The organism is Cryobacterium sp. PAMC25264, assembly GCF_019443325.1.
GTDB lineage: Bacteria > Actinomycetota > Actinomycetes > Actinomycetales > Microbacteriaceae > Cryobacterium.
In genome coordinates, this window is the sequence record NZ_CP080383.1 from 744775 (window position 1) to 802445 (window position 57671).

Consider the following 57671-nt stretch of genomic DNA (forward strand, 5'->3'; position numbering starts at 1 on the left):
CAGGTGATCTCCATCGGCATCCTGGCCGGCCTCACCACCGTGATCATGGTGCTGCTGCTCGGGCTCTCCCGGGTGCTCTTCGCCATGAGCCGCGACGGCCTGCTGCCGCGCTGGCTCAGCGTCACCTCGGAGAAGCGCCGCACGCCGGTACGCATCCAGATCATCACCGGCGCCGCCGTCGCTCTCATCGCGGGGCTCACCGACGTGGGTGTACTCGAAGAGATGATCAACATCGGCACGCTCTCGGCCTTCGTGCTCGTGAGCATCGCCGTCGTGGTGCTGCGCAAGAAGCGCCCCGACCTCAAGCGCTCGTTCAAGGTGCCGCTGTCGCCGTACCTGCCGATCCTCTCGGCCGCGCTCTGCCTCTGGCTGATGCTCAACCTCACCACGCTCACCTGGGTGCGGTTCCTGGTCTGGCTGGTACTCGGGTTCATCGTGTATTTCGCCTACGGCCGTCGCCACTCGCTCGTGGGCATCAACGCCAAGCTTCTCGTCGACGCCACCCGGCGCGAGGAGATCGAACGCGAAGAGCGCGCCATCCGCGGCGAGTAACCCCGCAACTGCTCCCGCAACGGACGAATGCACCCGGCACGCCGGGTGCATTCGTCCGTTGCGGGGCCAGATGCCTTCGCGGATGCCGGCGGCTAGAGCCGGTAGAGCCGGGCCTCCCAGGGGCGGAGAGCCGCTGCGCCGTCGCCGGTGTAGTTGCCGAGCAGAAGCTCAGCGCCCGAGATGTCGTCGGGCACCCACTCGCCCTGCAGGGTGAGCGGGGTGTCCGACGCGTTCGCGAGCACCAGGAGCACCTCGTTGTCGAGGGTGCGGGTGAACGCGTACAACTGCTCGTGCTCGGGTTCGAGCAGCTCGAAGGCGCCCAACGCCACCACCGGGTCGTCGTGCCGCAGCGCGATTAGCCGCTGGTAGAAGGCGAACACGCTCTTCTCTGCTGCGCGGTCGGCCGCGACATTGATCTCGTTGTAGTTGGGGTTCGCGGCGATCCAGGGCGTGCCGGTCGTGAAACCGGCGTGGGCGGACGCATCCCACTGCATGGGCGTGCGTGCGTTGTCGCGGCCCATCGCGTGCACCCCGGCAAGCACGCTCGCCGGGGACTGGTCGAACTGCTCCACGGCCTCGCGGTAGTGGTTGAGCGACTCGATGTCGCGGTAGTCCTCGATGTCCTCGAATCGAACGTTGGTCATGCCGATCTCCTCGCCCTGGTAGATGTAGGGCGTGCCGCGGTGCAGGTGCAGCACCAGGGCCCAGAGCGTGGCCGACTCGTAGCGGAACTCGGTGTCGTTGCCGAATCGGGACACCAGGCGAGGCTGGTCGTGGTTGTTCAGGTAGAGGCTGTTCCAGCCCGTCTCGGCCAGGCCCTCCTGCCAGCGGGCCAGGCTGCGCTTGAGCGCGACCAGGTCGCGCGGCAGTGGATCGAACTTGTGCACGCCCTGGTCGAGCGAGACGTGCTCGAACTGGAAGATCATGTCGACCTCCGCGCGGGCGGCATCCGTGAAGAGCACGGCGTCGTCGACGCTCACCCCCGGCATCTCGCCCACGGTGAGGTGCTCTCCGGTGCGACCGGCAAAGACCTCCCGGTGCATCTCCTGCAGGTAGTGGTGGATCTGCGCACCCATCGGGGAGCCGCCGGCGGTGGCCGCGGCCGGTCCGCTGACCAGCTCGAGCTGCTTGGCGATGAAGTTGATCACATCCATCCGGAACCCGTCGACACCGCGGTCCAGCCACCAGTTCATCATCGAGTAGACGGCCTGGCGCACCTCGGGGTTCTCCCAGTTGAGGTCGGGCTGCTGCTTGGCGAACAGGTGCAGGTAGTACTCGCCTGTCGTCTCGTCCAGGGTCCAGGCCGGGCCGCTGAACGCGCTGCCCCACCCGTTCGGTTCGGCGCCGCCCGCACCGGGCTGACGCCACCAGTACCAGTCGCGCTTGGGGTTGTCGGTCGACGACCGCGACTCGACGAACCACGGATGCTCGTCGCTCGTGTGGTTCACCACCAGGTCCATCACGATCTTGATGCCGCGCTCGTGGGCCTCCGCCAGCAGGGCGTCGAACTCCTCCAGGCTGCCGAACACGGGGTCGATGTCCTGGTAGTCGCGGATGTCATACCCGTTGTCGTGCTGCGGGGACGGGTAGACCGGCGACAGCCAGATGGCGTCGACTCCCAGGTCGGCGAGGTGGTCGAGCTTGGCGCGCACCCCGCCGAGGTCACCGATGCCGTCGCCGTCCGAATCGGCGAAACTGCGCGGATAGACCTGGTAGACCACGGCCGTGGTCCACCACGGGGCCGCGGCGGGCACGAGCTCCGTGGTGGTGGCGGGAGCTGCTGGGGTTCGGGGCTCGACGGCGGTCACGGGGGTCCTTCCTGGCCGGGGACCCAGCGGAGCGGCGCTGGGCATCCGGGGCTGAACGAATTGGTTTACCGATAGAAATAAATCGTCCGTCCAATGTAGCGTCCGCCCCGAGGGTGGCACTACTCCGGGGGACGAGCCTCGGCACCGTGGGGGGCGTGCGGGAGGGCGGGCCGAAAGGGCTGCCCGCCTGTCCTGGGCAGGGGCTGCGGGGCCCGGCCCGCCCGCGGCGCGCGCGCGTGTGTCTCTATGTCAAGATGAGTGCCAACCCGTTTATGGGGGACAGAAAGGCGCACGCCATGCACGGGAGCCACGACGCCCTGCCACCACTGGGTGAGTCGGCGTTCAGCCTGGCGCGAGCGGTGCTCATGCACGGGCCGATCTCCCGGGCCGAACTGGGTCGGCGTCTCGGCCTGTCGCCGGCCAGCCTGACCCGGTTGAGCAAGCCGTTCTTCGACCGGGGTCTGTTCGTGGAGCTCAACGATGACCACAGCGGCGGCGTCGGCCGCCCGACGCGTCCGCTCGACGTGCGGGTCGACGGCCGCCGGTTCGTCGGCGTGAAGCTCACCGCCGACGATGCCTTCGGCGTGCTGACCGATTTACGCGCCAAGGAACTCGCTGCGGGTCAGCGGTCGCTCAGCTCTCGCCAGGAGAGCGCCGTCGTGGCGCACCTCGTCGATCTCGTGCGGGAGCTCGCCGGCGGCGACGAAGCCGCCGCATCCCTGGCCGCCGTCGGCGTCTCGGTGGGCGGCAAGGTCGCCCGCTCCCGCGTCGTCACCCGGGCGCCGTTCCTCGGCTGGCGCGATGTGCACCTGGCGACGGCGCTGGAGAAGGTCCTGGGCGTTCCGGTCTTCGTGGAGAACGACGTGGCCGGGCTGGCCGCCGCCGAGCAGTGGTTCGGCGCCGGCCGCGGAACGTCGACCTTCGCCGTGCTCACCATCGGCACCGGGGTGGGCTACGGCCTCGTGGTCAACGACCAGGTCATCACCACGAGCGACAGCGGCCTCGGCCTCGGTGGCCACGTTCCGCTCGACGAGAACGGGCCGCTCTGCGATGCCGGACACCGCGGATGCTCCGACGCCATGCTCACCGAATCGTCCATCCGGGCGTCGGTGGGCCGGCTGCTCGGCCGGGAGGTCGGTTACGACGAGGTGCTCGCGCTCGCCGCGGCGGGCGAGAGCGTCGCCCTCGAGGTGCTGCGAGCGTCGGGGCGTGCACTCGGGCGCCTGGTGGCCCTCATCGCGAACATTGCCATGCTCGACACCGTAGTGCTGGCCGGCGAGGGAATCGGTATGTGGGCGATCGTCTCCGACGAGGTCATCGGTGCCGCCCGCGCGGGCCGCGACCCCGAGGCCACGCCGCTCCAGATCAGCATCGACGACACCGGCGTCTCCTCCTGGGCCAGGGGAGCGGCCGCTGTCGCTATCCAGCACACCCTGGCCAGGCTCACCGTGCCGGAGCAACCCAGCGAAACCGGTGCTACCGCGCCCATAATGGTTCGGGAATAGGATCGACCCCGCTGCCGTTGACACCGGTACATGCAAACGCATTGAGTCTTGGAGGCTGGAAATGCAGTTCGGAATCTTCACTGTCGGCGATCTCACCACCGATCCCACCACGGGGCAGACCCCCACCGAGCACGAGCGCATCAAAGCCATGCTCACCATCGCCCAGAAGGCCGAGGAAGTCGGCCTCGACGTCTTCGCCGCGGGCGAGCACCACAATCCGCCCTTCGTGCCTTCCTCGCCGACCACCATGCTCGGCTACATCGCGGCCAAGACCGAGCGGATCATCCTCTCGACAGCCACCACGCTGATCACCACGAGCGACCCGGTCAAGATCGCCGAGGACTTCGCCATGCTGCAGCACATCGCCGACGGCCGGGTGGACCTCACCCTGGGCCGGGGCAACACCGGACCCGTCTACCCCTGGTTCGGCCAGGACATCCGCCAGGGCATCCCGCTCGCCCTGGAGAACTACGCCCTGCTGCGCCGGCTCTGGCGCGAGGACTTCGTCGACTGGGAAGGCCAGTTCCGTACCCCGCTGCAGGGCTTCCAGTCCACCCCGCGTCCACTCGACGGCGTGCCGCCATTCGTCTGGCACGGCAGCATCCGCAGCCCCGAGATCGCCGAGCAGGCCGCGTATTACGGCGACGGCTTCTTCTCCAACCACATCTTCTGGCCCGCCTCGCACACCGCCAAGATGGTCAAGTACTACCGCAACCGCTTCGAGCACTACGGTCATGGCACCGCCGCGCAGGCGATCGTCGGACTTGGCGGCCAGGTGTTCATGAGCAAGAACTCGCAGGACGCCAAGAGTGAGTTCCGGCCGTACTTCGACAACGCGCCGGTCTACGGCAACGGTCCGAGCATGGAGGACTTCACCTCGCAGACGCCGCTCACCGTCGGCAGCCCGCAGGAAGTCATCGACCGCACCCTCGGTTTCCGTGACTATGTCGGCGACTACCAGCGCCAGCTCTGGCTGATGGACCACGCCGGACTGCCATTGAAGACGGTTCTCGAGCAGCTCGACATCCTCGGCGAGGAGGTCGTACCCGTGCTTCGCAAGGAATTCGCGAAGAACCGCCCGGCCGACGTGCCGGATGGGCCCACCCACGAGTCCCTGGTGATCGCCGCCGAAGCCGCGCAGGCGCCGACCGTGGTCGCATCCGCTCACCGTGACGACCTTGACACGGCCGCCGCGATCGCACCGCACCGCCGCGCGTCTGGAGCCGCGTTCGGCCTGGCCGGCGCCGGCAAGACCGGAGCGTAGGAATGACCGAGCGCACCCTGGCGGTCGTCTCCGCCGGGCTCAGCCAGCCCTCGTCCACCCGTCTGCTCGCCGACAAGCTCGCCACGGCCACCGTGGCGCGCTTGGCCGACGAGGGTGTCACCACCACGGTCGTGACCTATGAACTGCGTGACTACGCGCAAGACATCATGAACAACATGCTCACCGGGTTCGCCAACCCGCGGCTGGAAGAGATGATCGAGGCTGTCACCTCGGCCGACGGCCTGATCGCCGTCACCCCGATCTTCACCACCAGCTACAGCGGACTGTTCAAGACCTTCTTCGACGTGATCGACAACCGTAGTCTCACCGACCAGCCGGTACTGATCGGCGCGACGGCGGGAACGCCGCGGCACTCACTGGCCCTGGACTACGCGCTGCGGCCGATGTTCACCTACCTGCACGCCGTGGTGGTGCCCACGTCGGTGTTCGCCGCGTCGGAGGACTGGGGCACCGGCGACGGCGGCCGGATCGACAGCCGGGTGCAGACCCTGCCGGCACGCATCGAGCGAGCCGCGGGTGAGCTGGCATCCCTGGTCACCCGTTCCGACCGGTCCGCCCGCATCCGCGACCCCTTCGAGCTCCCCGCCGGCTTCAACCCCGCCGGCCTGTTCCCGCCCCGTTAGCCCCGCTAGCCCCTCCCACCCCCCGAACCCACCCCGCGAACTGTGAGTTAAGCCCCAGGAAACCCGAGTTTTCGGTGCTTTGCTCACAGTTCGCGGAATGCGGCGGGGGACTTTTGGCACTTCTGGGAGCGACCGCGCGGGCGGAAGACTGAAACGCGGTGCGCCGGAGAGGGTGCTTCCTGAGAGACGGAAGCCGTGACAACCGCGCAGACAGGTCGTCACATGGTCCCCGTTCTCGACGACACCGCCTTTCCGGATGTCCGCTTCGCAGCCGCCGAGGCCCGCACCGCCTTCCCGGATGCCCGCGCCGCGTTCTTCGCGGCCGGTTCCGCCCTCGATGACCCCGCCGTCCCCGACATCGACCTCAGCGTGCGCATCGGCACCCTCACACTGCACAACCCGGTGATGCCGGCGTCCGGTTGTTTCGGCCCGGAACTGGGTGCACTGATCCCCGTCACCGAACTCGGAGCGACCGTCACCAAGACCGTGTTCGGCTCCGCGCGCGGCGGCAACCCGGTGCACCGGCTCACCGAGATACCCGCGGGCATGGTGAACAGCGTGGGCATCCCCAGCCGGGGTCCGGCCGGCTACCTGGCCGAGCTGCACCCGCGCTACGCCGCCCTGGGCGTGCCCACGATCATCAGCGTCGGCGGGCACCGGCCGGGTGAATACGCCCCCGTCGTCGAGGCGTTGCGTGAGCACGGCAGCGCGTTCGAACTCAATGTGTCCTGCCCCAACCTCGACCGGGACGGCACCGACATCGGCTCCGACCCCGCGGCCATCCGCGTCGTGGTCGCAGCCGTGCGGCGGGTCACCGACAAACCCGTCATCGTGAAGCTGCCGGTGCTGGTCGCCTCCATCGCCGACTGTGCGCGAGCCGCCGAGGAGGCCGGTGCCGACGCCGTCTGCGTGGCCAATTCGATCCCTGCGATGCCGTTGGATGCGGGCACCCGCCGGCCGATTCTCGGCAACGTGATCGGCGGCCTGTCCGGACCGTCGATCAGACCGATCGTGCTGCGGCTGGTCTGGCTCGCCTCCCGCGCCGTGCAGATCCCGGTGATCGCCTGCGGCGGAGTCGGTTCCGTCGACGACGCGCTGGACTACGTCGCTGTGGGGGCGAGCGCCGTGCAGGTGGGCACCGCGAGTTTTGCGCGGCCGTTCGCCGCGGTGGAGATTGCCAGGGGGCTGCGGCACCGGTGCCTCGACGCCGGGGTTGGCAGCATCCGTGAGCTGCTCGAGCTGGAGTCCGCACTGTGAACCCGAACCCGTTCTCGGAACGCAACCCGTCGTTGGCTGAGCTTGTCCAGCGCCGTACTGAGCTTGTCGAGCGCCGTACTGAGTTTGTCGAAGTGACCTCGCGAGATATCTCACCAGGTCTCGACAAGCTCGACCAACGTGAGGGGCTCGACCAGCGTGGGCGGCTCGACCGGCGGGAGGGGCTCGACCGGCGTGGGGGGCTCGACGAGCGGGAGGGGCTCGACCAGCGGAGAGAGGCTGACGCCGCCCGGCGCGCGGCCGCCGCGCGTCAGCGCGCGTTTGCCGAGGCGGATGCGGCGGCGCTCGACGGACTCATCTCGGTACGCCCGCGTTCGTCCGTGCCACGTCCGCAACCGGTCTGGGACGACGCCGAGGTGCTCGTGCACGAGCCGGCGGGGAAGCGCTACCGGCGCTTGGTCCTGGCCAGCGACACCATCGCGCGGACGGCCCAGGCCGGCCAGTTCCTCATGATCACAGTGCCGCCCAGCGACGGCGACACCATCCTGCTGCCCCGGCCCATGGCCATCCACCGGCGGCGTCCGGCGACGCCGGCGCGCCCCGCCACCGCGCACCAGCCGGCGACCGCGGCGATGCCCGGCACGATCGAGCTGATCTACGGCGTCGTCGGCCGGGGCACCCGCGCCCTGGCCGCCGTCCCGGTCGGCGTCAGCCTGCAGGTCACCGGCCCGCTCGGGCGCGGGTTCGAGTTCCCGCCAGGCACCCGCACGGCCCTGCTGATCGGCCGCGGCGTCGGCATCTGCGGCGTGATGGGCGCCGCAGAGGACGCCGTTGCGGCGGGCATCCGCACCACCATGGTGCTCAGCGGCCAACGCCCCGACCAACTGCTCGGCCGAACCGACTGCGCCGAACTCGGCGTGCGGATGATGGAGGCCACCGATGACGACGGCTCGAGCGATCTGACTCAACTGGGGAGCCGGTTGCGCGCCGAATACGACGGCGCCACGCCCGAGACGACCCCACCAGACGTGGTCATGGTCTGCGGCGCCGGCGTGCTCGCCCGTCTCGCCGCCGAACTCGGCGCGCACTGGGGCGCGCCCGTGCAGGCCTCGCTCGAGGCGCATATGGCGTGCGGCCTCGGCTACTGCCACGGCTGCGCCGCCCCGGTGCGCACCGACCCGAGTGTGGAAGGTCCTCTGGTGTGCGCCGACGGACCGGTCTTCGACGCCCGGATCCTTATCGATTAACCCCTGTTCTGCTAGGCTTGGTCAGGTAGTTCTTCGGATCTACCCGCTTTACCCGGAGCAGACCGGCAGGACGCTGGTCCTCGGTGGTGGTTTCCCAACGCGACAGTGTTCATGAGCGGCAGTGTTCATGAACACAGTGCCAGACACACGACGTTGGTGAATTTCTACTGGTGGCCAGCAACGTCGGCGCCAACACATGTTCGGCAGCCATGTTCTGCCTGTTCCTGCTCCGATGTCCCACTCGCGCGCCACACGGGCAAACGAGTCTAAACAAAGGAGAGAACCCCCATATGGAGGGTCCAGAAATCACGTTCGCCGAGACCGTTATCGACAACGGCAAGTACGGCAAGCGCACCATCCGTTTCGAAACCGGGCGTCTCGCCCAGCAGGCGCAGGGCTCTGCCGCCGCCTACATTGACGAAGAGACCATGCTTCTCTCCGCCACGAGCGCCAGCAAGCAGCCGAAGGACAACTTCGACTTCTTCCCGCTGACCATCGATGTCGAAGAGCGCATGTACGCCGCTGGCCGCATCCCGGGCAGCTTCTTCCGCCGCGAAGGTCGCCCGTCGACCGAGGCGATCCTCACCTGCCGTCTGATCGACCGGCCGCTCCGCCCGTCGTTCGTCGACGGCCTGCGCAACGAGATCCAGGTTGTCGTGACCGTTCTGGCCATCGCGCCCGACGAGTACTACGACGTGCTGGCCATCAACGCCGCGTCCATGTCGACCCAGATCGCCGGCCTGCCGTTCTCCGGCCCGATCGGTGGCGTCCGCGTCGCCCTCATCCCCGACACCAACGGCTCCGGCCAGTGGGTCGCTTTCCCGAAGCACTCGCAGGTCGAAGAGGCCGTGTTCAGCATGGTTGTCGCCGGCCGCGTTGTCACGGATGCCGATGGCAGCGAAGACGTCGCGATCATGATGATCGAGGCCGAAGCAACCGACAACGCCTGGACGTTGATCCAGGGCGGCGCCATCAAGCCGAACGAAGAGGTCATCGCCGAGGGTATCGAGGCGTCCAAGCCGTTCATCAAGCAGCTCATCGTCGCCCAGCAGCAGGTTGCCTCCGCGGCATCCAAGCCCACCGGCAACTACCCGCTGTTCCCGCCGTACACCACCGAGGTCTACGACGCTGTCGCAGCCCTGGCGTACGACGGCCTCAAGGACGTCTACGTCATCGCCGACAAGATCGCGCGTCAGGATGCCGACGACGTGCTCAAGGCATCCGTCAAGACCGCCATCGCGGCCAAGGTCGAAGCCGGCGAATTGCCCGCAACGGCCAACAACCAGGTCGGCGCGGCGTACAAGTCCGTCACCAAGCTCGTCGTACGCTCGCGCGTGCTCAACGAGGGCGTTCGTATGGACGGACGCGGCCTGGCCGACATCCGCCCGCTCGACGCCGAGGTCGCGGTCATCCCGCGCGTGCACGGTTCCGCTATCTTCCAGCGCGGCGAGACCCAGATCCTGGGTGTCACCACGCTGAACATGCTCAAGCTCGAGCAGACCATCGACTCCCTGAGCCCGGTCACCAAGAAGCGTTACATGCACAACTACAACTTCCCGCCCTACTCCACCGGTGAGACCGGTCGGGTCGGAACGCCCAAGCGTCGCGAGATCGGCCACGGAGCGCTCGCTGAGCGTGCCCTGGTTCCCGTGCTGCCCACGCGTGAGGAATTCCCGTACGCCATCCGTCAGGTCTCCGAGGCGCTCAGCTCCAACGGTTCCACCTCGATGGGTTCCGTCTGCGCCTCCACCCTGTCGATGCTGAACGCCGGAGTGCCGCTGCGCGCCCCGGTCGCCGGCATCGCCATGGGCCTCATCTCCGACACCGTCGACGGCCAGACCCGCTACGCGGCCCTGACCGACATCCTCGGTGCCGAAGACGCCCTCGGCGACATGGACTTCAAGGTCGCAGGCACGAGCGAATTCGTCACCGCGATCCAGCTCGACACCAAGCTCGACGGCATTCCCGCGTCGGTCCTGGCCGGCGCGCTGACGCAGGCGAAGGATGCCCGTACGACGATCCTCGCCGTGCTGAACGCGGCGATCGACAAGCCCGACGAGATGGCACCGACCGCGCCCCGCGTGATCAGCGTGCAGATCCCCGTCGACAAGATCGGTGAGCTCATCGGCCCGAAGGGCAAGATGATCAACTCGATCCAGGACGAGACCGGCGCCGACATCTCGATCGAGGAAGACGGCACCGTGTACATCGGCGCTGTCGATGGTCCCTCGGCTGAGGCCGCGCGCATCATGGTCAACTCCGTCGCGAACCCCACCAACCCCGAGGTTGGCGAGCAGTTCCTCGGAACTGTCGTGAAGATCGCCGCTTTCGGCGCCTTCGTCTCGCTCCTCCCGGGCAAGGACGGCCTGCTGCACATCTCTGAGGTGCGTAAGCTCGCCGGCGGCAAGCGCGTGGAGAACGTCGAAGACGTCCTCGGCGTGGGCCAGAAGGTCCTCGTTGAGATCACCAAGATTGACGACCGTGGCAAGCTTTCGCTCGCCCCGGTCCTCGCCGATGAGGCCGACACGCACGGTCGCGACGCCGCATCCGAGGGACCCGAAGCTCCGGCCGAAGGTTAGTCACTAGTTCTGCCGGTCACCTCTCGCCAGGTGTGCCGGTCAGACGGAAGGCCCGTCCTGCTTCGGCAGGGCGGGCCTTTTCGCGTCAGTCCTGGGCGTCCGCCGGCAGCGTGTGCCGTCGGCATCCGTCGTCAGGCCGGCTTGGGGTGGATGCCGCGCTCGAGCAGCGGCGTGACCCGGTACGGGATGAGCTCGCCCATCGCCAGGGACGTCTCAGTGCGTTCGACACCGTCGCAGGCGAGGATGGTGCGGTCGATCCGGAACAGGTCCTCGGCGTCGGCGCAGGCCACCCGCACGAGCAGGTCGGCTGCTCCGCTCATTCCGTGCGCCTGCACGATCTCGGGAATCAGGACCAGCTCGGCGATGATCTCCGCGGCCCGCTTCTGCGCGATATACACCTCGATGAACGCCGTCAGCGGGTAGCCGAGCACGGCGGGGCTGATCCGCCGGTCGAATGCGAGGAACACCTTCGATTCCTCGAGCCGGGACATCCGGGCCTGCACGGTATTGCGGGAAAGCCCGAGCGTATGGGCCAGGCCCACATAGGTGCTGTCGGGCTTCGCGCAGAGGGCTGTGAGCAGCTCGAGGTCGACTCTGTCCAGATGGTGCATACTGCCAGACCGTACCATGCGGGTTACCCCCTGAACAGGGCACATTGCGCACCGTGACCGAATCGAGCCGAGCGCTGCGCACAGCCGGGCCGCACCGGGCTCGCGATCATCGCCTGCGGGTTGACCGGGCCAGCACGGAGCGGAAGAGTGGGCGCATGGCTGACACCCGAGAGACCCTGACGCCCGCCCACACCCACACGGTGCTCGCCGGGGGAGACTTCATCCATCTGGAGGGCGCCCTCTACGCGACGTACCGCACAGCGGACTTCGCGGCCGCTGTGCGCCTGGTCGACGCTGTGGCCGCCGACGCCGAGGCGTTGAACCACCACCCCGACGTCACTCTGGCGTGGGGATCGGTGGAGTTCCAGCTCAGCTCCCACGACGTGGCCGGGGTCACCGAGCGGGACCTGCGGCTCGCGCTGCGCATCCAGGAACTCGCCGGGGAGCAGGAGGCCCGCGCCACCCACCTGTTGCCGACCCGCATCGACGTCGCCATCGACTGCGCCGACGCGGATGCCGTGCGCCCGTTCTGGCGGGTGGGGCTGGGCTACGTGGAGTCGGGCCAGTCCGGCGAGACCGAACTGACCGACCCGCGCGGTTTGGGCCCCAGGGTTTGGTTCCAGCACATGGAGCTATCGAGGGTGGAACGCAACCGCATCCACCTGGATGTCTACGTGCCGGTCGCCGACTGCGAGGAGCGCGTGCGGGACATCATCGCTGTCGGAGGAGTGCTGCTCACCGACGAACACGCGCCGGACTGGTGGGTGCTGGCCGACCCGGAGGGCAACGAGCTCTGCGTGTGCAGCTGGGACGCCTGAACTCTCAGGCCGCGGTGCGGGCCAGGGACTGCTCGATCGCCGCGACGAGCTGGGCGGATTCCGGTTCGACCGTTGACGCGAACCTGTCCACGATCACGCCGTCCGAGTTCACCAGGAACTTCTCGAAGTTCCACTTGATCAGGCCGGGCAACACGCCCTTCTTGAACTTCGTCAGCTCCGCATAGAGCGGATGCTGGTGCTTGCCGCGCACGTCCACCTTGGCAGTGAGCGGGAAGGTGACGCCGAAGTTGAGCTCGCAGAACTGTTGGATGTCCTCTTCCGTGCCGGGTTCCTCGCCCAGGAACTGGTTGCACGGTAGGCCGAGCACCACCAGGCCGCTGTCGGCGTAACGCTTGTAGAGCGCCTCCAACCCCGCGTACTGGGGCGTGAAACCGCATTTGGAGGCCACGTTGACCACGAGCACGGTCTTGCCGGCGAAGCTGCCGAAGGTGGTGGGTGTGCCGTCGATGAGTGTGAGCGGGATGTCGTAGAGCGGGGAGTCGGACATGGGCAACAGATTACTCCCGGCACCTCCGAACGGGCCGGGCCCAGGGAGATTTCCGGCCGATCGGGGGTAATCCCGAACGTTTCGGTAACGCTTGCCGCGCGCCCCAGCGGAAATCCAGGATCGGGTTATTCTCGGCTGTACAGGGGTCGGCGCGCCACGTGCGCCGCCCGTTCGAGGGTGGTGACGGCATGAGTGGCAGTGCGGGGACAGGCAGCGTTCGGATGGCTCGCGCCGCCGATGGATCTCGCCCTGAGACCGCCGATGCTCTCGACCGGACGGCCGCGGCGCTGGAAGCCCTGATCCTGCAGACCCGTCCGGTGCAGGTGCAGCACACCGGGCCCGTCCACCTGCCCACGCACTCGTCCGGCACCGCTCCCGCTGTGCGGCGCACCATCGGCGACACCGATCTGCGAGTGCACCCGCTCGCGCTGGGCTGCAGCGTGTTCGGCTGGACCACCGACGGCGACACCGCCATGGCCATCCTGGACCGGCACTTCGAACTCGGCGGCAACTTCCTCGACACGGCGGACAGCTACGCCGCCGGCCGCAGCGAGGTACTGATCGGCTCCTGGATGCGCACCCGCGGAGTGCGGGACGACATCGTCATCTCCACCAAGATCGGCCGCAACCGGGACAACCCCGGACTGTCTCCGCGCAGCATCGTCGGCGCCGTGCACGCGTCACTCGAGCGGCTGGGAACCGACCGGATCGACCTCCTGCACTTCCACTACGACGACCTTGACGTTCCTCTCGAGGAGAGCCTCGCCGCCATGGAGACCCTGATCAGGGCGGGCACCGTGCGCTACATCGCCGCATCGAACTTCACCGCGGAGCGACTGATGGAGGCCCGGGTGCTCGCCGCGAACGGGCTGCCCCGGTTCGCCGCCGTCGAGACCCCGTACAACCTGATGAACCGGGTCTCGTTCGAATCCTCCCTGGCACTGGTCACCCGCGCGCAGGGCCTGGCGGTCATGCCGTACTTCGCCCTCGCGCACGGTTTCCTCACGGGCAAGTACCACTCCAAGGCCGACCTCACCGACACCATCCGGGCCGGGCGCGCATCCGCGTATCTCAACCGCACGGGGCTCAAGGTGCTGGGCACCGTCGAGCGCATCGCCGAGGACCACGGCGTGGCACCGTCGTCGATCGCCCTGGCCTGGCTGCTGGCCAGGGACGGCGTGGCGGCCCCGGTGGCCAGCGCGAGCCACCCCGACCAGGTGGGTGCGCTCGTCGCGGCCGGTTCGGTGCGGCTGGGCCGTGCCGATATGGTCGATTTGGACCGGGTATCCGCCTGAGCGGTCGGAGTTCGCTTGTCGGCCCGCTGCGAATCCGGTGTGTGGCCGGGGGAGAACCCGGCGGTCAGGCCGGCCCGCGCGCAGGGGTGTCGTAAGGTTGAAGCGATATGAACGGCGCCGTTGAATTTCCCCTTGACCTAACCGAACTCTCGTTTCGGGCCGCCGGTGACTCCCTGGTGCGACGGACCGTGCTCCCCAGCGGTGTGCGCATCGTCTCCGAACAGGTGCCGGGCAGCCGCAGCCTCACTATCGGCTACTGGGTGGCGGTGGGATCCCGCGACGAGCAGCCCGGTCATTTCGGGTCGACACACTTCCTCGAGCACCTGCTCTTCAAGGGCACCAAGCAGCGCACGGCCCTGGACATCGCCATCGCGTTCGACGCCGTGGGCGGCGAGCACAACGCCATGACGGCCAAGGAATACACCTGCTACTACGCCAAGGTGCAGGACCGGGACCTGACCATGGCCGTGGAGGTGCTCACCGACATGATCACCTCCTCGGTGCTCGATCCGGCCGAGTTCGAGACCGAACGTGGTGTGATCCTCGAAGAACTCGCGATGGCCGACGACGACCCGGCCGACGTCGCCAACGAGCGGTTCTTCGAGGCCGTGATGGGCACACATCCGTTGGGCCGCCCGATCGGCGGTAGCCCGGACACCATCCGCGCCGCCACCCGCGACGCCGTCTGGGAGCACTACCGCGCCAACTACCGCCCGCAGGACCTCGTGGTCACCGTGGCCGGCGCCGTCGACCATGACGTTCTCGTTGCCGCCGTGACCCGTGCGTTGCTGCAGGCCGGCTGGGACCTTGGTGTGTCCGCCGCGCCCGTCGGCCGGCGCTCCGGAGCGGCCGCCGTGATCGAGCAGGGCCGGCCCGTCACGGTCGTGCACCGCCCGCTCGAACAGGCCAACCTGCTGCTCGGCGTGCCGGGCCTCGTCGCCAACGACGACCGCCGGGTGGTTATGAACGTGCTCACCTCCATCTTCGGCGGCGGCATGTCCTCCCGGTTGTTCCAGGAAGTGCGCGAGAAGCGCGGCCTGGCGTACTCCGTGTACTCCTTCGCCCCCGGCTACTCGGATGCCGGCCTCTTCGGCATGTACGCCGGCTGCACGCCGGCCAAGGCAGCGCAGGTCGCCGAGATCATGTTGGCCGAGCTGCACCGGCTCGCCGACCACGGCGTCACCGCCGACGAGATGACGCGTGCCTCGGGGCAGCTCTCCGGCGCATCCGCCCTGGCTCTCGAAGACTCCGACACCCGGATGTCCCGCCTCGGCCGATCCGAGATCACCCTGGGCGAGTTCGTCGACCTCGACGAGGCGCTGCGCCGCTTGGCCTTGGTGACGGCCGACGACGTACAGCAGCTTGCCGCGGACATGGTCTCCCGGCCGTTCTCCCTCTCCGCCGTCGGCGCACTCGCCGACGACGCCTTCGACGGGATCTTCCCGCGCGACCCCGTGTCGATGCCGGTGAACTGACTGCCTGAAGGACCGCCGCTCCACGTTCGACCGCCAGCTCCGGCCGGACGCCTGCACCAGCTCAACCGAAAGGGCGATGATGCCCCAATATCTCTACCTCGTGCGACACGGCGAGCAACAGGATGCCGAATACGGTCTCCCGGACGGGCCGCTGTCTCCGCGGGGCAAGCGGCAGGCGCACCTCATCGCCGAGCGTCTGGGTGGGGTGCCGTTCACGGGGGCCTGGCATTCACCGTTGCAGCGGGCGGCCGAGACCGCCGCGATCATCGCTGACCGGCTGCCGTCCCTCACGCCCGAGCCGTCACCGCTGCTGTTCGACTGCGTTCCATCGGGGCGGGCGCCGGAGATGCCCAGTTCCTACGCCCCGTTCTTCAACGCGGTCTCCGAGGAGGAGATCGAGGCCGGTCGGGCACAGATGGAGGACGCCGCCGCGGAATTCCTGCACCCACACCGCGGGCCTCGGCACGACCTGCTCATCACCCACAACTTCGTGATCGGCTGGTTTGTACGTGAGGTGCTCGGCGCCCCGGACTGGCGCTGGATCAGCATCAACCAGGCCAACTGCGGCCTCACCGTGTTGCAACAGAAGCCCGGCCGGCCCTGGTCCCTGGTCACCCACAACGACCTCGGCCACCTGCCGGTCGAACTGCGCACCGGCCTGCCCGACCCGCTGCTGTTCTAGGCGAGACCGGCCCGGGCTGGCCGGACTGGTCGGGGTGGGACGCGGTCAGGGCCTGGCGTCTGGATTGACGATGAGGAAATCGCCCAGTCGAGTCCAGCCATCGGGGACCGGATCTTCCCGTTCCACGATCGTGGCCCCTCCGGTCATGCTGCCCACGGTCCGGAGTTGCTCGGCGGGTCCGCACGCCGAGTTCCCGAACTCGGTGCCCGTGGAGATCAGGATGAGACAGATGACGGGAGTCCCAGTCTCGGGCTGAACATACTCGGCCAGGTAGTAGCTGGTGCCGTCCAAGGAACCCGCCAGCCGGCTCGAATCGCCATCCATGCCCGGCGTTCCCATGTCCGCGGGAAGGGTGTCATCGGGCTGGCGGTCGGCGGCCAGGAAGTCGCGCACCAACGAGGTGGCATCTGCCGTGCATCCGGTCAGAAAGAGACCGGAGACCAGCACTGCCGCTGTGGCCCACGCCGCTCGCGCCGGTCGACCCGTCATGAATGCCCCCGCCTCGTGCGCCGTTGTCCGTGGCCGAAACCTAGCACGTCACCGGTGAGAACAGGTCAACCGGTGCCACAGCTACCTGCCTGCGGCGCGCACGCCCCGCGACCGGGCGCATCCGCCGCCCGGTGCTAGACGAGCACCTTGCGGTACCAGTTCGTGGCGTTCGGGTTGTCGTTGTACGCCGGCACGTCCGCGTACCCGGCGCGCTGGTAGAGCCGACCGGCGGCCTCCAGGCTGGCGTTGGTGTCGAGCACCAGCTCGGTAGCGCCGAAGTCCCTGGCCCGCTTCTCGAGTTCCGCCAGCAGCAGGCCGCCCCAGCCGCGACCGCGGACCTGCGGCTGCAGCCAGAGGTGTTTGGCCTCGTACCGCACCGCGTCATCCGCGCCATCGTCGATGCGACGGATACCGCCGCAGCCCACAAAGGTACGCGACTCGGGCTGCTCGCTCACGAGCAGGAACTGCCCGCGGGGCGGTACGAACTGCTCCGGGGTGGGGAAGGTGGTGCGGTAGCCGCCGGCGTGCGGAAAGGTGGACGCCCGGTCACTGAAGTACTGGGTGAGCAGGGCGATGGATCCCGCATCCGTGACGGAGACCTCGGTGAATTCAGGCATGCCCCTAGGCTACGTGCCGTCGCGCCGGTGGCAACGCCCGCGCTTGGTAGATTGGCAGCATGACAACACGGGTGGCCGTCATCGGCGCAACGGGCAAGATGGGGCGCCTGGTCTGCGACCTGGTCGACAACGATTCCGACTACGAGCTGATCGCCCGGCTCGACTCCTCCAGCGCCCTCTCCGAGATGCTCGGCGCCGATGTGGCGATCGACCTCACCGTGCCGGCGGTCAGCCAGGGCATCGTCGACTACGCGCTGGACAACGGCATCCGGGTGCTCGTGGGCACGTCAGGCTGGTCCCAGTCCCGGATCGACTCGCTACGCCACCGCATCACAGGTCGCGACACGGTGGGTGTCGTCATCATCCCCAACTTCTCCCTCGGCTCGGTGCTGGGCACGGCCCTGTCGGCCCTCGCCGCGCGGTTCTTCGACTCCATCGAGATCGTCGAGGCGCACCAGTCCAGCAAGATCGACTCCCCGTCGGGAACCGCCGTGCGCACTGCGGAGCTCATGGCCGCAGCCCGCGCCGGCCTGGTGCCCGTCGCCGCGCCGCACATCGATCAGCGTGCCCGGGGGCAGCAGATCGCCACGGTGCCCGTGCACAGCCTGCGCATGGCCGGGGTGCTGGCCCGCCAGGACGTCATTTTCGGCGGGTCGGGCGAGTCCCTCACGATCACGCACAACACGCTCTCCGCCGAAGCCTACGAGCGCGGCATCATGGTGGCCCTGGCCGCCACCCGCGAGTGCGTGGGCGTGACCGTGGGACTCGACCAACTCATCGACCTGGGCCTGTCCGGCCCGGCGGCCGACGAACCCGCGGCTGCCGCCGTCCCGCCGGCCGGGCCGGAAGAGGCCGAGATGGAGCCCGGCGAATGAAGGGACGCATCGCTGTTGTCGTGATGGCCGCGCTGCTGGTCTTCTACCTGGTGCTGGTCGGCTGGCGCGCCGTGCTGTTCATCCAGAGCGGCGACCCCGTCGGCATCCTCATCGGCGTGGCCCTGATCGTGCTGCCCATCATCGGCGCGTGGGCCCTGCTGCGCGAGATCCTCTTCGGCGCCCGTTGCGAACGTCTGGTCAAGCAGCTGGAGGCTGAGGGAGAACTCCCGGTCAACGACCTGCCCAGCCGGCCGAGCGGCCGCCCCTACCGTGAGGCCGCCGACGCCCAGTTCCCGCAGTACCGTGAGGCTGTGGATGCAGCGCCCAAGGACTGGCGTGCCTGGTTCCGACTCGGTCTGGCCTACGACGCCTCCGGCGACCGGCGCCGCGCCCGAGCAGCGCTCCGCACCGCGATGTCCCTGGAGAAGTCCGCCGCCTAAGCGGTTGCTCCCGAGGCCGCATCCCCCTTCCCGCTCCGCGCCTCGCGTGCGGTACCGCCCGGGCGAGTTCCCGCGGAACGGCGCCTCACCCGCGCTCGGGCTCGTCTCCGCGCTAGGTGCGGAGTTCCGCGGGCAACGCGCCGTTTCGCCGGTGGCGCGCCCGCCGCGTACCGGCGCCTGACCCGCGAAGCGTTTCGGATGGGGCTCCTGGCTCATCGGTCGAACAGACGGGGATGCCCAGGGATCAACCCCAGGTTCGCCAGCCGATCGGTCATCCGGGGCACGCTCATCCCCGTGGCATGATCCCATCGAACGAAGCCACGTACTTGCAGGCGGATCATGTCCTCGCGCACCTTCTCGTCGTACACCACCTGTTCCGCCGTACGACCATCACGCATCACGGGGTCGAAATATTTGACCCGCCCGTCGCTCTCGCCAACACCCTGCTCGCGCGGAAAGAAGAAGTCGCTGAAGACCGTGCGGCCGTTGATCACGAACGGATGCTGGAGCTCGGGTTCCGGAAAGCCTGCCAACGCAATACTCACCCGGCTTCCCGACTCGCCCGGCGAACCAGATAGCGGCGTAGCGAAGTCGATCACGGTGCGTGCTCGGACAGATCCGCGAAACGGCAACATTCGGTGCCACGTGTCCAGGAGGGTCTGGCGGTCCGTCAGGGGCGGGACACGACCAGAGCGGTCCCATGCCAGCGCCCGGTCGGCTGCGGCTACCGCCGACCTGAGGTCAACCACCGTGGCGAGGTCGATCACGGTTCGCGCCACCGACGTGACGAGCACTCCGTCCCGCACAACCACATCCGCCTCATCGAAGCCCACGGCGTGTTTTCGGATGCCGGGATCCGATCGACCTCCACTGGCCCTGGCCTGCAGGAAGTGCACTTCGGTCGGCCAAGCCACCAACAAGGGGAGTTGCCAGAGCACGGCGGCCGAGTGATGCGACAGCGGCAGTTGCTCTGCTCGGGCGAGGGCCGCTGCCCGCACCACGAGCGCGTAACGCTGGTCGCGGTTCAGGGCGGCCCATGTTGCTGCGCGGCAGTATCGACCCCAGCCGATGCGGTGCAGTTGACCACGTTCGGCGCTCCGACGAAGTCGGAGGTCGGCGCCGAAGGCACGTCGGAAGTCGGCGGCGAGCAAGATCTCGGGCGGTAAGGATAGTTCGTCGTGAGGTTCCGTCATAGGGCGAGGATGCATCCGGCCGGCCCACGGTCCCTGCTGTCGCCTGCACTGGGTGACAAGTCCGGCGCTGAGTGCCCTGGGGAGGAGCGCCCGTTGGAGGCCCGGGTGCCGGGGGCGAAGTGGCGCGGGGCCCGCGCGTGACCCGAGTGTGACGGGGAGGTCCCGCGGAGCGGCGTGTGACCCGCGCGACGCGCAGGGGTGCGGCGGGGGATGGGGATGCGCGGGGCAGGCGCCGCTGCGCGGGTGGCGTGCCGGACGCGAAGTGGCGCGGGGCCCGCGCGTGGCCCGAGTGTGACGGGGAGGTCCCGCGGAGCGGCGTGTGACCCGCGCGACGCGCAGGGGTGCGGCGGGGGATGGGGATGCGCGGGGCAGGCGCCTCTGCGCGGGTGGCGTGCCGGGGGCGAAGTGGCGCGGGGCCCGCGCGTGGCCCGAGTGTGACGGGGAGGTCCCGCGGAGCGGCGTGTGACCCGCGCGACGCGCAGGGGTGCGGCGGGTGATGGGGCTGCGCGGGGCAGGCGCCGCTGCGCGGGTGGCGTGCCGGACGCGAAGTGGCGCGGGGCCCGCGCGTGGCCCGAGTGTGACGGGGAGGAAGGGCGAAGTGGCGCGTGACCCGCGCGACTCGCACGAGCTCGAGCCAGAAGGGGCGGCGGCCGTGGCCCCGCGCCCCTCCTGCTCAGGCCGCTCGAGCCGGGCCCGACGAGGCCCGGCCGCGGCCGGGGTCAGCGCAGCATCCAGGTCACGGCCTCGGCCGCGGTCTGGTGGGTGAAGCGGAACCCGTCGGCCTGCAGCTTGGCCGAACTCACCCGCTGGTCGGCGAGCAGGAGCTGGCGGGCCGCATCCTGCAGCGCCAGGGTCAGCACCTTCTCGGGCACGGGGATGAAGAACGGCCGGCGCAGCGCTGTAGCCACGGCCCGGATGATGTCGTTCGCGGTGGCCGCCGTGGGGCCGGTGATGTTGACCGGTCCGCTGAGCTCGGAGCCCAGCAGGTGCACGATGGCGGCGGCTTCGTCGTGCAGACTCACCCACGGCCAGTTCTGGGTGCCGCGGCCCAGGGGCCCACCCAGGCCCAGCCGCACGATCGGCATGAGCGGCTTGAGCGCGCCGCCCTTCGCCAGCACCAGCCCGGTGCGGGCGAGAACCACGCGGGTGACCGCCGGCGCGAGGTTGGCTTCCTCTTCCCACGTCGTCACCACGGTGGCGAGAAAATCGGTCCCCGGCGCGGAGTCCTCGGTGAGTTCCTCGCCGGGCCGGTTGCCGTAGACGCCCACGGCGGACGCGTTCACCAGCACCGCGGGCGGCGCGCTGCTGCGCCGCATCGCGTCGGTGAGGGTGCGAGTGGCCTGCACGCGGGATTCGACGATCTCGCGCTTGTAGGACGGAGTCCAGGGCAGCCGCCCGATCGAGGCGCCGGACAGGTTGACCACGGCGTCGACGTCGTCGAGCACGGTGGGGTCCAGGGTCAGCGTCGCCGGATCCCAGCGGAATTCCGAACTGCTGCGGGTGGGACGGCGCACGAGTCGCAGCACGGTGTGACCGGCGGCCTCCAGCTGGCGGGACAGTTCGGTGCCGATGAGCCCGGAGGCCCCGGAGATGAGAACGCGCATGAGGTCTACCCCGGCCCGATTAGGCCAGCTCGGCTTCGATGGTGATCGCGATTCCCGCGAGCGCCTGCGAAATCGGGCAATTTACCTTGGCGTCCTGCGCGAAGGCCTCGAACTCGGCTTCGGTGACCCCGGGCACGTTCGCGCTCACAAGCAGGTGACTGCCCGTCACGCCGGTGCCCGGAACGAAGGTGACCGCAGCGGTGGTCTGGATGTTGGTGGGCGGGTGGCCGGCGGTGGCGAGGATGTTGGACAGGGCCATCGAGTAGCAGGCCGCGTGAGCGGCGCCGAGCAGCTCCTCGGGGTTGGTGGTGTTCGCCGTGCCCTCCGCGCGCGCCTTCCAGTTCACCGGGAACGATCCGGCGTGGGAGGAATCGAGCGTGACGGTGCCTGATCCGGTCATCAGGTCGCCGGTCCATACGGTGGTTGCTTCGCTGGTCAGGGCCATGGTGTTACCTCCTGGAAGTGGATCACCAGCCTACTCACGGCACCTGGGCCGTTCCCAGGGAATCGGGCGGGAAAACTCCAGGGAACGCTCAGGTCGACGAGAACCGGGACCGTCGACGGTTCAGCCGACTCAGGAGGTCGCCGGTGACCGCCCGAGGAGGCGGGCGCGCACCAGCAGGAGGTAGAGCTGGCAGCCCAGGCAGTAGTCGAACACCGCATTGAGGAACGCAGCGACGAACGCTGCGGCCGCGGCGATCGGAACGCCCGCGGGAACCCCGGCCAGGCCCAGAGTGACGCCGACGACGGCGACCAGTAGGCCCACCCCCTGGGCGAATGTGGGCGGCGTCGGGTCTTCGAGGGCGGCCGGCGCCCCGAGCCGCGGGCGCAGCAGCGCCCTGTAGACCAGCCCGTAGGGGTGCCGGGCCACGCCGGCGAAGGCGCCCCAGGCAAAGACGGCCGTCTGTAGGCCGAGCAGGGCGAGGGCGGGGCCGGATGCGCCGACCAGCGCCAGAAAGATCACCGCCAGCAGCACCACGGCGGTGATCGCCGCACCGAACCGGGGGCCGCGTGGGTCGATGCCGGACCGTGCAGCGGGCCGGGGGGAGGTGGGGGCGTCGGACGGGGTCATCGGGAACTCCAAGCGTCGAGCGGAGCAGGCTGTACGGGTGGCGACGCGGTGACGCGTCGGGTGGGAGCGGGCACTGCAGGCGGCACGGGCACCGGGCCGCGTTACGAGCGTCGGGCGGAACCGAGCGGACTCGGGCCTGCCCCGGTGCGCCCTCCGTCGGTGCGGGCGAGGTCATCGAGCCGGGCGTGCAGCGCGGCCCGGTCGGGCACCCCGCCCACCCGGGCACGCACGGTGCCGGCCGCATCCAGTACCAGGGTGGTGGGCGTCTGCAGGATGTTGAACCGTCGGGCCAGGTCGGCCCGGTGGGTCAGATCCACGTCGACGTGGTTCACACCGGGGCGGCCGGCAGCCACCTGGGCGAGCAGCACGCTCGTGCCCGGGCAGCGGGAGCAGAACTCGGTGGAGAACTGCAACAACGTCGCATGCCGGCCGAACTCAGTCGGGCATCCGCTCTGGTCAGGCCCAGCTCGGCCGCAGTGACGGTGCCGTCGCCGGAACGCCTCGTGCCGCCACCGACACGGTGCCCTGCCGGTGCCGCCAGAGCAGGCCCAACCCGGTCGACAGTGCGACCAGCAGCAGCAACACAATCAGAGCGGCGGCCGGGGTCATGCAGGCGAGATTACGCCGCGCCCTGCGCCCGGTCGCTCGTGTGACGGCAGATTACGGCGCCGCTCCGCAGGTCTTCCGCGACGTCGTACGACGTCGGCCGGCACCCTCCGCCAGGCTTTTAACGCGCGCAGGAGGACCCGGGGCGGCGCGAGAGGGCGCGCTAGACGATAACCTGTAAAACGTGTCTACTCCTTTCAACCCTTTCGGGCAGGTCCTTGTCGCCCTGGTGACTCCGTTCACCGCAGACGGAGAGGTCGACTGGGCCGGCGTCGAGAAGCACATCGACGACGTCATCACCGCGGGAGCAGACGGCATCGTGGTCACCGGAACCACCGGGGAGACCTCCACCCTCACCGACCCGGAGAAGATCCGGCTCGTCGAGGTGGGCAAGGATGTCGCCTCCGGCCGCGCCAAGATCATCACCGGCGGCGGCTCGAACGAGACCGCGCACGCTATGCAGCTCGCCAAGCAGAGCGAGAAGGCCGGTGCCGACGGCAACATGATCGTCACGCCGTACTACAACAAGCCCACCCAGGCCGGCGTGCTCACGCACTTCCGCATGATCGCGGATGCCACCGACCTGCCGGTCATCCTGTACGACATTCCCGGCCGCACGGGCATCCCGATCACCTACGAGACGATCCTGCGCGCCGCGAAGCACCCCAACATCCTCGCCGTGAAAGACGCCAAGGGCGACCTCGCCCAGGTCAGCCGGGTGCTCAACCAAACCGACCTGCTCTACTTCTCCGGCGACGACCCCAACGTGCTGCCGCACCTGTCGATCGGCGCCACCGGCCTGATCGGCGTCACCGCGAACATCGCCGCCACCCCGTACCGCCAGATGGTGGATGCGGTCAATGCCGGCGATCTCAAGGCCGCCACTCTGGCGCACCAGCAGCTCGAACCGCTCGTGCGCGCTGTGATGACGCACGTGCCCGGCACGGTCGCGGCCAAGTACATCCTGCACGGGCTGGGCCGCATCGGCAGCCCCCGCGTGCGCCTGCCCCTCGTCGGCCCGGAGGAATCCGAGGCCGCCATGATCGAAGACGAGATCGACCTGGTCCGCAACATCCCGGGCGTCGACTTCACCAACTTCCGTCCGGACCGCAACGCCGCCGCCGGTGGTGCGCTGCCCAAGGTCGCCGGAACCACACGCTAAAAGAAACACCAACGCACCACAAACTCCAGTACCACCAACTCCACATATAGGAGGGCTTATGCCCAACGACGTATACGCACCGCCCGCGCTCCCCAAGGGGACTCTCCGCGTCACGCCCATCGGCGGACTCGGCGAAATCGGCCGGAACATGACCACCTTCGAAATCAACGGCAAGATCCTGATCGTCGACTGCGGCGTGCTGTTCCCCGAAGAGCACCAGCCCGGCGTCGACCTGATCCTGCCGGACTTCACCCCGATCAAGGACCGCCTCAAGGACATCGTCGGTGTCGTGCTCACGCACGGCCACGAAGACCACATCGGCGCCGTCCCGTACCTGCTGAAGCTCCGCCAGGACATCCCGCTGATCGGCTCCGGCCTGACGCTGGCGTTCATCGAGGCCAAGCTCAAGGAACACCGCATCACCCCCTACACCCTGCAGGTGAAGGAGGGCCAGAAGGAGCGTCTCGGCCCGTTCAACCTCGAGTTCGTCGCGGTCAACCACTCCATCCCCGACGCCCTCGCCGTGGCCATCAAGACCGAGGGCGGCAGCGTGCTGCACACCGGTGACTTCAAGATGGACCAGCTGCCGCTGGACAACCGCATCACCGACCTGCGCGACTTCGCCCGCCTCGGCGTCGAAGGAATCGACCTGTTCCTCGTCGACTCCACCAACGCCGACGTTCCCGGGTTCACCCCGAGCGAGCGCGCCATCGGCCCGGTGCTCGAAGACGTCATCGCCCGCGCCCCGCGCCGGGTGGTCATCGCCAGCTTCTCCAGCCACGTGCACCGCGTGCAGCAGGTGCTCGACGCCGCCCACGCCAACGGACGCCGTGTGGCGCTCCTGGGCCGCTCGATGGTGCGCAACATGACCATCGCCGCCGACCTCGGCTACCTCAAGGTGCCCGATGGTGTGCTCATCGACTTCAAGAAGGCCGGGAACATCCCGGACAACAAGATCGTCTACATGTCCACCGGTTCGCAGGGTGAGCCGATGGCTGTGCTCAGCCGCATCGTCAACAACGAGCACCAGATCGAGGTCGGCCCCGGCGACACCGTCATCCTGGCCTCCAGCCTGATCCCCGGCAACGAGAACGCGGTCTACCGCATCATCGACGGCCTCACCAAGCTCGGCGCCAACGTCGTGCACAAGGGCAACGCCAAGGTGCACGTCTCCGGACACGCTGCCGCCGGCGAACTGCTCTACGTGTACAACGTGCTGCGACCCAAGAACGTGCTGCCCGTGCACGGCGAGTACCGCCACCTGGTGGCCAATGCCAAGCTCGCCGTGCAGAGCGGGGTGCCCGTCGAGAACGCGATCCTCGCCGAAGACGGCACCGTGCTCGACCTCCGCAACGGCAAGGTCACCAAGGTCGGCCAGCTCGACCTCGGCTACGTCTACGTCGACGGTTCCACCGTGGGCGAGATCACCGAAGCCGACCTCACCGACCGCCGCACCCTGGCCGAAGAGGGCTTCATCTCGATCATCGTCGTGGTCGACAAGTCCACCGGCAAGATCATCACCGGTCCGGAGATCCACGCCAAGGGCTTCGCCGAAGACGATTCGGTTTTCGACTCCGTGCGACCCAAGATCGAGGCCGCGCTGGCCGAAGCCGCCCAGAGCGGCAGCCACGACACCTACGCGCTCACGCAGGTCGTGCGCCGCACGGTCGGCCGTTGGGTGCAGGCGTCGTTCCGCCGTCGCCCCATGATCGTTCCCATGATCATCGAGGCGTAACACCCGCCACACCGCACCATCCGCCAACCCCCGGCCGCCTCGGCGCCGGGGTTGACGGCGTTTTGAGCCCGGCTACACCCCCAGTAAACGGATGTCATCCTCCAGGAGGATATTGGCCGTAAGCCCATCGGCCGGGCAGGCGTTTCCCCTAGGCTCGAGCCAGCCGACACCGTTGAGGTGCGACCAGGTATGGGGGAATCAGTGAATGTGATGCGCAAATGGGTCTTTCCGATCCTCCGACTCCTGGTGATTGCGGCCATCGCCGTGGCCCTGGTGAAGCTGGCGTTCTTCGCCGACACCGCCGAGGCCCTCGACCCGGCGCAGCCGACCGGCCAGATCGTCGAACCGCAGGTTCCGGTGGCCCTGGGCACCATCACCAATGATGTGACCCTGCCAGGCACCGTGGCGGCCGACGCCGCCGTTCCGGTGAAGGCCGTGGCCATCGGCACCGTCGACGAGATCTTCTTCACCGCCGGGCAGACCGTCACCGCGGGCGACAAGATCTACGACATCAAGGTCGAGACCGTGCGCGACCCGGTCGAGACGACGGATGCCGCCACCGGGCTCGTCACCATCAACCAGCCCAAGCCCGCGATCACCTATGAGAAGGTCTTCGCGCCCGCGGACGGCGTGCTCAGCGCGCTCACCGTCATCCACGGCCAGGCCGTCGCGATCGGCGACATCACCGGCCAGGTGGCCCCGCCCACCTACTCCGTGAGCGGTTCGCTCAGCCCGGAGCAGCAGTACCGGCTGGTCACCCAGCCCACCGAGGCCTCCATCGCCATCACCAACGGGCCGGCCCCGTTCACCTGCTCGGGCCTGCGCATCAGCACCCCGCTCGCCGGGGCGGATGCCGGCGGAACCGGCGGAACCGGCGGCACCCCAGGTGCCGGCACGTCCACCGGCACGACCGGTGCCTCCGGCACCACCGTGAGCTGCGCCATCCCCGCCGAGGTCACGGTGTTCCCGGGGCTGGCGGCCCAGATCACCATCGCCGGCGGCAAGGTCGAGAACGTGCTCGTCGTGCCGACGACCGCTGTGAAGGGCTCCGCCGAAACCGGCGTCGTCTGGTTCGCACTGCCCGACGGCAGCACCGAGGAACGCCCGGTGACCCTGGGCATGAACGACGGCACCTCGGTCGAGGTCGTCTCCGGGCTCGCCGAGGGCGACCTGATCAACCAGTTCGTGCCCGGGGCCGTGGCCCCGTCGGACTGCTCGAACCCCGGCGAGATCTGCGCCGACACGGGAATGACTCTCCATTGACTCTGCTGCACCTGGCCGGAGTCACCCGTACCGTCCAGTTGATCGACGCTCCGCCGCTGACGATCCTGTCCGGCGTGGACCTCGACGTGGCGGTGGGGGACCGGGTCTCTATCGTCGGCCGCAGCGGCTCAGGCAAGTCCACCCTGCTCAACCTGCTCGGCCTGCTCGACAACCCCACCTCGGGTGACCTCGAGTTCGACGGCCGGCCCGTGCGATCGTTCTCGTCCGCCGAACGCGACCGGGTCCGCGGGCGCGACGTGGGCTTCATCTTCCAGCAGTTCAACCTGCTGCAGGGTCGCACCGCGCTCGAGAACGTGATGACCCCGCTGCTCTACGCACAGGGCAAGCAGTTCTGGCAGCGCGCCCGCATCGCCACCGAGATGCTGGAGCGAGTGGGCCTCGGCCATCGGCTGGGCGCCATGCCCGACAGGCTCTCCGGCGGTGAACAGCAGCGGGTGGCCATCGCCCGGTCCCTTGTGCGCGGCCCACGCCTGATCCTGGCTGACGAACCCACCGGAGCGCTCGACCTCGAAACCGGCGCCGACGTGATGGCGCTGCTCGACGAGGTCGCCACGGGCTCCGGCGCCGCCCTGATCACCATCACCCACGACCCCGCCATCGCCGCACTGGCGACCCGGCACCTGCGCCTGGACCACGGCATCCTCACCACTGTCGGCGCGCTGGAGCCGGCGGCCGTCACCGGTCCTGCGACATCCGCCGGAGACGCCCTCGAGGTGGTCTCAGCATGAACCGCCTGATCAGCAACGTGGTCGGCTCGTTCGTCGAGGCGTGGCAGGAACTGCGTATCCACAAGACCCGCGTGATGCTCTCGCTCATCGGCGTGGCCGTGGCCGTGTGCGCTATCACCACCGTCGTCGGCCTGGGGGCTGTCGCCCAGCAGGCCATCGTGGAACAGAACGAACGCAGCGCCGGCCGCTCGGCCACCCTGTCGCTGTACGTCTCGTCCGCCGACGGCACGCCGATCGACGCCGACGTCATGCAGGAACTGTGGACCACCGAACTCGAGCGCTACGGTATCGACTACGCCAGCCGGGTGGTGTACTCCACCAAGACCGTGCAGTTCACGGATGGCGCCGTGGCCGCGCAGGCCATCGGCGTCGACCAGCCCTATGGCACCATGCACCGCGTGAAGCTGTCCGAGGGCGGATGGTTCTCGCCCGATGACGCCGAACGTCTCGCGCCGGCGGTGCTCGTCAACGAGGTCTTCTACGACCGCATAGGTCGACCGGACCTGGCGACGCATCCGACCACCACCCTGCTCGGTGCCACGCCGACCACGGCGGTCATCACCGGGGTGTACCCGGTGTCGACGTGGGAGACCGAGCCGGCCATGTACCTGCTGATGGACACGCTCACGGCGATGTCCTCGCCGGAGGAGATCGCATCGGGCACCCTCAACCCGAACTACGAGTTGTGGGTGCCGCCGGCGGCCAGCGACGAGATCATGTCCGCGGTGCAGCGGGACCTGACCGGAGCTCTCGGCGCCGGCACCCAGGTGTCGGTCAACCGGCAGGACTACGCGGCCTACGGTGACGACCCCTTCGCGTCGATCAAGCTGCTGGTCGGGGGAGTGGCGGTCCTGGTGCTGCTGCTCGGTGCCCTCGGTCTGGTCAACATCGCCCTGGTCACCCTGAAACAGCGCATCCGGGAGATCGGCGTGCGCCGCAGCTTCGGCGCCACCGCGGGCCGGGTGTTCTTCGCCGTCATGATGGAGAGCATCGTGGCCACGCTCGTGGCCGGGGTGGTGGGCGTGATCGGCGCCGTGCTCATCGTCACCAACCCGGTCGTCCAGGGGTTCATCGCCCAGGGTTCCGTGACCGACTTCCCGCCGTTCCCGGTGGAGGCTGCCCTGCTGGGCCTGGCCTGTGCCACCGTGGTCGGTGCGCTGGCCGGTCTACTGCCGGCTCTCGTGGCGGTGCGGGTCAAGGTCATCGACGCTATCCGCTATTGATCGTTCGCGGGGTCGGGGAGCGCTCACGCCCAGGAAAGTGGGCGTGGGCTCACACCGATGTCGGCTCTCGGCGGTACCGTGGAACACATGGCTACGAGCACTAAGTCGACCGGGCGTGCCCGCAGCACCCCTGCGCGCGGCACCGGAACGACCCCGCGCGGTCAGGCCGGAAGCACCGCGACCCAGAAGACCGTCAAGTTCGCTCCGACGGAAACCAAACCGAGTGTCTTCGTTCGCATGTGGATGGGCCTGGCCCACGTAGCCGGCGGCGCCGCACGCGCTCTGGGCCCCGAGCAGCTCTCCAAGGAGGAGCGCCGCGACGGCCTGCCCTTCTTCCTCGTTCTCCTCGCCATCGCCGGAGCGGTGATCGAGTGGTTCCTGATCAACGACCCGGTGGCACAGACCCTGGACGCCTGGACCTTCGGCGGCCTGTTCGGCCGGGTCGCCTTCGCCCTGCCGGTGATCCTGATGCTCTTCTCGATCTGGCTGTTCCGCAACCCGAGTTCGGTGCACGACAACGGTCGCATCGGCATCGGCCTGTCTCTGCTGCTGGTCACGGTGTCCGGCCTGTGCCACATCTTCGGCGGCCAGCCGACACCCAGTCAGGGTGTGGAGGTGCTCGCCCTGTCCGGCGGTGTCATCGGCTGGATGATCGCAGCACCGCTGATCTTCCTGATCACCACGATCGGGGCGGCCATCGTCGTCATCCTGCTGCTGATCCTCAGCCTCTTCATCATCACCAAGACCCCGCCGAACAAGATCGGCGAACGCAGCCGTGAGCTCTACGCCTGGCTCTTCGGCGCCCCGCTGCCGGCCCCCGAGGAACGTGCGGCCGCCAAGGAGGCGCGCCACGAGCGCATCCAGGCCCTCAAGACCAAGCAGATCGAACTCGACGGCCTCGAGGCCGAGAACGACGACGAGACCGACGATGCCGCTCTGCCCTGGTGGCGACGCAACACCAGCAAGCGGGAGGAAGACCCCGACTTCTCCAGCGCCATGTCGACCGACTCCGACGACCCCGCCCCGCCGGCCGCCGACCCTCTCAGCACTCTGCTCAACCACGGCGCGGATGCGGCCAAGGGTGGCTTCGACAGTGCCCTGGAGTCCCCGCGGGAACCCGTGCACCAGGATCACTACGGCACCGAGGTGCTTGAAGACCTGCTCAAGGCCGAGGAAGCCATCAAGCGTTACACCGGCGAGGTCGATGTGCTCCCACGCGCCACCGGCCTGGCCTCGGACGACCCCGCTGGCCTCACCGAGGTGATCCCGGCCCTGGACGAGCTCGACCAGGCCGCCACCGCCGTGGACCGCAGCGTCGACGACTACGAATTCGGCGAACAGCCGGCGCTGCCCTACGTTCTACCGTCCGCCACGACACTCACCGCCGGCCCGCCGGCCAAGGCCCGCTCGGCCGCCAACGACGAAATCGTCAAGTCCATCACCGAGGTGCTCAGCCAGTTCTCGGTGGATGCCCGCGTCACCGGGTTCTCCCGCGGACCCACGGTCACCCAGTACGAGATCGAGCTCGGCCCGGGCGTCAAGGTCGAACGCGTCACGGCGCTGAGCAAGAACCTGTCCTACGCCGTCGCCTCCAACGAGGTGCGCATCCTCTCGCCCATCCCGGGCAAGAGCGCCATCGGCATCGAGATCCCCAACACCGACCGCGAGATCGTCACCCTCGGCGACGTGCTGCGCTCCACGACCGCCACCAACAGCACCCACCCGATGACCATCGGTGTGGGCAAGGACGTCGGCGGCGGGTTCGTCATCGCCAACCTCGCCAAGATGCCCCACCTGCTCGTGGCCGGCTCCACGGGCTCGGGCAAGTCCAGCTTCGTCAACTCGATGATCACCAGCCTGCTCATGCGGGCCAAGCCCAGCGACGTGCGCATGGTGCTCATCGACCCCAAGCGCGTCGAACTGGCCGCCTATGCCGGCGTCCCGCACCTGATCACGCCCATCATCACGAACCCCAAAAAGGCCGCCGAAGCGCTGCAGTGGGTCGTGAAGGAGATGGACATGCGCTACGACGACCTGGCCAGCTTCGGCTTCCGACACATCGACGACTTCAACAAGGCCGTGGTCAACAACGAGATCGTGCTGCCGGCCGGCAGTGCCCGCAAGCTCAAGCCCTACCCGTACCTGCTCGTGGTGGTCGACGAGCTCGCCGACCTCATGATGGTGGCCCCGCGCGACGTCGAAGACTCCATCGTGCGCATCACCCAGCTGGCCCGAGCCTCCGGCATCCACCTGGTGCTGGCCACCCAGCGCCCCAGCGTCGACGTCGTCACGGGCCTGATCAAGGCCAACGTGCCCTCCCGACTGGCGTTCGCCGTCACGAGCGTCACCGACTCACGGGTCATCCTCGACCAGCCCGGCGCTGACAAGCTGATCGGCCAGGGCGACGCCCTGTTCCTGCCGATGGGCGCCTCCAAGGCCCTGCGAGTGCAGGGCGCCTGGGTCAACGAAGCCGAGATCGAGAAGGTCGTCAAGCACGTCACCCAGCAGGCCCGGCCCGACTACCGGCCCGATGTCTCGGCCGAAGCGCCCCGCAAGGAGATCGACTCCGACATCGGCGATGACCTCGAGGTGCTGCTCGCCGCCGCGGAACTCGTCGTTTCCACCCAGTTCGGCTCCACCTCCATGCTGCAGCGGAAGCTCCGGGTGGGCTTCGCCAAGGCCGGCCGCCTGATGGATCTGCTCGAGTCCCGGGAGATCGTCGGCCCGTCCGAGGGCTCGAAGGCCCGTGACGTGCTCGTCACGGCCGAACAGTTGCCGGCCGTGCTGGCCAAGCTGCGCGGGTCGGATGCCGAGCACCACGCCGCCACCGCCCGCACCCAGTTCGAGGAGTCCCAGCGAGCGCAGGCGCACGAACAGCCCGAGCCCGACCCTCGCTACGCCGACGACCCGGTGGCGAAGATGAGTGAAGGGTACGCTGAGGAAGAAGGCGACTCGGACGAGGACGCCTGGCAACTCACCGACAGGGACTGATCATGGCGAACACCACCGGTGGAAGCAACTGGAACCTGCCCAACCTCATCACCATCGTGCGCATCCTGCTGGCACCCGTGTTCTTCTGGATGCTGCTGGCCGACAACGGCGCGGACGGGGCCCTGCGCTGGTGGGCCGCCGTGCTCTTCATCGTGGCAATCGCCACCGACGGCGTGGACGGCGCCATCGCCCGCCGGTACAACCTCGTCACCGACCTGGGCAAGCTGCTCGACCCGATCGCCGACAAGATCCTCACGGGCGCGGCCCTGATCGGCCTCTCGATCCTCGCCGAGTTGCCCTGGTGGGTCACCGTGATCATCCTCGTGCGCGAGATCGGCATCACGGTCTTCCGCTTCGTGATGCTCAGCGACCGGGTCATCCCCGCCTCCCGGGGCGGCAAGCTCAAGACCATCATGCAATCCGTGGCCATCTCTCTGGCCCTGCTGCCATTGTGGCTGGTCTTCGGTGACTGGATCCACTGGGTCAACGGCGTCGCCATGACCATCGCCGTGGTCCTCACCGTCTACACCGGCGTCGAGTACCTGGTTGCCGCCCGCCGGGAGAACCGGCAGCCCAAGTCCTCGACCCAGGCCTGAGCGCCCATGCCGCCTGTGCCCGAGTCGTCCGCGCGGACCGAACCCACCGGTGACGCCGAGGTTGCCGGGTTCGCCGAGTCCGTGCAGACGGATGCCGCGGCCGCGCTGGTCGCCCTCCTCACCTCTCGACAGCTCACCATCGCAGTCGCGGAGTCTCTCACCGGCGGGCTGCTCGTGGCCGAGCTTGTGCGTATCCCCGGCGCATCCGCCGTCGTGCTCGGGGGAGTCGTCGCCTACCGGACCGCCCTCAAGCACACCCTGCTGGGCGTGGACGACGAGCTGCTGGCCGGAGAGGGGGCTGTGCACCCCGAGGTCGCCCGGCAGATGGCCACCGGTGTGAGGGCCGCGCTGGCGGTCGACGGTCGTGCGGCCGACGTCGGGCTGGCCACCACGGGGGTCGCCGGCCCCGACGAACAGGATGGCCGACCGGTCGGCACGGTCTTTCTGGGAATCGCAATCGGGGATAAGGTGCGGGCCATACCGCTCCACCTCACCGGAGACCGGGCCCAGATCCGCGCGCAGGCCGTGTATCGCGCACTTGAAGCTGTGTGTCAGCTGATGGAATCTGGAAAGCTGGAATTCACGGAATAGTTCGTGTTACCGGTGGGTTACAGAACACATATTCACAAGAAAAGTCCAGTCATCCTCGGTAATCTCGAGGTGTCGGATGGATAAGGTACTGTTGGCCATCCGCCACACGAAACTGACCGGTTGAGTGGGCCCCAGCAGTTCAGACAGCACGAAGAAGGAGGTTCCGATGATTCTTGTTCGTCAGGAAATCGGCGATGTGCTCAGGGACTTCCGCCTGCAGAAGGGGCGCACGCTGCGTCAGGTTGCGAGCAAGGCCAGTGTGGCCCTCGGCTACCTGTCCGAAGTGGAGCGCGGTCAGAAGGAAGCCTCATCTGAGATCCTGGCCTCCGTCGCAGAGGCGTTGGAGACCCCGATCTCAGTCATCATGCGCGAAGTCGGCGACCGTTTGGCCGTGATCGAAGGAATCGACAGGTTCCCCGACACCGTGCCCGACGAGCTGGTTGCCAAGTTCGACGCCAGCATGATGGTGCGCTGAATCGGCCACCATCGGTTGACCCACCCAGAGCGTATTAACCCAGAACAGCAGAGCGCGCTATGCGATTGAGCGAATTCCGCCAAGCCCTGAAAGACGAGTTCGGCGAGAGCTACGGCCGGGTCCTCACGAGGGACCTGGTGCTCGGTCCGCTCGGCCGCACGGCCGACCAGGCCCTCGCGGGCGGTGTTCCAGCCCGGGACGTCTGGTTGGCTCTTTGCGACGAAACCGATGTGCCGCCCGCCCGGCGCCACGGTGCCGGCCTGCCGCCGGCCCGTAGCTGACCTACTCGGCGCACTGCCTCCGGCAGCGGCACCCACCCACGGCAGCGACATCATGAACATCGAACGGCCCGGACCTCCACCCGGGCCGTTCGTCGTTTCGTCGGGCGGCCGGGCGGTAGCGCCAGGGATTCGAACACCGGGTATCCGACACGCCCCACGAGCGTCGAATACCTGTTCGGTTATTGGTAGGCTCCTCCACAGTAGAAGTCGAGGACGGGTTATCCACCGTCGCGGTGTCGACCGGCCAGTGTCGGAGGCGCCGCGTACAGTCGGGCTCGTCAACGACCTGCGCACCTGCCTTGTCGAGGACGGTCACCGGGTTCCTCCCGGTGAGCGAAACGACAGCCTATAGGCGCCACGCGCACGACCCAAAGGAGCACACCATGGCATCAGCAGCAGACCGCGAGAAGGCACTCGACACCGCCCTCGCCCAGATTGACCGCCAGTTCGGCAAGGGCTCGGTCATGCGCCTCGGCAGCGACGAGCGCGCACCCGTCGAGACCATCTCCACCGGGTCGATCGCACTGGACGTCGCCCTCGGCATAGGCGGGCTGCCCCGTGGCCGCATCGTGGAGATCTACGGTCCGGAGTCCTCGGGTAAGACCACCCTCACCCTGCACGCCATCGCCAACGCGCAGAAGAACGGCGGCATCGCCGCGTTCATCGACGCAGAGCACGCCCTCGACCCGGAATACGCCAAGAAGCTCGGCGTCGACATCGACGCCCTCCTGGTCTCCCAGCCCGACACCGGTGAGCAGGCGCTCGAGATCGCCGACATGCTCGTGCGAAGCGGCTCGATCGACCTCATCGTGATCGACTCCGTGGCCGCGCTGGTGCCCCGCGCCGAGATCGAGGGCGAGATGGGCGACTCTCACGTGGGTCTCCAGGCCCGCCTGATGTCGCAGGCCCTCCGCAAGCTCACCGGTGGCCTCAGCCAGACCAACACCACCATGATCTTCATCAACCAGCTGCGCGAGAAGATCGGCGTGATGTTCGGCAGCCCGGAGACCACCGCGGGTGGAAAGGCGCTGAAGTTCTACGCCTCCGTACGTCTGGACATCCGTCGCATCGAGACCCTCAAGGACGGCACAGAGGCGGTCGGTAACCGCACGAGGGTCAAGGTCGTCAAGAACAAGATGGCGCCGCCGTTCAAGCAGGCCGAATTCGACATCATCTACGGTGTCGGCATCTCCCGCGAGGGCAGCCTGATCGACTTCGGTGTCGATCAGGGCATCGTCAAGAAGTCCGGCGCCTGGTACACCTACGACGGCGACCAGCTCGGCCAGGGCAAGGAGAACTCGCGCAACTTCCTGCTGCGCAACCCCGATATGGCCAACGAGATCGAGACCAAGATCCTCAACAAGCTCGGTGTGGGCGCCGAGGGCAAGGCTGCCAAGAAGGCCACCGACGACGCTGCCACCGCCGCAGCGGCCGCCGAAGCCGCGGCCAGCGGCCTGGCCACCGGCACCGACGGTGCCAAGGTCGCCTCGATCGCTCCCAAGGCCGGCGCGCGGAAGGGCGCCTAGCCACCATGGTGCACTTCGAGGCCTCACCTGAGCGGTCCGCGGGCCGCGCTGCCGATCGTGGCGGCCTGGCCCCGGTGACCTACCTGCCGGGTGCCAGCCCCACCGATCAGGCGGATGCTGCCGCGGACGATGCGGCGGACGAGCGCGACCATGCCGAGAAGCTGCTTCTGCAGCGGCTGCGCGGACGGTCCCTGTCGGTCGTCGAAGCGGAGAAGCTGCTGCGCTCCACCGACATCGACGAAGAGGCCGTGCAGGAGATGCTGGAGCGGTTCACCGAACTGCACTACCTCGACGACGAGAAGCTCGCCGACCAGATCATGCACAGCCACCACGAGCGCAAGGGGTTGGGCCGCAGCGGCGTCTCGGCCGAAATGCGCCAGCGTGGGTTGGGCGCTGAGCTGATCGCCGAGAAGCTCGAAGAGATGCCCGACGACGAGGCGGAACGTGCCACGGAGCTCGCGCTCAAGCGCGTGACGCAGCTGGACCGCTTCGACGACGCCACCATCGACCGGAGGCTCACCGGCTTCCTGATGCGCAAGGGCTACGCCTCGTCCGTCGTGCGCGACGCCGTCAAGGCCGCCCTGGCGTCCCGGCGCGGTTCCGGCCGGGCCTCCACGGTGCGCTTCCGCTGATCCGGCCGGCCGCGCGCAAGCGTAAGCTGAGGGAACTATGAGCAGCGTCACCGCACCATCCCTGGCCACCCCGTCGTCCCTCGACCCGTCGCCGCACACGACGACAGTCATCGCTCCGTCGGCGGCGGCGAGGGACGACGCCGGCCGGGCCCGCACCTACGAGGTGCGCACCTTCGGCTGCCAGATGAACGTGCATGACTCCGAACGGCTGAGCGGCTCGCTCGAGGCCGCCGGGTACGTGTCCGCGGCTGGCGCCGAGGCCGACATCGTGGTGATCAACACGTGTGCCGTGCGGGAGAACGCCGACAACAAGCTCTACGGCAACCTCGGCTACCTCGCCTCGGTCAAGCGCAAGCACGCGGGCATGCAGATCGCCGTGGGCGGCTGCCTGGCCCAGAAAGACAAGGCCACCATCCTGGCCAAGGCCCCCTGGGTCGACGTGGTGTTCGGAACCCACAACATGGGGTCGCTGCCCAGCCTGCTCGAACGCGCCCGGCACAACGGTGAGGCGCAGCTCGAGATCCTTGAGTCCCTGGAGACCTTCCCGTCCACCCTGCCCACCAAGCGCGACTCCAGCTACAGCGGCTGGGTGTCCATCTCGGTCGGCTGCAACAACACCTGCACCTTCTGCATCGTCCCGGCCCTCCGCGGCAAGGAGAAGGACCGCCGCCCCGGCGAGATCCTCGCCGAGATCCAGGCACTCGTCGACGACGGCGCCATCGAGGTAACCCTGCTCGGACAGAACGTGAACTCCTACGGCGTCGAGTTCGGCGACCGGTTGGCCTTCGGCAAGCTGCTGCGTGCGGCCGGCCAGATCCAGGGGCTGGAGCGCATCCGCTTCACCAGCCCACACCCCGCCGCGTTCACCGACGACGTCATCGACGCCATGGCCGACACCCCCGCAGTGATGCCGCAGTTGCACATGCCGCTGCAGTCCGGCTCCGACCGGGTGCTCAAGGCCATGCGCCGCTCCTACCGCTCCACCAAGTTCCTCGGCATCCTCGAGCGCGTGCGCGCCCAGATGCCCGACGCCGCGATCAGCACCGACATCATCGTCGGCTTCCCCGGCGAAACCGAGGAGGACTTCCTCGAGACCATGCGCGTCGTCGAAGAATCCCGGTTCGCCACCGCCTTCACCTTCCAGTACTCGATCCGCCCGGGCACCCCCGCGGCCACCATGGCCGACCAAGTGCCCAAGGCCGTGGTGCAGGACCGCTACGAGCGCCTGATCGCCCTGCAGGAACGCATCTCCTGGGAGGAAAACACCAAAGTGGTCGGCCGGGAGGTCGAACTGCTCGTCGCCAACGGTGAGGGCCGCAAGGACTCCGACACCCACCGGCTGAGCGGGCGGGCGCCCGACAGCCGCCTGGTGCACTTCGATGTGCCCGCCGGCTCCGAACTGCCCCGACCCGGCGACATGGTCACCGTCACGGTCACGCAGGCCGCGCCGTTCCACCTCATCGCGGACTCCCTCGACGGCGCGCCGCTCCGCATCCGCCGCACCATCGCCGGGGATGCCTGGGACCGCGAGCAGGCGGAGTCCTGCGGTGTGCCCACCACGGCCGGCTCGACCGGCAGCGCAGTCTCGCTGGGCCTGCCGACCCTGCGAGTGGGTGGCCCGGCCGCGCTGAACCTCACCAACCTCAACCAGCACGGCGGCGCCACGACCATCCCGATCTACCCCGTCGACGACCAGGAACGCTAGAACCCGGTGCTCGTTGTCATCGTCGGGCCGACAGGGACCGGCAAATCCGAGCTGTCCCTGGACCTGGCCGAACGATTGATCACGGCCGGCCGGCCGGCCGAGATCGTCAACGCCGACGCCATGCAGCTGTACCGCGGCATGGACATCGGCACCGCCAAGGTGCCGGTCGCCGAACGCCGTGGGGTGCCGCATCACCTGCTCGACGTGCTCGAGGTGACCGACGAAGCCACCGTCGCCCGGTACCAGGTCGAGGCCAGGGCCGCGATCACCGACATCGTCGAGCGTGGCGCCGTTCCGATCCTGGTCGGCGGATCCGGCCTCTACGTCTCCTCCGTCGTCTACGACTTCCAATTCCCCGGCACCGACCCCGTGCTTCGTGCCCGGCTCGAGGCCGAGCTGACCGAGCAGGGTCCTGGCCTGCTCTACGACCGGCTGAAAACCGTCGACCCGGCCTCCGCCCTGCGCATCGGCGCCAGCAACGGCCGCCGACTCGTGCGGGCCCTCGAGGTCGTCGAACTCACCGGCGCACCGCACGTGGCCGTGCTGCCGGGCGACCCCGTCTACTGGATGCCCGCCGTGACGCTCGGCCTGCGCCTGGAGCGCGAGGTGCTCACCCCGCGGTTGGATGCCCGAGTGGACCGGATGTGGGCGGCCGGCCTCGTCGACGAGGTGCAGGGGCTGATCCCTGCGGGGCTGGAGGGCGGTGTCACGGCCAGCCGCGCGATCGGCTACGCACAGGCGCTCGGCCAGGTTCGCGGAACGCTTTCGCAGGCCGAGGCGATCGAAGCGACCCAGCAGCTCACCCGGCGCTACGCCCGCCGGCAGGTGAGCTGGTTCAAACGCGACCCGCACACGCACTGGATCGACGCCGACGACACCGACAGGGTCGACCAGGCCGCCCGGTATCTGTCCGCGCTCTGACGGCGCCCACTCACCACTGCCGGCTTTCGGCAGACCGATGGCCGACGGATCGATGCGCCCGAGTCCCTAAACTGATCAGATGAGCATCGATCTCCACTTCACCAAGGGGCACGGCACCGGCAACGACTTCGTGCTCATCGCGGATCCGGACGGAACCCTCGACCTCACCCCGGAGCAGATCCAGGGCATCTGCGATCGCCGTTTCGGTGTGGGAGCCGACGGCATCATCCGTGCCGTGCGCTCGGCCAACCTCGAGGCAGGCGCCGCGGCGCTGGCCGAGGACGACACCGCCGAGTGGTTCATGGACTACTGGAACGCGGACGGCACCGTGTCGGAGATGTGCGGCAACGGCATCCGCGTCTACACCCGCTTCCTGCTCGAGCAGGGCCTCGTCGAACTGGGACCGGGGGAGACCCTGCCCATCGGCACGCGCAGCGGAGTGCGCGACCTGCAGCGCAACGCCACGGGGTACCAGGTGGACCTGGGCCGCTGGCGGCTGGAGCCGGGGGAGACCCTCGTGCGGGCCAAGAACCTTGCGGTGGCCCGGCCGGGCCTCGGCATCAACGTGGGCAACCCGCACGTCGTCGTGGCTCTCGCCGATGCCGACGAGCTCGAGAGCGCCGACCTCACCTTCATTCCGCAGCTCGACCCCGAACCCGCCGACGGTGCCAACGTGGAGTTCGTCCTGCCGCACGACCCGCTCGTGGTCGACGGAGTGGGCCGCATCCGGATGCGCGTGCACGAACGCGGCAGCGGGGAAACCCTCTCCTGCGGAACCGGCGCCGTCGCGGCCGCGCTGGCCACCCGGCACTGGGCCGGCGCCGGCGCCCCAACCAGTGGCGTGTCGAGGTCCCCGGCGGTGTCTTGGGCGTACGCATGTTCCCCACCGAGGACGGCGAGCACGTCTCGCTCTCCGGTCCCGCCGAACTCGTCTTCGACGGCACCCTGCACCTGGCCTAACCCGCCCGTCCCCCTCCGCGAACTGTGACTTAAGCCCCGAAAACGCGCGTTTTTGGGTGCTTAACTCACAGTTCGCGGGAGGGGAGGCGGTGGGTGCGCAGGATGCGGAAGCCCTTGTCCATGGCGTAGCGGGAGACCTCGAGGGTGTCGGGGAACTCGTCGGCGAGCCAGCGCTGCAGAGAGTCAGAACCGAGGTTGCGCTGCACGACGAGCCAGGCATCCGTACCCGGAGTCAGGCGGGGCAGCCAGTGGCTGAGCATGGCGTGCAGCTCCGCCTTGCCCACCCGGATGGGCGGATTCGACCAGATGCCGGCGAACGACACCGACTCGGGAACATCCGCGGGCAGCACGGCGTTGATGTTGGTGAGGCCCAAGTTGGTGGCGTTCAACCGCACCAGTTCGAGGGCTCGCTCATTGACGTCCACGGCCCAGACCGTGGCCGAGGGATCGGCTAGGGCCAGGTGCAGGCTGATCGGACCCCAGCCGCAGCCGAGGTCCAGGATGTGGCCGCCGCCGGAGGGTTCGGGAGCCTCACGCATCAGCACCTTGGTGCCGGTGTCGATGTGTTCGGGGAGAAGATCGCGTTCGCGGTCGTGACCTCGCGGATTGCACCGGCGATCTTCACGGTGATCTGCCGCAATTTCAGGTCGCTGCCCGGAGCCGACGAGAAATAGTGTTCGGAAGCCATACAACGAACTTATCGAAAGAAGAGGAACTAGAGTTAAAGCAATGACTGAATCAACCGCTCCACACGACGATGACGATGTAGTTGCGCGCGTGCTGGCCAGCGCCGAGAGCCGTTCGTCCGGCTACTCCCTGTTCGCAAGCGGATCGGCACAGGCCTTGCAGGCCCGCCCGGCCGACGGCGGCTTCGACGGAGGCGACCACGACGGTGAACAGACCGAACGTGAAGACCGAAACGCCCTGCGTCGTGTCGGCGGACTCTCCACCGAACTGCAAGACGTCACCGAGGTCGAATACCGCCAGCTGCGCCTCGAAAACGTGGTGCTGATCGGCGTCTACTCCGCCCGCAGCCTGCTTGACGCCGAGAACTCCATGCGTGAGCTCGCCGCCCTGGCCGAAACCGCCGGCGCCACCGTGCTCGACGGCCTGTTGCAGCGCCGTGCCACCCCCGACCCCAGCACCTATCTCGGTAAGGGCAAGGCCCTCGAACTGGCCTCCATCGTGGCCGCCCTCGGCGCCGACACCGTGATCGCCGACTCCGAACTCGCGCCCAGCCAGCGGCGTGCCCTCGAAGACGTGGTCAAGGTGAAGGTCATCGACCGCACCGCCGTGATCCTCGACATCTTCAGCCAGCACGCCAAGAGCCGGGAGGGCAAGGCGCAGGTCGAACTCGCCCAGCTCGCCTACCTGCTTCCCCGCCTCCGCGGCTGGGGCGACTCGATGTCCCGCCAGGCGGGTGGCCAGGTCGGTGGCACCGGAGCCGGCATGGGCTCGCGCGGACCCGGCGAGACGAAGATCGAACTCGACCGTCGCCGCATTCACACGAGGATGTCCCGGCTGCGCAAGCAGATGATCGAGATGAAGCCCGCCCGCGAGGCCAAGCGGGCCAACCGCAAGCGCAACGCGGTGCCCTCAGTGGCCATCGTCGGGTATACCAACGCCGGCAAGTCCAGCCTGCTCAACCGCATCACCAAGGCCGGGGTGCTCGTCGAGAACTCCCTGTTCGCGACCCTGGACGCCACCGTGCGCAAGTCCAGCACCGCGGACGGCCGGCTGTACACCTTCACCGACACCGTCGGTTTTGTGCGCAACCTGCCGCACCAGTTGGTGGAGGCATTCCGCTCCACCCTCGAGGAGGTCGCGGACTCCGACGTCATCATCCACGTCGTCGACGCGTCACACCCCGACCCGGCCAGCCAGCTGGCCACGGTGCGGGAGGTCATCGGTGAGGTCGGCGCCAGCGCCATCCCCGAGCTGGTCGTGTTCAACAAGAGCGACCTGGTCAGCGACGACGACCGACTCGTGCTGCGGGGACTCTCACCGCAGGCTATCTTCGTCTCGGCGCGCTCCGGCGAAGGAATCGACGCCGTGCTCACGGCAGTCGAGACCATGCTTCCCCGACCGGAAATCCGGCTCGACCTGCTCATTCCGTACGACCGCGGTGACCTCATCCCGATCCTGCACGGCCAGGGCAAGGTACTCGCGCTGGACTACGCCGAAACCGGCACCCTGGTGACGGCGCTCGTCTCGCCCGGCATCGAGGCCCAGTTCACGCCGTTCGTGGTGGCTCCGGCCGTCACCGCCTAGGACCCCTTCCGCCCGCCAGGCGGCCCCCGCATCTCCCCGGAGACGCGAGGGCCGCCTCTCGGCGTTTAATGGCCCCATTATGGCCGCGAACGTAACATTCGGCTATGCGGATGCGCGTCGCTGAGCCCCGTTGTTAGAGTCATCTCATTCGTTGCCGGGAGCACCATCCGCCCGGCATGGAGCGACAGCCGAGCCCGGCACCCGCCCGCGATCGACCGCCTGGTTTTCACGCCGGCAGTCCGCGGCCGCCCGGCCCTTCGAGTTGTACCGACCATGCCGAATGAGGAACCATGAGCGCAGCCGATGCGTCCACAGCTGCAGATCCTGCCTGTCCGCCCTCCACCCCGTTCTCGTTCGAGTTGTACCCGCCCATAACGGATGCCGCCACGACGGCCCTGCACGCCACCATCGACACCCTGGCGGCGGCCGGCCCCGAGTTCATCTCGGTGACCTACGGCGCCAGCGGTTCCTCCCGCACCTCGTCCCTCGACGTACTGCGCTACATCCGCACGGCCACCCCGGTGGACCCGATGGCACACCTGACCTGCGTGGGGTCGTCACATGCCCAGGCCAGCAGCCTGATCCGCGAGTTCCTCGACGCCGGTGTGCGCAGCTTCCTCGCCCTGCGCGGGGACCCGCCGGCGGGAGCGACCGAGGATGATGCGTTCCTCGGCGACCTGCACAGCGCCGGCGAGCTCGTACAGCTCATCCATCGGGTACAGGCCGAACGGGTGCCCTACCAGGAGACACCGATCCCCGGCCTGCCGCAGGCTCGCGCGGTCAAGACCGAACGTGAGCATGTGCGCATCGCCGTCGCAGCCTTCCCGAACGGGCACCCACGCTCGCGCTCCACGGCCCAGGACATCGACACCCTGCTGGCCAAGCAGGCCGCCGGCGCGAACCTGGCCATCACCCAGCTTTTCTTCCACGCCGACCACTACCTGAGCTTCATCCAGCGGGCCAGGGAGGCGGGTGTGGAATTCCCGATCCTGCCCGGCATCATGCCGGTCACCAGCCCGGGCCGGTTGCGCCGCATCCTCGAGCTCTCCGGAGAGGAACTGCCCGCCGATCTGTCGATCCAGCTCGAGGTGGAGCCCACCGCGGAAGGCCAGCGGGAGATCGGCATCAGCCATGCCGCCGCGCTGGCCGAGAAGCTCATGGCGGGCGGCGCTCCCGGCCTGCACCTCTATGCCTTCAACCAGCACGAGACCGTGCTCGCCGTTCTCGACCGGGCGGGAGCGCTCACGCCGGTCGCACCGGTTGCCGCACCCCAGCTCCCGCCCTCGACCGTTGCCTCCACCAGCCCCGCTGCCAGCACCACTGCCGGTACTCACTCCACGAAGGACTACTGATGACCACCACCGTTTCCGCATTCCCCACCGGGACGATCCTCGGCTACCCGAGAATCGGGCGTCGTCGCGAACTCAAGAAGGCCGTCGAAGCGTTCTGGGCCGGCCGGATCGACGCCGATGAGCTCGAGGCCGCCGCCGCGGCGCTCCGCAAGACCACCCGGGACCGGCTCGTCGGCCTGGGCCTGGGCCGCACCGACTCGTCGATCCCGGAGAGCTTCTCGTTTTACGACCAGGTGCTGGATGCGGCGGTCACCGTCGGCGCCATTCCCGACCGGTTCGCGGACCTCGTCGACGCCGACGGCCACCTCGATCTGGCCGGTTACTTCACCCTGGCGCGCGGCGCCGGAGAGAACCTGCCGCTGGAGATGACCAAGTGGTTCGACTCGAACTACCACTACCTGGTGCCGGAGATCGGCCCGGAGACCACCTTCTCCCTCGCCAGCGACCGCATCGTGCGCGAGTTCGAGGAGGCCGTCGCCTCAGGATTCCTCACCCGCCCGGTCATCGTCGGCCCGGTCACCTTCCTACTCCTCGCCAAACCGTCGAGCGACGCTCCGGCCGGGTTCCACCCGCTCGACCGCCTGGACGACCTGCTGCCCGTCTACGCCACCCTGATCGAACGCCTGGCGACCTCCGGCGCCCAGTGGGTACAGCTGGACGAGCCTGGTCTCGTCAGCGAGAGCATCGACATCCCGCGGGACGCCGCCCTGGCCGCCCTCGCACGGGCCTACGCGGTGCTCGGCGCCGTCCAGAACCGGCCCGGCCTGTTCGTGGCAGCGCCGTACGGCAGCCTGGATGACGCGCTGCCCGTGTTGGCCGCCTCCGCGGTCGAGGCCATCGGGCTCGATCTTGTTCGTGGCACGGTTCCCACCAGCGCGGCCGGGCTGGGCGATAGCGTCCTCGTCGCCGGCGTGATCGACGGCCACAACATCTGGCGCGGCGACCTCGCGGCGGCCTTCGAGACCGTCGGTCGGCTCAGCGCGCTGAGCGACAAGATCGCCGTCTCCAGCTCGACCTCCCTGCTGCACCTGCCGCACGACGTGACCGACGAGACCAAGCTCGGCGCGGACCTTCCCGGTTGGCTCGCCTTCGCCGACCAGAAGATCGGCCAGGTCGCGACCCTCGCCCGCGGCCTCACCGAGGGCCGGGCGGCCATCCAGGCCGACCTTGATGCGGCCACGGCTTCTCTCGCCGCACGCCGGGTGTCACCGGGGGCACGCGACGGCGCCGTACGCGCCCGGCTTCAGTCGCTCACCCCGGCCGACTTCAGCCGCGGCGACTACGAGACCCGGGTCGCCGCACAGGAGGCCGTCCTCGACCTGCCGCCGCTGCCGACCACGACGATCGGGTCGTTCCCCCAGACCGGGGAGATCCGCCGCGCCCGCGCCCGCCTGGTCTCCGGTGAGCTCGCCCCCGCCGATTACCAGGAGCTCATGCGCGCCGAGATCGGCAGGGTCGTGCAGCTGCAGGAAGACCTCGGCCTGGACGTGCTCGTGCACGGCGAACCCGAACGCAACGACATGGTCCAGTACTTCGCCGAGAACCTCGACGGCTTCACCGTCACCGAAAACGGTTGGGTGCAGTCCTACGGCAGCCGGTGTACCCGCCCGTCGATCCTCTGGGGCGACGTGTCCCGCCCGGCGCCGATCACGGTGGAGTGGTCACGCTACACGCAGAGCCTCACCGACAAGCCGGTGAAGGGGATGCTCACCGGGCCGGTCACCATCCTGGCCTGGTCGTTCGTGCGCGACGACCAGCCGCTGGGGAGACCGCCCGCCAGGTGGCGCTGGCGTTGCGCGACGAGATAGGCGATCTGGAGGCCGCGGGCATCCAGGTGGTGCAGGTCGACGAGCCCGCCCTCCGGGAACTGCTGCCGCTGAAGAAGAAGGACCACGCCGACTACCTGGACTGGTCGGTGGGCTCGTTCCGGCTCGCCACGGCCGGTGTCGCCGACGCGACGCAGATCCACACCCACCTCTGCTACTCCGAATTCGGCGTCGTCATCGACGCCATCCGAAACCTGGATGCCGACGTGACCAGCATCGAGGCGGCGCGCTCGAAGATGGAGGTCGTGGCGGACCTCCAGACCAGCGGCTTCGACCACGGAATCGGCCCGGGCGTCTACGACATCCACTCGCCGCGGGTTCCCGGAGTGGCGGAGATCACCGAGCTGCTCGAGCGGGCCCTCGAATCGATCCCCGCCCGCCAGGTCTGGGTGAACCCCGACTGCGGGTTGAAGACCCGTGGGTACAAGGAGACCGTCGAGTCGCTCCGCAATATCGTCGACGCCACCCGCGCCGTGCGCGCGACGCTGGTCTGATCCGGCAGCGCACCCGGCCCACCGAACACGAACAGGCCCGGCTCCCCGAGGGGAGCCGGGCCTGTTTCTGACAGGGAAGCTGCTAGACCGACCGGAGCACGGCGACGACCTTGCCGAGAACCTCGGCGTAGTCACCCAGAATGGGCTCGAAGTTGGTGTTGCGGGCAGCAGCCAGGTGTGGCCGTCGCGCTGGCGGAACACCTTGACGGTGGCCTCACCGTCGAGCATCGCTGCGACGATCTCGCCGTTCTCGGCTGTCTTCTGCTGGCGGATGACCACCCAGTCGCCATCGCAGATCGCGGCGTCGATCATCGACTCACCGACCACCTTGAGCATGAACAGTTCGCCCTTGCCCACCAACTGGCGGGGGAGCGGGAAGATCTCGTCGATCTGCTGGTCGGCCATGATCGGGATGCCGGCGGCGATGCGTCCGACGAGCGGCACCATCGCCGCGTCACCGACCTGGATGCCGGCCTGATAGTCATCCGGCGCTCCGGGGACGACGTCGTCGCCGGACTGCGGCACCTCGATGAGCACCTCGAGCGCGCGCGGCCGGTTCGGGTCGCGGCGCAGGTACCCACTCAGCTGCAGCTGGTGGAGCTGGTGCGTCACGCTCGACAGTGAAGAGAGGCCCACGGCGTCGCCGATCTCCCGCATGCTCGGCGGATACCCGCGGTCACGCACCGAGCGCTGGATGACGTCCATGACGGCGCGCTGTTTGTCGCTCAGGGTCTTGCGGCGCCGCGTGGTGCCCTTGTCCCGAGGTGTGCTCTGCTGTGCCACGTTGTCGCTCCTCTGCTTGGTCTGGCGGTGAGTAGGTCTGGCTGGTGAGGACGGTCGGCCGGTGATGCCGGCTGGCCGGTAGGTCTACCCGGCTGATGATTCCGGCCGGCGATCTGCTGCTGCAAAGGCCTGCTGGAGCCAATGTCGGAGGTGTCTGTTTGAGTACAGCTACCCAATCGAAACTGTAGCCAAACAGCGACGGTTTCTAGACATGCATTCGAGTGTGTTGCCGAATCCGTCTATATATTATCCGCAAACAGGGTTGATTGTTCGAACATTCGAAGTTATATTCGGAACATAGATTCGCATCCGGCCCTCCCGGCCGAGGGCCGGATGCGTTACCAGGAGGTCTGACATGAGCGCAGCATACGCACTAAAGCCCGGTTCGGGTGCCGGAGGTTCGAACACTTCTCGCCCGAACGCCCCACGGCTGAGCATCGTCGGCGACAGCCGCGAGCACGCCACCCCGGTCGCATCCGCCCCGCGCACCCACCTGCGGCTCACCCGCCGCGGCCGGATCGTCTTCACCACCCTCGCGGCACTGCCGCTGGTGCTCGGTTCCATCGTCGTCGCCGTCAACGGCGGCGTCGCTGCCGCAGAGGGCACGACCGGAGTCGGAGCGGCGGCGTTCGACTACGTCACCATCGAATCCGGGCAGTCGCTCTGGCAGCTGGCCGAGTCCATCGCCCCCACCCAGGACCCCCGCGACGTGATCGCCGACATCGTCAACCTCAACCAGCTCCCCTCCGACGCCGTGCAGCCCGGCCAGCGCCTCGCCCTCCCCGCCGGCTACTGAGCCGACACCTTCCGGCAGCCGCCGGGAGAGGGCACCCGCGGCGCAACTAAGCTTGTTCGGGTGACCAGCCTCGACGACCTGCCCCTGCGCGCCAACCTCCGCGGACAAATCCCTTACGGTGCACCGCAGCTGCACGTACCGGTGGCGCTGAACGTGAACGAGAATACCCACCCGATTCCGCTGGCTGTTGCCGCGGACATCGCCCAGGCCCTAGCCGACGCGATCCTCACCGTGAACCGCTACCCAGACCGGGAGTTCACCCAGCTGCGCGACGACCTCGCCGGCTACCTCGGCCACGGCCTCACCCGCGACAACGTCTGGGCCGCCAACGGTTCCAATGAGGTGCTGCAGCAGGTGCTGCAGGCCTTCGGCGGGCCGGGCCGGTCCCTGCTCGGCTTCGCGCCGACCTATTCGATGTACTCGATCCTCGCCTCCGGCACCGATACCCGCTGGATTGCCGGCGGCCGGGACGCCGACTACGAGTTGTCCCCGGAGACCGCCGCCCGCTGGGTGCGCGAGACCTCGCCCGACATCGTGTTCCTCTGCTCCCCGAACAACCCCACCGGCACACCCCTGTCTCTGGCCACGATCGAAGCGGTCTACGACGCCACCGACGGCATCGTCGTGGTCGACGAGGCCTACGCCGAATTCGCCCCCGCCGGCACCGAGAGTGCGCTCAGCCTGCTGCCCGGGCGTACCCGCCTGCTCGTCTCCCGCACCATGAGCAAGGCCTTCGCCTTCGCGGGGGTGCGCCTGGGCTACCTCGCCGCCGACCCTGCCGTCACGGATGCTCTCCGCCTGGTGCGCCTGCCGTACCACCTGTCCGCACTCACCCAGGCGGCGGCCGTGGCCGCGCTCGCCCACACCGACGAGATGCTCGCCATGGTCGATGACATCCGGGTGCAACGCGACCGCCTGGTGACCGAACTCAGTGCCCTCGGCTTCAGCCCGCTCCGCAGCGGCAGCAACTTCGTGCTCTTCGGCGGGGTCGTCGACCCGCACGCCACCTTCGAAGCCCTGCTCGCCGAGGGAATCCTCATCCGCGACGTCGGCATCCCCGGTCACCTGCGCGTATCGGCCGGCACGGAAGCCGAGACCAGCGCCTTCCTGGCCGCCATCGCACGGCTGCGCCCGGCAGCCGAATAAACTAGGCGCATGACCAACGTCACGCCCTCGCCTCGCCGTGCCCACATCCAGCGCGAAACGAGTGAATCGAGCATCGACCTCTCGATCGACCTCGACGGCACCGGGGTGAGCGACATCCACACCAGCGTGCCGTTCTACGACCACCTGCTCACGGCGTTCGCGAAGCACTCGCTCACCGACCTCACCGTGCACGCCAAGGGCGACATCGAGATCGATGTGCACCACACCGTCGAGGACATCGGCATCGTTCTCGGCCAGGCCATCAAGCAGGCCCTCGGCGACAAGTCCGGCATCTCCCGGTACGGCGATGCCCTCGTGCCGCTGGACGAAGCGCTCGTGCAGGCCGTCGTCGACATCTCCGGCCGCCCCTACCTCGTGCACACTGGCGAGCCGGCCGGCTTCGAATTCCACCTCATCGGCGGCCACTTCACCGGATCCATGGTGCGCCACGTCTTCGAGGCCATCGCCTTCAATGCCGCGCTCACCGTGCACGTCACCGTGGTCGGCGGCCGTGACCCGCACCACATCGCCGAGGCGGAGTTCAAGGCCTTCGCCCGTGCCTTCCGCCAGGCCAAGGCGTACGACGCGCTGGTCTCCGGTATCCCGTCCACCAAGGGTGCCCTATGACTAGCGTCGTTGTGCTCGACTACGGCACCGGCAATGTGCACTCGGCTGTCAAGGCGCTCGAGCTGGCCGGCGCGGACGTCACCCTGACCGGTGACCGCAAGCTCGCGCTCGAGGCCGACGGCCTGCTGGTGCCCGGCGTCGGTGCGTTCAGCGCGGTGATGACGGCGCTCAACCACGCGCACGGCGGCGACATCATCGACAAGCGCCTCTCCGGCGGCCGCCCGGTGATGGGCATCTGCGTGGGCATGCAGGTCATGTTCGAACACGGCGTCGAACGGGGCATCGATTCGGAGGGCCTCGGCGAATGGCCGGGAACCGTCACGGCGCTGCCGGCCCCGGTGCTGCCGCACATGGGCTGGAACACCGTCACGCCCGACCCCGACTCCGTGCTCTTCCACGGCCTGGAGGAGGAACGGTTCTACTTCGTGCACTCCTACGCCGCCCAGGAGTGGACGCTCGACGTGATGCCGCCCTTCCCCGTTCCCCGTCTCACCTGGGCCACCCACGGCGCACCGTTCCTGGCCGCGGTCGAGAACGGCCCGCTCACGGCCACCCAGTTCCACCCCGAGAAGAGCGGCGACGCCGGCATCCGCCTGTTGTCGAACTGGCTCGGCACGCTGCGCGACTAGTCTTCCCACCCGCCGGCCGCCGCCTACGCGGCCGCACAATCATGAAAAGGCACCACCATGAGCGAGTTCAACAAAACCCCGAAGCTGGTCCTCCTGCCGGCCGTTGACGTTTCCGACGGCAAGGCAGTGCGGCTCACCCAGGGTGAGGCCGGCACCGAGACCAACTACGGCGACCCGATGGATGCCGCGCTCGACTGGGCCAACCAGGGCGCCGAGTGGATCCACCTCGTCGACCTCGACGCAGCGTTCGGGCGGGGTAACAACACCGGTGTGCTCAAGAAGGTCATCAAGCAGCTTCGCGGCGTGAACGTGGAACTCTCCGGCGGCATCCGCGACGACAAGTCGCTCGAGGCGGCCCTGAACACCGGCGTCAAGCGCATCAACCTCGGCACCGCCGCCCTGGAAAACCCGGAGTGGGCCGCCAGCGTGATCGCTCAGTACGGCGACGCCATCGCCGTCGGCCTCGACGTGCGCGGCACGACCCTCGCCGCCCGCGGCTGGACCAAGGACGGCGGTGACCTGTGGCAGGTGCTCGAGCGGCTCGAAGAAGCCGGCTGCACCCGCTACGTCGTCACCGACGTCACCAAGGACGGCACCCTCAAGGGACCGAACATCGACCTGCTGCGCGAGGTCATGGAGCGCACCCACCGGCCCGTGATCGCATCCGGAGGCATCGCCAGCCTGGATGACATCGCGGCGCTCCGCGAGCTCGTTCCACTGGGCCTCGAGGGCGCCATCGTGGGCAAGGCCCTGTATGCGGGCGCGTTCACGCTCGCCGAGGCGCTGGATGTCTCCGGCGCATAACCTCGGCTCCACCGGCCGGCCGGAGGGCGGGGCGGACTCCGCCGGCCAGCCCTGGGCCGGCCGCTCGCTCGACCACGCCGAATTCGGCGACGACGACGGCCTGGCCCCGCCGGCGCTGCTCGACGCGCTGCAGCGGTTCCGCGCCCGGGAACTGGGGGAGGAGGGCGTGATCGACGCCCTCAGGTCGGCGCGCCTGCTCATCCCGCTGGTCACGGCTCTGGGCGCCGACGACGGGCAGGCCGAGTCTGTCGGGGAGCACGGGCTGCGGATCGACAAGACCCAGGAACTCTCCATCATCACCGTGGCCGGGCCGGACGGCCGGGCCGTGCTGCCGGTGTTCTCCTCGGCCGCCGCGATGCGCCGCTGGAACACCGAGGCCAGGCCGGTTCCCGCCGATGCCGCCCGGGTGGCCCTCGCCGCCGCGCAGGAGGACACCGACCTCGTGGTGCTCGACCCCACCTCCGGCACCGAGTTCGTCGTGCGCCGGCCGGCACTCTGGGCGATCGCGCAGTCCGCACCGTGGACCCCGAGCTATGCCAGCCGCCAGGTCGCCGCCGCGTTCGAGGAGTCCATCACGACCGAGCTCGCCGCGCTGTCGGTGAGCCTGACCGCCGGGGACCCCCAGGCCCGGCTGGCCGGCCCTGAACTCATCGTGCGCCTGGAGCTCGTCGACGGCCTCAGCCGCGCCGACCTCGACGCCACCCTGGCCCGCCTCGCCGCCCGCTGGGCCGCTGACGACGCGATCGCCACGGGCGTCGACTCCCTGCGCGTGCAACTCGTCGCCTCCGCCTGACCCGTCTCGTCCCGGCCCGGTACCTGTTGCCGAAGCGGACAATTGCACCCGGCGCACCCTGAGTGTCAGCCTGTGGTGAGACAAATCATCGTTTCATCACGGGCCGGCTGAGGGCGGGGAAGAGGACATCCAAATGGAAATGTCAGAAGTCCAAACCCGGCTTACTCGGAAGCATCATTTCACGTCTGCTGAGCGCCTCGCGATTCTTGCGCAGTGGGAGCAGTACGCGTCGACGGGCGCGGAGATCGGCGCGAAGTCCGCGTTCTGTCGCCGAGTCGGCATCGACGTTAGGTCGCTGTCGCGGTGGAGTCAGGAGAAGCGGCAGGGCCTGCTGGTCGAGACGGAACAGCGGCAGACTAAGTACGTGTTGACGAAACAGGAACGGATCGAATTTCTGCGATTGCAGAAGGAAAACGCGATCCTCAAAGCCCAGTTGGAGCAGTCCGAGAGCGCGGTGGAAGTGTTGGGAAAAGCCTCAGAGCTCTTGTCCGCGCTGGCCAAGAGCTCACAAATCCGCACCCCGCCGCTGCCGGACGAGCCAGCGATCCCGGCCGCGTTTCGGAAGCCGAAACCCACCGAGTAGCGTTCGAAACAGTCGTCGACCTGACTGCGGTGGGGATGCCGGTGGTGCGGGCCTGCGCGTTGGTCGGCTACTCGCGGGCATCGTTCTATCGGCACCGCAGCCCCCGCGCCCGCCTGGCCGCGCCGATCCCGCAGAAGGACCGGCACCAGCCGGCCACGCTCTCCACTGCGGAGAGCGCGCAGATCCTGGCGCTGATCAACACCCCTGAGTATGAGGGCTTCTCGATCTGCCAAGCCTTTTACCGGGCCTGGGATGCGGGTGTTTACCTGGCGTCGAAGTCTTCCTGGTACCGCGTCGCCCGCGCGGCCGGGCAGGTCCACGAGCGCCGCCGGCAGGCTGAGGGGTCGCCGAAGAAGATCCCCGAGCTGGTCGCGACCGCCCCGTCACAGGTGTGGTCCTGGGACATCACCAAGCTCAAGACCACGATCCGGGGCCGCTACTTCCACCTCTACGTGATCATGGACATCTACTCGCGTCGCGTCGTGGGCTGGCGGCTGGAGGCCTACGAGGATGGTGACCTCGCCGAAGAACTGATCCAAGAAGCGGTCACCGCGAACCACGGCGTCGCGCCGAACTCTCTGCACTCGGATAACGGTGCTGCGATGGTGAGCACACCGGTGTCCTTACTGCTGGAGAAACTCGGCGTCGATAAGTCCTTCTCCCGGCCCAAAGTCTCCAACGACAACCCCTACAGCGAAGCGTTATTCAAGACCGCGAAATACGATCTCGCGTTCCCTGAGATCTTCGACACGACCGATGACGCCCGCGCCTACTTCGACTGGTTCTTCCACGAATACAACCAGAACCACCGCCACTCCGGCATCGCCTGGAACACCCCCAACGACGTTCACTACGGCCGCACCGACCGAGTGACCCGCCGCAGAAGCCAAGTCCTCAACACCGCATTCCGAACGCATCCAGAACGCTACGCCCAACACCCCAAGCCCCCGGCCCTACCGGGCCGGGTATGCATCAACGACCCCCGCCAAAAACCCAAACCCAACCTGTCTCAAACAGGTTGACAAATACCGCGCACCGGGTGCAGATGTCCGAACGGGGAACAGTTGGGGCGGCATCGGCGTATGACGGGGGCGGCATCCGGTGCGATGTCAGGGGTATCGGGGAGGATAGGGAGATGACGGAGATTCTCCAGCGCCTCTCGCCGGCTACCCGCACGTGGTTCACCGGCGCGTTCGACGCTCCCACCGAAGCGCAGCTCGGCGCCTGGGAGGCCATCTCCCGCGGTTCGCACACCCTCGTCGTCGCCCCCACCGGGTCGGGCAAGACCCTGGCCGCGTTCCTCTGGGCACTCGACCGGCTGTACTCGGCCTCCACGGGCGGGCCGGCTGCGACGGATGCCGTGCCCGGCGCTGCGCTAACCTCCGCTGAAACTGGCGCACGAGCCGTTTCCGCATCCGCGGCACCCACGGCACCCAACGCATCCGCGGCCCCCACCGCACCCACCGGCACCCGGGTGCTCTACATCTCGCCGCTGAAGGCCCTCGGTGTGGACGTGGAACGCAACCTGCGCGCCCCGCTCGTGGGCATCGGCCAGGCCGCAGAGCGGCTGGGCCTGGCGCCGGTGCGGGTGACCGTGGGCGTCCGGAGTGGCGACACCCCGGCGGCCGACCGCCGCACCCTCGTCAAGACGCCGCCCGAGATCCTCATCACCACGCCCGAGTCGCTCTTTCTCATGCTCACCTCCGCCGCCCGGGAGACCCTCCGCGGCGTGGACACGGTGATCATCGATGAGATTCACGCCGTCGCGGCCAGTAAGCGCGGCGCGCACCTCGCCGTGTCGCTGGAGCGCCTGGACGCCTTGCTGGCCAAGCCCGCCCAGCGCATCGGCCTGTCCGCCACGGTGCGGCCGGCCTCCGAGGTGGCCCGGTTTCTCGGCGGGCAGGCACCCGTGGAGATCGTGGCGCCGAAGAACGAGAAGCGCTTCGACCTGCGCGTCATCGTGCCCGTCGACGACATGACCCAGCTCGGTGCGGTGCCCACCCCGGAGGGTGCCACCTCCGCCGCGGCCCCGCAGACCGGGTCGATCTGGCCGCATGTGGAGGAGGCGATCGTGGATGCCGTGCTCGCGCACTCCTCCTCGATCGTCTTCGCCAACTCCCGGCGCCTGGCCGAGCGGCTCACGGCCCGGTTCAACGAGATCTACAGCGAGCGGCTCGACGCGGCCGAGGAGGCTCAGCTCGTCCTCGCGGGCGCGGATGGCGTCGCGGGCGCGGACGGCGTCGCGGGCGCGGACGCCGTGGGGGGCACAGCCGTCGCACGCTCGGCCGTCGCGGCGCCGGCTCGGCCGCCCGCCGAACTGATGGGCGGCAGCGGCCAGACCGAGGGCGCCGAGCTGCTGCTGGCGCGCGCCCACCACGGATCGGTGAGCAAAGAGCAGCGGGCCATGATCGAGGACGACCTCAAGTCCGGCAGGCTCCGCTGCGTGGTGGCCACCTCGAGCCTGGAGCTCGGCATCGACATGGGCGAGGTCGACCTGGTGGTGCAGGTGGAGTCGCCGCCGTCGGTGGCCAGCGGCTTGCAGCGCGTGGGTCGGGCCGGGCATCAGGTCGGCGAGGTTTCCCGCGGCATCATCTTCCCCAAACACCGGGCCGACCTGATCCACGCCACCGTCGCGGCCGAGCGGATGGTGTCAGGCATGATCGAATCGATGCAGGTGCCCGCCAACCCGCTTGACATCCTCGCCCAGCAGACCATCGCCGCTGTCGCCCTCGAACCGATCGACGCCGAAGAGTGGTTCGACGCCGTGCGGCGCAGCGCCCCGTTCGCGACCCTGCCGCGCTCGGCCTACGAGGCCACCCTCGACCTGCTCGCCGGCCGATACCCGTCCGACCAATTCGCCGAACTGCGGCCGCGGATCATCTGGGACCGCGACTCCGGGCTTCTCACCGGTCGGCCCGGCGCCCAGCGACTGGCCGTCACGAGCGGCGGCACCATCCCCGACCGTGGCCTGTTCGGGGTGTTCATGGTTGGCGGCGACTCGGCCACCGGCCGCCGGGTGGGCGAGCTCGACGAGGAAATGGTCTACGAGTCCCGCGTTGGCGACGTGTTCGCGCTCGGAGCCACGAGCTGGCGCATCCAGGAGATCACCCACGACCGGGTGCTCGTGCTGCCCGCATTCGGCGAACCCGGCCGGCTCCCGTTCTGGAAGGGCGACGGCCTGGGCCGGCCCGCCGAACTCGGCGCGGCCATCGGCGCGTTCCTCCGCGAGGTGTCGGCGCTCACCCCGGCGAAGGCCCGGGCGCGTTGCCTGGCCGTGGGCCTGGACGAGCGGGCGGTCACCAATCTGCTCGCCTTCCTCGAGGAACAGCGCGCCGCCACCCGCTACCTGCCCACCGACCAGACTCTCGTCGTCGAACGGTTCCGCGACGAACTCGGCGACTGGCGGGTCATCCTGCACTCGCCGTTCGGCCTCACCGTGCACGCGCCGTGGGCCCTCGCCGTGGGAGCCCGGGTGCGGGAGCGCTTCGGCATCGACGGCGCCTGCGTCGCCAGCGACGACGGGATCGTCGTGCGCATCCCCGACACCGAGTCTGAGCCACCCGGGGCCGACCTCTTCGTCTTCGACCCCGACGAACTCGAGCAACTCGTCACCGACGAGGTCGGCGGCTCCGCCCTGTTCGCCTCCCGGTTCCGCGAGTGCGCGGCCCGGGCGCTGCTCTTGCCCCGGTACCGGCCGGGCAGCCGCTCGCCGCTCTGGCAGCAACGCCAGAAGGCGTCCCAGCTGCTCGATGTGGCCCGCGAATACCCGTCGTTCCCGATCATCCTCGAGACCATCCGCGAATGCCTGCAGGATGTCTACGACCTGCCCGCCCTTTTGGCGCTGACCAGGCAGGTGGCCAGCCGCGCCATCCGGTTGGTAGAGACCAGCACCGACTCGGCCAGCCCATTCGCCAACGCGCTGCTGTTCGGCTACGTCGCCGCGTTCATGTACGAGGGTGATTCGCCGCTGGCCGAACGCCGCGCCACGGCCCTGTCGATCGACTCCGGCCTGCTCGCCGAACTGCTCGGCCGGGTAGAGCTGCGTGAGCTGCTCGACCCCGTCGTGATCGAACGCACCGACGCCGAACTGCAGCGCCTCGCCCCCGACCGCCGTGCCCGCGGGCTGGAGGGGGTCGCGGACCTGCTCCGCGGCCTCGGACCGCTTACCGTCGCCGAGGTCGCCGCGCGGCTGCAGGCCGCCGGTGTGCCCGGGACCGATGAGGCGACGGATGCGGGGGAGCGGGTGGCCGACACCACGGTCGGCACCGACGCCCCGGCCGACTCCGACGCGACCGACGGACCCGACGCATCCGCACCCCCCGAGCCGCCCGCTGCCGGCGAGGCCGAGGCGCGCGCCCACCTCGACGCCCTCACCGCCGCCCGGCGCGCCCTCAAGGTGGGCATCGCCGGCGAGGAACGCTGGGCGGTGATCGAGGACGCCGGCCGGTTGCGCGACGCTCTCGGCGTGCCGCTCGCCCCGGGCATCCCCGAGGCCTTCACCGAGAGTGTGAAAGACCCGCTCGGCGACCTCGTCAGCCGGTACGCCCGCACCCACGGCCCGTTCACCACCGCCGACGTGGCCACCCGGTTCGGGTTCGGCACCGCCATCGCGCTGGGCGCGCTGCGCCGGCTGGCGGATGCGCGGCGCATCGTCGAGGGGGAATTCCGTCCACACGGCAGCGGCAGCGAATGGTGCGATGCCGAGGTGCTTCGGCGGCTGCGCCGGCGCTCGCTCGCGGCGTTGCGGCACGAGATCGAGCCCGTCGACCAGGCCACCCTCGGCCGGTTCCTGCCGGCCTGGCAGCATGTCGGCGGCAAGCTGCGCGGGGTGGACGGCGTCGTCTCCGTGATCGAACAGCTCGAGGGCGCCCGCATCCCGGCGTCCGCCTGGGAGACCCTGATCCTGCCCGCCCGGGTGAGCGACTACCACCCGGGCATGCTCGACGAACTCACCAATGCCGGTGAGGTGCTCTGGGCCGGCGCCGGCACGCTGGCCGGCAACGACGGCTGGGTAAGCCTGCACCTGACCGACACCGCACCGCTCACCTTGCCCGTTCCCACCGAACTGGAGACCACCCCGTTGCAGCGGGAGATCCTCGCCACACTGGGCGGCGGCGGGGGCTATTTCTTCCGGCAGCTCGCCGACTCGGTCGGCAGCCAGGACGACGGTGAGCTCGTCGAGGCGCTCTGGGACCTCGTTTGGTCCGGCCTGGTGAGCAACGACACCTTCGCCCCCGTGCGCTCGCTGGTCTCCGGCGGCAAGTCGGCGCATTCCACGCGCCGCGCCGCGCCGCGCGCCCGGCTGCACCGCGGTCGCGCTCTGCCGCGGGCCACCATGCCCAGCCGGCAGGGACCGCCCACGGTCTCCGGCCGCTGGTCGATCGTGCCCGTCGCCGACACCTCCTCCACCCGCCGCGCGCACGCCCTGGGCGAGACCATGCTTGAACGCTACGGCGTCGTCACCCGCGGCGCCGTCATGGGCGAGAACGTGCTCGGCGGCTTCGCCTTGGTCTACAAGACCCTCAGCGGCTTCGAGGAGATGGGCCGGTGCCGCCGGGGCTACTTCGTCGAGGGGCTCGGCGCCTCCCAGTTCGCCACCGCGGGCACCATCGACCGGATGCGCGGCTACGTCGACCAGCAGGAGCGCGCCGAGCGCGG

General features: G+C 68.9%; 49 protein-coding genes and 4 pseudogenes (2 of these 53 only partly in view). 40 read left to right on the forward strand and 13 right to left on the reverse strand.

What is annotated here, in order from left to right; genetic code table 11:
* Positions 1-552: the final stretch of an amino acid permease gene (locus KY500_RS03380; protein WP_219902334.1), read on the forward strand. It extends 987 nt beyond the left edge of the window; only the last 552 of its 1539 coding nucleotides appear in the window; its start codon lies beyond the left edge, outside the window; it ends in the stop codon at positions 550-552.
* A gap of 92 nt (positions 553-644) precedes the next feature.
* Here the strand turns inward: KY500_RS03380 and KY500_RS03385 are convergent, their stop codons facing one another.
* Positions 645-2360, reverse strand: coding sequence for an alpha-glucosidase (locus tag KY500_RS03385; RefSeq protein WP_370626872.1), 1716 nt, complete (start codon positions 2358-2360; stop codon positions 645-647).
* Positions 2361-2656: 296 nt separating this feature from the next.
* On the opposite strand from KY500_RS03385, the gene KY500_RS03390 reads away from it, so the two are divergent.
* From KY500_RS03390 to KY500_RS03415, 6 genes are all read left to right on the forward strand, one after another.
* Positions 2657-3865: an ROK family transcriptional regulator gene (locus KY500_RS03390; protein WP_219902336.1), complete on the forward strand. Its 1209-nt coding sequence runs from the start codon at positions 2657-2659 to the stop codon at positions 3863-3865.
* A 61-nt stretch (positions 3866-3926) separates the two neighbouring features.
* Complete coding sequence (locus tag KY500_RS03395) at positions 3927-5129, forward strand: LLM class flavin-dependent oxidoreductase (RefSeq protein WP_219902337.1); 1203 nt, start codon at positions 3927-3929, stop codon at positions 5127-5129.
* Between the two features lie 2 nt (positions 5130-5131).
* Positions 5132-5773: an FMN reductase gene (locus KY500_RS03400; protein WP_219902338.1), complete on the forward strand. Its 642-nt coding sequence runs from the start codon at positions 5132-5134 to the stop codon at positions 5771-5773.
* Between the two features lie 222 nt (positions 5774-5995).
* Positions 5996-7030 carry a dihydroorotate dehydrogenase gene (locus tag KY500_RS03405; protein ID WP_219902339.1) on the forward strand — a complete coding sequence of 345 codons (1035 nt, stop codon included), beginning with the start codon at positions 5996-5998 and terminating at the stop codon, positions 7028-7030.
* A 92-nt stretch (positions 7031-7122) separates the two neighbouring features.
* Positions 7123-8235 carry a hypothetical protein gene (locus KY500_RS03410; RefSeq protein WP_219902340.1) on the forward strand — a complete coding sequence of 371 codons (1113 nt, stop codon included), beginning with the start codon at positions 7123-7125 and terminating at the stop codon, positions 8233-8235.
* A 290-nt stretch (positions 8236-8525) separates the two neighbouring features.
* Entirely contained in the window at positions 8526-10814 is a 2289-nt protein-coding gene (locus KY500_RS03415; RefSeq protein ID WP_219902341.1) for a polyribonucleotide nucleotidyltransferase, read from the forward strand.
* A 131-nt stretch (positions 10815-10945) separates the two neighbouring features.
* Here KY500_RS03415 and KY500_RS03420 read toward each other — a convergent pair whose 3' ends face one another.
* On the reverse strand, positions 10946-11425 hold the full coding sequence (locus KY500_RS03420; protein WP_219902342.1) for an Lrp/AsnC family transcriptional regulator: 480 nt from the start codon (positions 11423-11425) through the stop codon (positions 10946-10948).
* Between the two features lie 155 nt (positions 11426-11580).
* On the opposite strand from KY500_RS03420, the gene KY500_RS03425 reads away from it, so the two are divergent.
* Positions 11581-12243: a VOC family protein gene (locus KY500_RS03425; RefSeq protein WP_219902343.1), complete on the forward strand. Its 663-nt coding sequence runs from the start codon at positions 11581-11583 to the stop codon at positions 12241-12243.
* Between the two features lie 4 nt (positions 12244-12247).
* Here KY500_RS03425 and KY500_RS03430 read toward each other — a convergent pair whose 3' ends face one another.
* Positions 12248-12751, reverse strand: a complete 504-nt coding sequence (locus KY500_RS03430) for a glutathione peroxidase (RefSeq protein WP_219902344.1) — start codon at positions 12749-12751, stop codon at positions 12248-12250.
* A gap of 221 nt (positions 12752-12972) precedes the next feature.
* Between KY500_RS03430 and KY500_RS03435 the strand changes: the two genes are divergently transcribed.
* The 3 genes from KY500_RS03435 to KY500_RS03445 all read left to right on the forward strand — a co-directional run bounded on the left by KY500_RS03435 (position 12973) and on the right by KY500_RS03445 (position 16203).
* A complete protein-coding gene (locus KY500_RS03435; RefSeq protein WP_219902345.1) occupies positions 12973-14046 on the forward strand; it encodes an aldo/keto reductase in 1074 nt (357 codons plus the stop codon).
* Between the two features lie 107 nt (positions 14047-14153).
* Positions 14154-15521, forward strand: coding sequence for a pitrilysin family protein (locus KY500_RS03440; RefSeq protein ID WP_219902346.1), 1368 nt, complete (start codon positions 14154-14156; stop codon positions 15519-15521).
* Between the two features lie 79 nt (positions 15522-15600).
* On the forward strand, positions 15601-16203 hold the full coding sequence (locus KY500_RS03445; RefSeq protein ID WP_219903269.1) for a histidine phosphatase family protein: 603 nt from the start codon (positions 15601-15603) through the stop codon (positions 16201-16203).
* 45 nt (positions 16204-16248) lie between these two features.
* On the opposite strand, the gene KY500_RS03450 is transcribed toward KY500_RS03445, so the two are convergent.
* Positions 16249-16692 (reverse strand): hypothetical protein, encoded by a 444-nt coding sequence (locus KY500_RS03450; protein ID WP_219902347.1) that lies wholly within the window; start codon positions 16690-16692, stop codon positions 16249-16251.
* A 134-nt stretch (positions 16693-16826) separates the two neighbouring features.
* Positions 16827-17309, reverse strand: a complete 483-nt coding sequence (locus KY500_RS03455; protein WP_219902348.1) for a GNAT family N-acetyltransferase — start codon at positions 17307-17309, stop codon at positions 16827-16829.
* Between the two features lie 59 nt (positions 17310-17368).
* Between KY500_RS03455 and dapB the strand changes: the two genes are divergently transcribed.
* Complete coding sequence (gene dapB, locus KY500_RS03460) at positions 17369-18184, forward strand: 4-hydroxy-tetrahydrodipicolinate reductase (protein ID WP_219902349.1); 816 nt, start codon at positions 17369-17371, stop codon at positions 18182-18184.
* Complete coding sequence (locus tag KY500_RS03465) at positions 18181-18624, forward strand: hypothetical protein (RefSeq protein WP_219902350.1); 444 nt, start codon at positions 18181-18183, stop codon at positions 18622-18624. Before dapB ends, KY500_RS03465 begins: the two co-directional genes overlap by 4 nt.
* Positions 18625-18836: 212 nt before the next feature.
* On the opposite strand, the gene KY500_RS03470 is transcribed toward KY500_RS03465, so the two are convergent.
* The 6 genes from KY500_RS03470 to KY500_RS03495 form a co-directional block, all read right to left on the reverse strand.
* Positions 18837-19817, reverse strand: coding sequence for a hypothetical protein (locus KY500_RS03470; protein ID WP_219902351.1), 981 nt, complete (start codon positions 19815-19817; stop codon positions 18837-18839).
* Positions 19818-20536: 719 nt separating this feature from the next.
* Positions 20537-21421 (reverse strand): TIGR01777 family oxidoreductase, encoded by an 885-nt coding sequence (locus KY500_RS03475; RefSeq protein ID WP_219902352.1) that lies wholly within the window; start codon positions 21419-21421, stop codon positions 20537-20539.
* 19 nt (positions 21422-21440) lie between these two features.
* Entirely contained in the window at positions 21441-21866 is a 426-nt protein-coding gene (locus tag KY500_RS03480; protein ID WP_219902353.1) for an OsmC family peroxiredoxin, read from the reverse strand.
* Positions 21867-21995: 129 nt separating this feature from the next.
* Positions 21996-22493: a DUF4395 domain-containing protein gene (locus KY500_RS03485; RefSeq protein ID WP_219902354.1), complete on the reverse strand. Its 498-nt coding sequence runs from the start codon at positions 22491-22493 to the stop codon at positions 21996-21998.
* Positions 22494-22594: 101 nt separating this feature from the next.
* Entirely contained in the window at positions 22595-22906 is a 312-nt protein-coding gene (locus KY500_RS03490; protein WP_219902355.1) for a thioredoxin family protein, read from the reverse strand.
* Positions 22907-22949: 43 nt separating this feature from the next.
* Positions 22950-23102: a hypothetical protein gene (locus KY500_RS03495; RefSeq protein WP_219902356.1), complete on the reverse strand. Its 153-nt coding sequence runs from the start codon at positions 23100-23102 to the stop codon at positions 22950-22952.
* A gap of 181 nt (positions 23103-23283) precedes the next feature.
* Between KY500_RS03495 and dapA the strand changes: the two genes are divergently transcribed.
* The 15 genes and pseudogenes from dapA to dapF all read left to right on the forward strand — a co-directional run bounded on the left by dapA (position 23284) and on the right by dapF (position 39909).
* Positions 23284-24261, forward strand: coding sequence for a 4-hydroxy-tetrahydrodipicolinate synthase (dapA, locus tag KY500_RS03500; RefSeq protein ID WP_120337530.1), 978 nt, complete (start codon positions 23284-23286; stop codon positions 24259-24261).
* A gap of 58 nt (positions 24262-24319) precedes the next feature.
* Positions 24320-25996, forward strand: a complete 1677-nt coding sequence (locus KY500_RS03505; protein ID WP_120337529.1) for a ribonuclease J — start codon at positions 24320-24322, stop codon at positions 25994-25996.
* Between the two features lie 189 nt (positions 25997-26185).
* Positions 26186-27259 carry an efflux RND transporter periplasmic adaptor subunit gene (locus KY500_RS03510; protein ID WP_219902357.1) on the forward strand — a complete coding sequence of 358 codons (1074 nt, stop codon included), beginning with the start codon at positions 26186-26188 and terminating at the stop codon, positions 27257-27259.
* The gene (locus KY500_RS03515) at positions 27256-28008 is read left to right on the forward strand and encodes an ABC transporter ATP-binding protein (RefSeq protein ID WP_219902358.1); all 753 of its coding nucleotides are present in this window, start codon (positions 27256-27258) and stop codon (positions 28006-28008) included. The genes KY500_RS03510 and KY500_RS03515 overlap by 4 nt, the downstream gene beginning before the upstream one ends.
* A complete protein-coding gene (locus tag KY500_RS03520; RefSeq protein WP_219902359.1) occupies positions 28005-29231 on the forward strand; it encodes an ABC transporter permease in 1227 nt (408 codons plus the stop codon). Before KY500_RS03515 ends, KY500_RS03520 begins: the two co-directional genes overlap by 4 nt.
* A gap of 87 nt (positions 29232-29318) precedes the next feature.
* Positions 29319-32222 carry a DNA translocase FtsK gene (locus tag KY500_RS03525; protein ID WP_219902360.1) on the forward strand — a complete coding sequence of 968 codons (2904 nt, stop codon included), beginning with the start codon at positions 29319-29321 and terminating at the stop codon, positions 32220-32222.
* 2 nt (positions 32223-32224) lie between these two features.
* On the forward strand, positions 32225-32818 hold the full coding sequence (gene pgsA / locus KY500_RS03530) for a CDP-diacylglycerol--glycerol-3-phosphate 3-phosphatidyltransferase (RefSeq protein WP_219902361.1): 594 nt from the start codon (positions 32225-32227) through the stop codon (positions 32816-32818).
* 81 nt (positions 32819-32899) lie between these two features.
* Positions 32900-33409 (forward strand): CinA family protein, encoded by a 510-nt coding sequence (locus tag KY500_RS03535; RefSeq protein WP_255579912.1) that lies wholly within the window; start codon positions 32900-32902, stop codon positions 33407-33409.
* A gap of 166 nt (positions 33410-33575) precedes the next feature.
* Positions 33576-33884 carry a helix-turn-helix domain-containing protein gene (locus tag KY500_RS03540; RefSeq protein WP_066594354.1) on the forward strand — a complete coding sequence of 103 codons (309 nt, stop codon included), beginning with the start codon at positions 33576-33578 and terminating at the stop codon, positions 33882-33884.
* Positions 33885-33943: 59 nt separating this feature from the next.
* Entirely contained in the window at positions 33944-34165 is a 222-nt protein-coding gene (locus KY500_RS03545) for a DUF3046 domain-containing protein (RefSeq protein WP_066594358.1), read from the forward strand.
* A 383-nt stretch (positions 34166-34548) separates the two neighbouring features.
* Positions 34549-35691: a recombinase RecA gene (recA, locus tag KY500_RS03550; RefSeq protein WP_066594360.1), complete on the forward strand. Its 1143-nt coding sequence runs from the start codon at positions 34549-34551 to the stop codon at positions 35689-35691.
* A gap of 5 nt (positions 35692-35696) precedes the next feature.
* On the forward strand, positions 35697-36323 hold the full coding sequence (locus tag KY500_RS03555; protein ID WP_219902363.1) for a regulatory protein RecX: 627 nt from the start codon (positions 35697-35699) through the stop codon (positions 36321-36323).
* A 37-nt stretch (positions 36324-36360) separates the two neighbouring features.
* Positions 36361-38028 (forward strand): tRNA (N6-isopentenyl adenosine(37)-C2)-methylthiotransferase MiaB, encoded by a 1668-nt coding sequence (gene miaB / locus KY500_RS03560; RefSeq protein ID WP_219902364.1) that lies wholly within the window; start codon positions 36361-36363, stop codon positions 38026-38028.
* Positions 38029-38034: 6 nt separating this feature from the next.
* Positions 38035-38949, forward strand: a complete 915-nt coding sequence (gene miaA, locus KY500_RS03565) for a tRNA (adenosine(37)-N6)-dimethylallyltransferase MiaA (RefSeq protein WP_219902365.1) — start codon at positions 38035-38037, stop codon at positions 38947-38949.
* A gap of 79 nt (positions 38950-39028) precedes the next feature.
* Positions 39029-39909, forward strand: a pseudogene (gene dapF / locus KY500_RS03570) (diaminopimelate epimerase).
* Positions 39910-39974: 65 nt separating this feature from the next.
* Here the strand turns inward: dapF and KY500_RS03575 are convergent.
* Positions 39975-40597, reverse strand: a pseudogene (locus KY500_RS03575) (class I SAM-dependent methyltransferase).
* A 41-nt stretch (positions 40598-40638) separates the two neighbouring features.
* Between KY500_RS03575 and hflX the strand changes: the two are divergent.
* From hflX to metE, 3 genes and pseudogenes are all read left to right on the forward strand, one after another.
* Positions 40639-42180, forward strand: a complete 1542-nt coding sequence (gene hflX, locus KY500_RS03580) for a GTPase HflX (RefSeq protein WP_066594369.1) — start codon at positions 40639-40641, stop codon at positions 42178-42180.
* 290 nt (positions 42181-42470) lie between these two features.
* Complete coding sequence (locus tag KY500_RS03585; protein ID WP_219902366.1) at positions 42471-43532, forward strand: methylenetetrahydrofolate reductase; 1062 nt, start codon at positions 42471-42473, stop codon at positions 43530-43532.
* Positions 43532-45852: pseudogene (metE, locus tag KY500_RS03590) on the forward strand (5-methyltetrahydropteroyltriglutamate--homocysteine S-methyltransferase). Before KY500_RS03585 ends, metE begins: the two are co-directional and overlap by 1 nt.
* Before the next feature lie 82 nt (positions 45853-45934).
* Here the strand turns inward: metE and lexA are convergent.
* Positions 45935-46557 (reverse strand): annotated as a pseudogene (gene lexA, locus KY500_RS03595) (transcriptional repressor LexA).
* 433 nt (positions 46558-46990) lie between these two features.
* On the opposite strand from lexA, the gene KY500_RS03600 reads away from it, so the two are divergent.
* The 9 genes from KY500_RS03600 to KY500_RS03640 form a co-directional block, all read left to right on the forward strand.
* The gene (locus KY500_RS03600) at positions 46991-47431 is read left to right on the forward strand and encodes a LysM peptidoglycan-binding domain-containing protein (RefSeq protein WP_219902367.1); all 441 of its coding nucleotides are present in this window, start codon (positions 46991-46993) and stop codon (positions 47429-47431) included.
* 60 nt (positions 47432-47491) lie between these two features.
* Positions 47492-48577 carry a histidinol-phosphate transaminase gene (locus KY500_RS03605; protein ID WP_219902368.1) on the forward strand — a complete coding sequence of 362 codons (1086 nt, stop codon included), beginning with the start codon at positions 47492-47494 and terminating at the stop codon, positions 48575-48577.
* Between the two features lie 9 nt (positions 48578-48586).
* On the forward strand, positions 48587-49204 hold the full coding sequence (gene hisB / locus KY500_RS03610) for an imidazoleglycerol-phosphate dehydratase HisB (RefSeq protein WP_066594378.1): 618 nt from the start codon (positions 48587-48589) through the stop codon (positions 49202-49204).
* Positions 49201-49833 (forward strand): imidazole glycerol phosphate synthase subunit HisH, encoded by a 633-nt coding sequence (gene hisH / locus KY500_RS03615; RefSeq protein ID WP_219902369.1) that lies wholly within the window; start codon positions 49201-49203, stop codon positions 49831-49833. The genes hisB and hisH overlap by 4 nt, the downstream gene beginning before the upstream one ends.
* A gap of 57 nt (positions 49834-49890) precedes the next feature.
* A complete protein-coding gene (gene priA / locus KY500_RS03620) occupies positions 49891-50637 on the forward strand; it encodes a bifunctional 1-(5-phosphoribosyl)-5-((5-phosphoribosylamino)methylideneamino)imidazole-4-carboxamide isomerase/phosphoribosylanthranilate isomerase PriA (protein WP_219902370.1) in 747 nt (248 codons plus the stop codon).
* Positions 50621-51430, forward strand: coding sequence for an SseB family protein (locus KY500_RS03625; RefSeq protein WP_219902371.1), 810 nt, complete (start codon positions 50621-50623; stop codon positions 51428-51430). Before priA ends, KY500_RS03625 begins: the two co-directional genes overlap by 17 nt.
* A gap of 133 nt (positions 51431-51563) precedes the next feature.
* Positions 51564-52013, forward strand: a complete 450-nt coding sequence (locus KY500_RS03630; RefSeq protein ID WP_219900606.1) for a hypothetical protein — start codon at positions 51564-51566, stop codon at positions 52011-52013.
* Positions 52014-52048: 35 nt separating this feature from the next.
* Positions 52049-53035 carry a DDE-type integrase/transposase/recombinase gene (locus KY500_RS03635; protein ID WP_255579195.1) on the forward strand — a complete coding sequence of 329 codons (987 nt, stop codon included), beginning with the start codon at positions 52049-52051 and terminating at the stop codon, positions 53033-53035.
* Between the two features lie 113 nt (positions 53036-53148).
* Positions 53149-57671 carry the 5' portion of a DEAD/DEAH box helicase gene (locus tag KY500_RS03640; RefSeq protein ID WP_219902372.1) on the forward strand. It continues 556 nt past the right edge of the window, so the window shows 4523 of its 5079 coding nt (coding positions 1-4523); it begins with the start codon at positions 53149-53151; its stop codon lies beyond the right edge, outside the window.

Excerpts from the sequence above, each read along its gene's own strand:
- KY500_RS03390 (WP_219902336.1), top strand. The coding sequence starts at position 2,657 with ATGCACGGGAGCCACGACGCCCTGCCACCACTGGGTGAGTCGGCGTTC.
- KY500_RS03395 (WP_219902337.1), top strand. The coding sequence starts at position 3,927 with ATGCAGTTCGGAATCTTCACTGTCGGCGATCTCACCACCGATCCCACC.
- KY500_RS03400 (WP_219902338.1), top strand. The coding sequence starts at position 5,132 with ATGACCGAGCGCACCCTGGCGGTCGTCTCCGCCGGGCTCAGCCAGCCC.
- KY500_RS03405 (WP_219902339.1), top strand. The coding sequence starts at position 5,996 with ATGGTCCCCGTTCTCGACGACACCGCCTTTCCGGATGTCCGCTTCGCA.
- KY500_RS03415 (WP_219902341.1), top strand. The coding sequence starts at position 8,526 with ATGGAGGGTCCAGAAATCACGTTCGCCGAGACCGTTATCGACAACGGC.
- KY500_RS03420 (WP_219902342.1), bottom strand. The coding sequence starts at position 11,425 with ATGCACCATCTGGACAGAGTCGACCTCGAGCTGCTCACAGCCCTCTGC.
- KY500_RS03425 (WP_219902343.1), top strand. The coding sequence starts at position 11,581 with ATGGCTGACACCCGAGAGACCCTGACGCCCGCCCACACCCACACGGTG.
- KY500_RS03430 (WP_219902344.1), bottom strand. The coding sequence starts at position 12,751 with ATGTCCGACTCCCCGCTCTACGACATCCCGCTCACACTCATCGACGGC.
- KY500_RS03435 (WP_219902345.1), top strand. The coding sequence starts at position 12,973 with ATGGCTCGCGCCGCCGATGGATCTCGCCCTGAGACCGCCGATGCTCTC.
- KY500_RS03440 (WP_219902346.1), top strand. The coding sequence starts at position 14,154 with ATGAACGGCGCCGTTGAATTTCCCCTTGACCTAACCGAACTCTCGTTT.
- KY500_RS03445 (WP_219903269.1), top strand. The coding sequence starts at position 15,601 with ATGCCCCAATATCTCTACCTCGTGCGACACGGCGAGCAACAGGATGCC.
- KY500_RS03450 (WP_219902347.1), bottom strand. The coding sequence starts at position 16,692 with ATGACGGGTCGACCGGCGCGAGCGGCGTGGGCCACAGCGGCAGTGCTG.
- KY500_RS03455 (WP_219902348.1), bottom strand. The coding sequence starts at position 17,309 with ATGCCTGAATTCACCGAGGTCTCCGTCACGGATGCGGGATCCATCGCC.
- dapB (WP_219902349.1), top strand. The coding sequence starts at position 17,369 with ATGACAACACGGGTGGCCGTCATCGGCGCAACGGGCAAGATGGGGCGC.
- KY500_RS03465 (WP_219902350.1), top strand. The coding sequence starts at position 18,181 with ATGAAGGGACGCATCGCTGTTGTCGTGATGGCCGCGCTGCTGGTCTTC.
- KY500_RS03470 (WP_219902351.1), bottom strand. The coding sequence starts at position 19,817 with ATGACGGAACCTCACGACGAACTATCCTTACCGCCCGAGATCTTGCTC.
- KY500_RS03475 (WP_219902352.1), bottom strand. The coding sequence starts at position 21,421 with ATGCGCGTTCTCATCTCCGGGGCCTCCGGGCTCATCGGCACCGAACTG.
- KY500_RS03480 (WP_219902353.1), bottom strand. The coding sequence starts at position 21,866 with ATGGCCCTGACCAGCGAAGCAACCACCGTATGGACCGGCGACCTGATG.
- KY500_RS03485 (WP_219902354.1), bottom strand. The coding sequence starts at position 22,493 with ATGACCCCGTCCGACGCCCCCACCTCCCCCCGGCCCGCTGCACGGTCC.
- KY500_RS03495 (WP_219902356.1), bottom strand. The coding sequence starts at position 23,102 with ATGACCCCGGCCGCCGCTCTGATTGTGTTGCTGCTGCTGGTCGCACTG.
- KY500_RS03505 (WP_120337529.1), top strand. The coding sequence starts at position 24,320 with ATGCCCAACGACGTATACGCACCGCCCGCGCTCCCCAAGGGGACTCTC.
- KY500_RS03510 (WP_219902357.1), top strand. The coding sequence starts at position 26,186 with ATGGGGGAATCAGTGAATGTGATGCGCAAATGGGTCTTTCCGATCCTC.
- KY500_RS03520 (WP_219902359.1), top strand. The coding sequence starts at position 28,005 with ATGAACCGCCTGATCAGCAACGTGGTCGGCTCGTTCGTCGAGGCGTGG.
- KY500_RS03525 (WP_219902360.1), top strand. The coding sequence starts at position 29,319 with ATGGCTACGAGCACTAAGTCGACCGGGCGTGCCCGCAGCACCCCTGCG.
- pgsA (WP_219902361.1), top strand. The coding sequence starts at position 32,225 with ATGGCGAACACCACCGGTGGAAGCAACTGGAACCTGCCCAACCTCATC.
- KY500_RS03540 (WP_066594354.1), top strand. The coding sequence starts at position 33,576 with ATGATTCTTGTTCGTCAGGAAATCGGCGATGTGCTCAGGGACTTCCGC.
- KY500_RS03545 (WP_066594358.1), top strand. The coding sequence starts at position 33,944 with ATGCGATTGAGCGAATTCCGCCAAGCCCTGAAAGACGAGTTCGGCGAG.
- recA (WP_066594360.1), top strand. The coding sequence starts at position 34,549 with ATGGCATCAGCAGCAGACCGCGAGAAGGCACTCGACACCGCCCTCGCC.
- KY500_RS03555 (WP_219902363.1), top strand. The coding sequence starts at position 35,697 with ATGGTGCACTTCGAGGCCTCACCTGAGCGGTCCGCGGGCCGCGCTGCC.
- miaB (WP_219902364.1), top strand. The coding sequence starts at position 36,361 with ATGAGCAGCGTCACCGCACCATCCCTGGCCACCCCGTCGTCCCTCGAC.
- hflX (WP_066594369.1), top strand. The coding sequence starts at position 40,639 with ATGACTGAATCAACCGCTCCACACGACGATGACGATGTAGTTGCGCGC.
- KY500_RS03585 (WP_219902366.1), top strand. The coding sequence starts at position 42,471 with ATGAGCGCAGCCGATGCGTCCACAGCTGCAGATCCTGCCTGTCCGCCC.
- KY500_RS03600 (WP_219902367.1), top strand. The coding sequence starts at position 46,991 with ATGAGCGCAGCATACGCACTAAAGCCCGGTTCGGGTGCCGGAGGTTCG.
- hisB (WP_066594378.1), top strand. The coding sequence starts at position 48,587 with ATGACCAACGTCACGCCCTCGCCTCGCCGTGCCCACATCCAGCGCGAA.
- hisH (WP_219902369.1), top strand. The coding sequence starts at position 49,201 with ATGACTAGCGTCGTTGTGCTCGACTACGGCACCGGCAATGTGCACTCG.
- priA (WP_219902370.1), top strand. The coding sequence starts at position 49,891 with ATGAGCGAGTTCAACAAAACCCCGAAGCTGGTCCTCCTGCCGGCCGTT.
- KY500_RS03625 (WP_219902371.1), top strand. The coding sequence starts at position 50,621 with ATGTCTCCGGCGCATAACCTCGGCTCCACCGGCCGGCCGGAGGGCGGG.
- KY500_RS03630 (WP_219900606.1), top strand. The coding sequence starts at position 51,564 with ATGGAAATGTCAGAAGTCCAAACCCGGCTTACTCGGAAGCATCATTTC.
- KY500_RS03635 (WP_255579195.1), top strand. The coding sequence starts at position 52,049 with ATGCCGGTGGTGCGGGCCTGCGCGTTGGTCGGCTACTCGCGGGCATCG.